The following is a 57,671-nucleotide window of genomic DNA, read 5'->3' as shown; positions in this document are numbered from 1 at the left end:
CTTTCAGCAACCCGCGCCCTGCTCAAGCCCGATGGCCTGGTAGGCGTGGTACAGCACCGCGCGCCCGAATCGGCCAGTGACGCCAGCACCAATGGCAGCCGCGGTTACCTCAAACAGTCGCAGGTGATTGCCGTTTTCGAGGCCGCTGGCTTCACGCTGGTGGACCAAAGCGAGATCAACGCCAACCCCAGGGATGAGATTGGCGAAACCGAGATCGTGTGGCGCCTGCCGCCCAGCTACAGCGGCACCAGGGATGATCCGGACAAGAAAGCGGCGGTAGACGCCATCGGCGAGTCGGACCGCATGACCCTGCTGTTCAGGAAAACGGGGGACCCCCAATAGGTTAATAAGCACTAAGAAATAACCCTTAGTTATCATTAGAAATAAGATAATTTCATGGGGTTATTTCTTGCCGTGGCCGGATCGCTTCCTATACTGAAATTGGGCGGCGGCAGATCGTATGCATGCATGGGGTGACTCACGATCGTTGTTACACCGCTGTCCCTTTGGGGAAGCATGGAGCGCGTAGTCAGAGACGCGCCAAGGCTGGGGGACGTACTCCGCTGAGGCAGGAGGCCCGGACGCAAAAGCAACATTGGTATTACCCCTCGTACGCCACCAGATTCTGGTGGCGTTTTTTTTATGTCCATGGAGAGCCCACCCCGCTTTATCGGGTGTGGACGGTACATCCCGGGAGGCATGGAGAGCCTGCCCCTCTTTTCGGGCATGCCGGCAGGGATGAGCCCAAATTCACTGCCCAACACCCACAATTTGACCCTACGCAGCCACTTTGCGTTATGCTCCATGAACAGGCCCCGATAACGACGCCAACACGGGCCCTGACAGAATTAGATCGGACAGGGAAACAATGGCAACACTCAAGCAACTGCTGCGGGACATTGAGTCCTCGCCGGAAGGCCCGCAGATTGCGGCAATTTTCGATTTCGATGGCACCATCATCGCCGGCTACTCCGCCACCGTTTTTCTCCGGGAACAGATTCGCCGGGGAGACCTGTCGCCGCGGCAGCTGGTAGAGCTCACCACGGCCATGACCAGCTTCGGTCTCGGCAACCTCGGGTTTTCCGCCATGATGGCGGTCACCGCCCAGTTCATGCGTGGTGTCGAGGAAAGTGCTTACGAAGAAATTGGTGAGCGTCTCTACCTCAGCCATATCGCCCGCAGCGTCTATCCCGAGTCACGGGCACTGATCGAGGCTCACCAGGCCAAGGGACATACGGTAGCGGTCATTTCTTCAGCCACCCCCTACCAGGTGGAGCCTGCGGCGCGGGACCTTGGCATCCCGAACGTACTGTGCACCCAGCTGGAGGTAAAAAAAGGACGGTTCACCGGCCAGGTCATCTCCCCCACCTGCTTTGGTCAGGGCAAGGTCGATGCCGCCGAGCAACTGGCCTCCCAGTACAAGGCCGACCTCGATGCCAGCTTCTTCTACAGCGACAGCACCGACGACCAGCTGCTGCTGGAGCGGGTCGGTTATCCCCGCGCCCTGAACCCGAGCGCCCGCCTTGCGGGTGTCGCCCGGGACCGGGAGTGGCCCGTGGCACGCTTTGGCAGCCGCGGTCGCCCCACCCTGTCGCAATGGGTGCGTTCGGTGGCAGCGACCGTCAGCCTGGTTCCAAGCTTCGCCGCGGGCCTGCCCATCTATGCCCTGACCGGCTCGCGCCGTGACTCCCTGAACTTTTCCTTCTCGCTGTTTGCCGACACCGCCAGCGCGCTGATCGGGCTACACCTGCATGTGAAAGGCGAGGAAAACCTCTGGAGCCATCGCCCGGCGGTGTTCATCTTCAATCACCAGAGCAAGGCGGATGTGGTCATCATGACCAGCCTGCTGCGGCGGGACATCGCCGGTGTCGGCAAGAAAGAAATCAAGAAGCTGCCCGTGATTGGCAAGGTACTGGAGATGGGCGGCGTGGTGATGATCGATCGCGCCAACGCCCGCAGTGCTATCGAGGCGATGGAGCCCCTGGTGCAGGCCATGCGCGAAGAGGGCAAGTCGGTGGTACTGGCGCCCGAAGGAACGCGCAGCATCAACCCCAAACTCCTGCCCTTCAAGAAGGGCGCTTTCCACCTGGCGATGCAGGCCGGTGTCCCCATCGTCCCGGTGGTCATTCGCAATGCCGGCGACGTGGCACCCAAGGGTGACTTCGTATTCCGCCCCGCCACCGTGGACGTGGAGGTTCTGGCCCCCGTCGACACCAGTGACTGGAGCACTGACAACCTCAACGAGCATGTCCGCGAGGTACGCAACCTGTTCCTGGCCGCGCTCGGTCAGCCGCTCGAGGCGGCGCCGAAGGGTCGGGGTAAAACCCCGACGCGCGCCAAGAGCAAAGCCACCGCCAAGACAGGCAAGCGCAAGTCTCCCGTTCGCAAGGCCAGCGCCGGAAAAAAGGCGGCCAGCAAGAGCCGCAAAGCGACCAGCAAGGCCACCAGCACAACCAAGGCAGCGACACCCACCCGTAAACGCCCCGCCAGCAAGGCGTCCAGACCCGTTAGACCCAAAGGCAGCGGTACCGCCACCAGCAACAAGAGGGGGTGAACATGCAACTGGCCCAGAAACTGCAGCAGGCCAGCGCCTGGCCGGAGAATGCCAGCGGCAACGTGGTGTTTGTGCTGGATGCCCGCAACCGGGTAGAACTGGACCTGCTCAGGCAGTGGATAAGCCACCAGGCCGGCAGCGCTGCCTGCAAGAGTGTCCAGGTTGCGGTCAAGCTGGCGGATGATCGCAAGGGTATCGACGCCAGTGCCCTGCAACCGGAACTGGAGGGCGACGACGAGACGATCATTGCGCCCCTGCGGGTCGCCTGGACCCTCGATACCGAGGTGATCGAGTCTGGCCCGCGCCTGCGCGACCTGTTACTGGGAGACCCGCGGCAACCGGGCAGCCGGCGCGCTCGCAAGATTCTCGCGGAGCAACCCGAGCGCATGCACCTGATTGCCGGCCAGCCAGACACCCTGGCCAACCTGCGTGCCCGTTACCAGCACAAGTACCACCGGGAAAGCCGGGACAACCGCGCGTCCTTCGCCATCTTTGTGGCACGGCAGGCGGCCATCGTCCTGGACATTGCCGAGCGCCGGCTGCAGGGAAGCCGCTACAAGGTGCCGCGCTATGTCGCTGAGAGCCTGCGCGCCAACCGCTCTTACAACGAAGCGGTAGAAGAACTGGCGCAGCAGAGCGGCAAGAGCAAGAGCGAGCTGATGAGAGAAGCAGCGAGCTACATGAAAGAGATGATCTCCACCCCGAGTACCTTCTGGCTGGATGTCTACGCCCGCTTCAACAGCTTCTGCCTCGGCCTCGGTTACGAGGACCGCATCGTCTACGACCAGCAGGCCGTGGAGGAGATGCGCAACATCGTGCGCGACCACCCCACCATGCTGCTGTGGACCCACAAGACCTACCTCGACGGCATGGTAGTACCCAAGGTGCTGTACGAGAACGACTTTCCCATGCCGCACATGTTCGGCGGCGCCAACATCAACTTCGCCGGCATCGGCTTCCTGGTACACCGTGCCGGCGGCATCTTCATCAAGCGCAGTTTTCAGGACAACCAGCTCTACAAGGTCACCCTGCGTCACTACATCGGCTACCTGATGGAGAAGCGCTTCCCGATGAACTGGTCCTTCGAGGGCACCCGCTCCCGCCTCGGCAAGCTGATGCCACCGCGTTACGGCCTGCTCAAGTACGTACTGGAGTCCTGCTACGCCAACGACCTGAACAACATCCACATTATCCCGGTGACCATCAGCTACGACCTGATTCGCGATGTGGAGGAGTACGCCACAGAGCAGACCGGGCGTGGCAAAGGCGCGGAGTCACTGCGCTGGTTCATCGGTTACGTGCGCAGCCTCGCCCGCCCCATGGGCAAGGTCTACATGGATATTGGCAAGCCGGTGGTACTGGATAAAGCACCGGATCCCGAGGACAGCCTGGCCCTGTCCAAGATCGCCTTCGAGGTGGCGGTGGAGGCCAACCGGGTGACGCCCATTACCTTCCCCTCACTGGTGGCCATGAGCCTGTTGGGAGCGGCACCCCGGGCGCTCACGGAAACCGAAGTGGCGGAGGATCTCGATCGCCTGCTGCACTGGGCGGAAGAGCGCAACCTGCGCATTTCCCGTGACTTCAATCGCTCCTACGCGGAGCAGATGGACGGTCTGCTGGGCATCATGATCGATGAAGGCATCGTCAGCCGCTACGACGAGGGCCCGGAGACGGTCTACGGCGTGGCGCCGGAACAGCAGCCTGTTGCCAGCTATTACCGCAACACGATCATCCACTTCTTTATTCACAAGGCCATTATCGAACTGGCCCTGGTCAAGGCCAGTGAAAACGCCCGCCACGCCCCGGTGGACAACTTCTGGGCGGAAGTCGATAACCTGCGGGACCTGTTCAAGTTCGAATTCTTTTATTCACCCACCAAAGAGTTCCACCAGCAGATTCGGCAGGAACTGGAGCGCTATGACGCAGACTGGGAGAATTCGATCAAACTCGGGCGCCGCGGCTTCACCCGCCTGCTGGTCAGCATGCGGCCGCTGGTAGCCCACATGTCCCTGCTCACCTACGCCGAGGCCTATTCCGTGGTGGCGGATCTCGCTGCACGGCTACCCTTCGGGGAGGCGCTGGAGGAACAGGACTGCGTCACCCAGGCGCTGAAGCTGGGCCGCCAGGCCTACATGCAACGCCGTATCAGCAGTGAATCCTCCATCGGCAAACTGCTGTTCAAGAACGGCCACAAATTGCTGAAGTCCCGCCAGCTGACCCTGGAGGGAGACGAGAAGGTCATGGAGCGGCGCAAGGCGCTGGCGCGCGAGCTGCGGGAAATCCTGCGCCGGCTGGAAGTGGTGCGCGCCATCAGCATGGCCAACCGGGCCACCATCGATTACGAGGCACCTGAGGGGCAGAACATTCTACTGGAAGAGTCACTTGCCCCTGCGGAGGCGGGAGGAAGAAGCGCATGATCAATCTTAAAGTCGGCTTGCTGGGCGGCGGTTCCTGGGGCACCACAGTGGCCAGCCTGGTCGCCCGCAATGCCCCGATCACCCTGTGGGCCCGCAATGCGGACACGGTCACGGAAATCAACCAGCAGCATCGCAACAGCAAATACCTGGGCGATGCCACCCTGCCCGAGCGGCTGCGGGCGAGCACTGACATACAGGAAACCGTGGCCGACGCCGACGTGGTGGTCATGGCCATCCCCTCGCAGAATTTTCGCCTGGTGCTGGAGGAGGTCAAACAGCACGTGCGCCCCTGGGTCCCCATCGTCAGCCTGACCAAGGGCCTGGAACTGGACACCCGGATGCGCATGACCGAGGTCATCAACGACGTGCTGCCCGGCCACCCGGTGGGTGTGCTGACCGGGCCCAACCTGGCCCGGGAAATCATGGCCGGACAGGCCGCGGCCAGCGTGATCGCCATGGCCGACAAGGTCATCCTGGCGGAACTGCAAAAGCTGTTCAAAAGCGGCCTGTTCCGGGTCTACACCAACGACGACGTGGTGGGCTGCGAACTGGGCGGGGTGCTGAAAAACATCATCGCCATCGCGGTGGGCATGGGTGACGGCCAGGGCGCCGGCGACAACACCCGGGCAGCGCTGATTACCCGGGGGCTGGCGGAAGTCACCCGCCTCGGGGTGGCCATGGGCGGACGCCCGGAGACCTTTGCCGGCCTCGCCGGGATGGGCGACATGATCGCCACCTGCACCAGCCCCCAGAGCCGCAACCGGCATGTCGGTATCGAACTGGCCCAGGGCCGCACCATGGAAGCCATCGCGGCGGATATGTTCATGGTGGCCGAAGGCGCCAAGAGCGCCCCCGCCGTGATGGCCCTGGCGGAGGAATTCGGGGTGGAAATGCCCATCGCCAGGGACGTCTATCGGGTCCTGAACGGCGAGTGCACCGCCCGCGGCATCTACAAGGGCCTGCTGCGCGTCGACCCCGGCGCCGAGCACGAGCCGGGCTGAGCCCGGGCCGCAAGGCCAAATTCCTCCTACCATCATGCCTCACCCTGGTGCAAAATGAGCCTATCGGGGTGATAGGGCACCCCTCACCAGTGACGACCGACCATAACGATGTCGCCTGACCGGAAGGGAGTGAAACTATGCGAATTGCTTGCGCGCTTGCGCTGGCCCTGCTGTGTTGTGCCACAGCCCAGGCCGGCGCCTCAAAATTTGTAGGCCTGGGTGGCAATCCCGGCCTGCGTTCCGCCTCGGCGCTGATCCTCGACGCCGAAGGTAACATCATCTACGGCAAGGACACCGAGACCGTCCGCTCTATCGCCTCCATCACCAAACTGATGACGGCGATGGTCGTGCTGGACGCCGGCCTGGATCTCGATGAATCCATCACGATTACCCGCGAAGACCGTGACACGGTGCGCCTCACCGGCTCGAGACTGGACTACGGCGCGACCCTGTCCCGGCGGGAAATGATCATGCTCGCGGTCATGTCCTCGGAAAACCGGGCCGCTGCGGCCCTGGGCCGGACCTTCCCCGGCGGCATGGATGCCTTCGTGGCAGCAATGAACGCCAAGGCGAAATCCCTGGGTATGGTACATAGCCGCTTTGCCGACCCGGCCGGATTGCGAACTGAAAACCTGTCCACCGCTTCCGACCTGGCACGCATGGTCGCCGCCGCCGACGACTACCCCCTGATCACTGAGGCGGGCACCACCCAGCGCCTGGAAGTGCGGCCCTATACGCGCCGCGGGCCACTCACCTATGGCAACACCAACCGCCTGCTGAAGAATGAGAAGTGGGATATCGCCCTGTCAAAAACCGGCTACATCAACGAAGCGGGACGCTGCCTGGTGATGAAAGCCAATATCGAGGGAGAGGAATTGTCCATCGTGCTGCTCAATTCCTTCGGCAAGTTGACCCCCTTCGGTGACTCCAACCGCCTGCGCAAGTGGCTGCTGGCCGGCACCTGAAGAGCATGCTTGACCGGGCCCCCGGGGCCTGAAACACTGGGCCCCGAACGCACTTCGAGGGTCCAGACCATGCTCAGCAGGCGTCAGCTTCTGCAACTCAGTGCCTCCGCGGCCGCCGCGGGCAGCCTCGGCTTCAGCACCCGCTTAGCGGCCAGCACCTCCGAACTCATTACCAAAGCCATACCCAGCTCGGGTGAAGACGTGCCGGTCATTGGCATGGGCACGTCCCGCACCTTCGACGTGGACGCCAGCGACGAGGCCATTGGCCCGCTGAAGGAAGTCCTCGATACCTTCTTCAAGGCCCGGGGCAGCGTCATCGACTCTTCACCCATGTACGGCAAGGCGGAGTCCCGCGTCGGTGACATCCTGCGGAAGCTGGAACCCAGGCCGCCGGTATTCGCCGCTACCAAAGTGTGGACCGAGGGACGCGAAGCGGGCATTGCGCAAATGGAGGAATCAGCCCGACGCATGGCAGTAGAGCGTTTTGACCTCATCGCCGTCCACAACCTGGTGGACTGGAAAACCCAGCTGGACACCCTCAAGCGCTGGAAAGAGGAAGGCAAGGTGCGCTACATCGGCATCACCACCTCCCATGGCCGGGATCACGAAGAGTTCCTCCACGTCATGCGCAACGAACCCCTCGACTTCGTCCAGTTCAGCTACAACATCGACGACCGGGTTGCCGAGAAGGCAATCCTGCCAACGGCGGCAGAGCGCGGCATCGCCACCATGATCAACCGCCCCTACCAGCGCGGCTCACTGTTCGGCATGACCCGGGGCAAAGACCTCCCCGACGTGGCCCGGGATATCGACTGCAGCAGCTGGGGGCAGTTTTTCCTCAAGTTCATCATCGGCCACCCCGCGGCCACCTGCGTCATCCCGGCCACCTCCAAGCTGCACCACATGGAAGACAACATGCAAGCCAACTTCGGCCGTTTGCCCGACGCCGCCCAGCGCGAGGAAATGCTCCGCGTATTCAGCTCACTGCAGGCCAGTGTGTGAGCGAGTCGAAGCCCAACGCCCTGCAACGCCTGCTGTCGCTGGCCTGTGACATTCACCCCCGGGAAGTCACCGCCACCCTGACCTCTTTCCTGCTGGTGCTGATCCTGATGGGGGCTTACTACCTCCTGCGTCCCCTGCGCGATGCCATGGCCAGTGACTGGAGCGACGCCGAGGTCAGCTGGCTGTGGACCTTCACCTTCTTTTTCAGCGCCGTGGCGGTCTCCCTCTACGGCACCGCCATCACCCGCATACGCTTTCACTACCTGGTGCCCGGGGTCTACGGTTTCTTTGCCGCCAGCTTTGTGCTGTTTTACCTCGGCGCGGCCAGCGACCAGCACCCGGTGGTAATCGACAAGGCGTTCTATGTCTGGATCAGCGTGTTCAGCCTGTTCCATATCTCGGTGTTCTGGAGCTTCATGGCCGACACCTTCTCCAAACCCCAGTCCAAGCGCCTGTTCGGCTTTATCGGCGCCGGCGCCAGCGTGGGGGCCATCGGCGGCCCCGCCGCCGTCACCCTGCTGGCCGGTGACACCGGCACCCAGCCCCTGCTGCTGGTAGCCGCCGTCCTGCTGGTACTTACCCTGCCCGTCATCGCCCTGCTCCAGCGCCAGAAAAATACTGTCCTGCACAACGAAGAGGTACACGTAGGCCAGGGCGACTTCGACTATGTCGGTGGCAACCCCCTGTCCGGGTTTGTCGATTTTGTCCGCAACCCCTACCTGCTCGGCATTGGCCTGTTCATTTTCTTCTATACCGCCATCAGCTCTTTCGTCTACTTCCAGCTCAAGAATCTGCTGGCGGACTACGACGAGGCCACCCGGGCCCAGATATGGGCTGCGATGGACCTGGTGGTGAACACCCTCACCATCCTTATCGCCGCCTTCGCCACCGGCCGCATGGCCAAGCACCTGGGCCTGCCCTTCACCCTGGCGTCGGTACCGGTGTTCATCGGCGCGGGCATGCTGATGCTGGCAGCAGCGCCGATGGTATCGGTGGTGGTCGCCATCCAGGTGGCGCGGCGCGCGGGCAATTACGCGATTTCCCGGCCAGCCCGGGAGATGCTGTTCACAGCCGTCGACCGGGAAACCCGCTTCAAGGCCAAGCCGGTGATCGACATTGTGGTGTACCGCGGCGGCGACATGATCAACGCCTGGGGCTTTACGGCACTGACCCAGGGGCTGGGGTTGGGGATGGCGGCGGTGGCTGGGGTCGGCGCGGTGATTGCGGCGGTCTGGGCTGCCTTGGGAATTTATCTGGGACGGCGGTTTAACGGGATGAAAGATGACGGCCCTGCGAAAGCTGTCACAGCTGTGCCCGCTGACTAGAAGATCAGGTGAAGTGGCGCCCCGCGCTGTGGGGAGGCCTTCCCCGGACACGCTGCAAGTACGTCCATGTACGCTCGTGTTCGGCGTCCATGCCTCACACGGTCCGGTACAGGCCTCCCCACATCACGGTGCTTCAGTCCTCCCCCAATGCTTCGCACCACTCCCGCAGGCCAACGAGTTATCCCCTGCCACCCTCAGTGTGGCTGGAACCGAGCAAGCCGGGGAGAAGGCGGCTGGCCGGGAGGGCCATGTAGCGACCGTCAGCGGCCTGGACGGCCCGGTCCGGCGTCCCGGCTGCCGAGCGAGCCATGGATGGCAGTCTTTATAGCGCGTCGCGGAATGGCCCTCCCGGTCGGGCGCCGCCGCCAACCTGGGACTGAAACTCCAGCCCCCAATTCCAGGTTTCATAGGAACAATTTGCCTCTCCGGAAATCCTTATCGTTCAAATACCAATCCGGTAAACCAACTATTTGTGCCGCTCGCCACTTCATCCCGCCAAGTGATTTTCTAGTAGAAAGTGTTGTCTATACTGCACGCTCACTGAATTGGAGGAATTTCACCATGGCAACAGCCGCCGATTACGGACTGGGCCCGAACGTCTTCCCGCGGGGCTGGTTCATCGTCGCCGAGAGCAAAGAACTGGACCAGGGGCCGCTGGCCGTGCGCTTCTTCGGACAGGACATGGCCCTTTATCGCGGAGAGAGCGGCCGCCCCGTGCTGCTGGACGCCTACTGCGCCCACATGGGGACCCACCTCACCGATAGCAACAGCGCCATGATCGTCAAGAACGGCGAGCAGATCGAAGGGGACTCCATTCGCTGCCCTTACCACGGCTGGCGTTACAACGCCGACGGCGACGTCGACGACATTCCCTACCACGATGGCCCCTGCCCCAAATCCGCCTCCATCCGCTCCTACCCGGTGGTCGACAACATGGGCTGCATCATGGCGTGGTACGACCCCGACGGTCGCGCTCCCGACTACGATCCGCCCCACCTGCCCCAGTGGGACGACCCACAGTGGGTCAAGTGGGAACTGGACCACCTGGGTGAACAGAACATCCACCCCCAGGAAATTCTCGACAACATGGCCGACGTTCGCCACCTCGGCCCCACCCACGGTGCACCTAGCGAGTACTTCGAGAACGAGTTCAGGGATCACGTCTACATCCAGCGCCAGGGTGGCCCGATGCAGTTGTACCAGACCTACCTGTACACCACGACGTGGTATACCGGTCCCGGGTTGCTGCTTTCGAAACAGGTATTCGGTGACACGGTCATTTTCGAGTTGATCGCCAATACGCCGGTTGATGACGGGGTTGTGAGGTGCTGGCACGCCTGCCTCTACCGCGGCAGCGCCAGCCCCGCCACCGCCGAGGACCGGGAGGCCGCCCGGCAGGCCCAGGCCGGTGCCCTGGAAGCGTTTTCCGCCGATTTCAATATCTGGCAGAACAAGCGCCCGGCGCTGAAGATCATGCAGTTGAAGACTGACGGCCCCTTCAAGGTGGGCCGCCAGTGGTATTCGCAATTCTTCAAGTCACCCGAGGATGCCGCCAACCTGCAGCAGGAGCTGAACGGGATCCTGCACACCCAGGGCATGGACAAACCCTCGGAACGCGGTCACAACATCGACGACGGGCTGCCTTTTTAAGGCAGCCCGGGCTCGCAGCAGCTCCGCTTCAGTAGCTCCAGTTCACTGAGGCGCTGAAGCTGCGCGGCGCACCGTAGAAGCCCTGGTCCCAGTACAGGCTGCCGATGTACTTCTCGTCAGTCAGGTTATTGCCGTTGACAGCGCGGTTATCGATATCAACCCTGGCGTAGCTGAAGTCCAGCTGCAGCCCTTCTGCCAGGCGCCCGCTAAGGGTGAGATCGAAGCCTTCACTTGCGTAGTTTCTTCCGTCGTAGAAATCGATGGGGATCTGGTTGTTGTTCGGGTCCGCCACCTGGCCGGCAAACTCGGCGACGTTGTCCTGCTCCGACTGGTAGTACGCCAGGGTAGCCAGAAGCCTGCCGTCAAAGAACTGCCCCTTCAGACCGATTTCATCGGTGCTGCCTTCGGTGTGGCTGGCACACACGGAGTAGTTCTCACCCAGGCGGTACACAAGGCCCGCATGGGGCAGTACCTTGCCGCTGACCTCGGTGAGCTTGCTGGTACCATAACCGACGCCTGCGGCCTCCCAGTCCACCACACGGGCACCGGCGATCAGGCTCAGGTCGTCCGTCACCTTGAAGCGGGTGGCCGACGGGTTACCGGCCCCACTCATCTGTTGTGAAAACAGGCGCCGGAAGTCATACCACTGATCCCCAAAAGTCGATTTGATTGTTGGAGGCAGTCCAGGAAAAGCCGAATTGTAATGCCAATCATTACCATTTAATAGTTCGGTAATGCGTCCCGGTTCGAAACTTCCCTTGCTCGGCCCGCTCTAAGCATTGACGGCAGATTGCTCTAAACTGGGCCGCCAAACCAAGGAGATACCATGAAACGACTTGCCACCCTGTGCCTTGCGGCCACGGTCATCGCCGGCTGCGCCACCAGCCCCACCGGCCGCAGCCAGTTCATGCTGGTTTCACCGCAATCCGCCATCGTGGAATCCAAAAAGGCCTACCTGAGCACCATGTCGGAGCTGGACAAGGAGAACAAGCTCATCGACGACCCGAAAATGGCCGACCGCGTCGCTACCATCACCGGGCGCCTGGTCACCGAGGCCGTGGCCCGCTACCCCCAGTCCGCCGACTGGGAATGGAGCGTTGCCATCATCGACGATCCGAAAACCGTCAACGCCTGGTGCATGGCGGGTGGGCGCATGGCGGTGTACACCGGCCTGTTCGAGCAATTGAAGCTCACCGATGACGAGTTCGCCCAGATCATGGGCCATGAGATATCCCACGCCCTCGCCAATCACACGGCAGAGCGGATGTCCCGAGCCATGGCAACCAACCTCGGTGTGGTCGCCGTGGCTGTGGCCTCGGACAATCACGCGGTCGCCCTGGGTGGCGCAGCGCTGGCCGCCAAGGTCGCCCTGGAACTCCCCAACAGCCGCACCGCTGAAGCCGAGGCGGATCAGATCGGTCTCGAACTGGCGACGCTCGCCGGCTACGACCCGGACGCAGCCGTGACCCTGTGGGAGAAAATGGCGAAAGTCGGCGGCGGTGAACGCCCGCCGGAGTTCCTCAGCACCCACCCGGCACCGCAAAACCGGCAGGCGGCGCTGGCCTCAATGGGCAGGGAGGTACGCCAACTGAACCCCACCGGCCAACTCGCCGCGGTACACCCGGTGGCTATTGTCCGCTGACCAGCATACCGACAGGGCGCGGCGAACGCAGGTAGCTCACCTCCGGTATCTCCCGCGCCAGTACATCCTTGAGGTAGGTGGCGGAGGCCTCGCGTTCCACCCCGGAACTGGAAAACGAACGCTCGAAGAAACTGGCGACCACCACCCGGGTAATCATCTGCTGGCGCAGTACGTTCATGGCCTCGGGCAAGGGGTCCAGCTTACAGAGTTCGTCCTCGAAGTCGGCCAGAATGCCCTGCTCCGGCGTTCCCAGCAGGTGATACCAGGGCTCTTCCATATCGTCGCCAAGATTCCGTGACACCACAAAACACGCCATCATGTCGGTATTGCGCAGCCAGCGCAGGTAGATCGCCGGCACGGCAAAGCCGGCATGCGACGCGCCGGCGACCGTCACCAGCTCTGCGCCCGGGCGCTTGTCCGGAATGGGTTTGGCGTTGCTTGACCAGGGCACAAGCGCGTCGATATCGCCCGCCAGCATCATGAAGGGAAGGTCCGGCGCGTTGTGGAAAAAGGTGGGACCCAACAGGTAGCTGGGGCCGGCAATGGACAGGGCCGCAGCCACGCGCTCATCCCGCCACTGGGGGTGAAAAGCGACCAGCTGGGTGGTCATGCCCCCCAGGGACAGGCCAAACACGCCGATGCGCTGTGGATCTACCGTGCCGCCCAGTGGATCACCGGCAGCGGCCGAGCGCGCCAGCATGCGATCGATCACGAAGCTCACGTCCCCCGGCTGGTTGACCACGTCTTTGATCTGGGGCCCACCGGGCGCGTACATATTGGTCAGGGGGAAATCCACCGCCACAACCACGTAACCGAGGCTGGCCAGGTGTTCGGCGAGGTAGCTACCCCCCTGGTGATTGGAGGAAAAACCGTGGCTGTAGACCAGCAGCGGATACGGCGCTCCCTGCTCCTCGGCCGGCAGCCACACCGTGCCGGCCAGCACCCGGTTCGACGCCCCGGCGAAGTCGCCGTTGGCATCGGTGCGCCGGCTGCTGTCTTCAAAGCGCACCTCGAAGCTATCCACGGCCAGGGGGCCGCTCTGCAGGCGGGCAGCACTGGCGCTACCCGCGGGAAAGGGGCTCGCCTGCCAACCAAACCTGAGCGCCGCCACTGCGGCGACGGCAAGCACAACCAGTAGCAACAACAGTTTTTTCAACACGTCCATTCCCCCCTCGACCAGTCCTCAGTGAATTATTCCTCCGTGCACGGGGTATGAACACCCCCGTTGAGGTCAAATGGACTGGCCTAGCCCTGGGATGGTAAGGAGCCGGTCTCGTCCAGCAGCTCCGCCGTGTGCTCACCGAGCCGCGGCGGGGCACGCCGATAACTCACCGGCGTGCGCGACAACTTGATGGGATTGCCCACCAGTTCGAGACTGGCGTTGTCCGGGTGGGGCACATTCACCCGCATTTCCCGGGCGAGAATCTGGGGCTCTGAAAAGACTTCCGCCACGGTATTGATGGGTCCCGCCGGTACGCCCGCGGCTTCCAGCCGATCCAGCCAGTCGCTTTTGCTGCGCTCCAGCAGGGCGCGCTGCAACTGCGGGACCAGCTGGTCGCGGTTGTGCACCCGTTCACGGTTACTCATGAAGCGGGGATCCTGTGCCAGTTCCGGCAAACCCAGCACCTCGACAAAGCGGGCAAACTGGGTGTCGTTGCCCACCGCCACAATCAGGTGGCCGTCGGCGGCAACGAAACTCTGGTAAGGCACGATATTCGGATGGGCATTGCCCAGGCGGGTTGGATTCAGCCCGCCCACCAGGTAGTTGGTCGCCTGATTGGCCAGGGTCGCCGCGGTCACGTCCAGCAGGGCGAGATCGACCTGCTGCCCCAGGCCTGAGCGATCCCGCTCCGCCAGCGCCGCGAGAATACCCACCGTGGCATACAGGCCGGTCATGATATCGGTGAGGGCCACTCCCACTTTCTGGGGCCCGGCACCGGGTTCGCCGTCCGGCACCCCCGTCACACTCATCAGGCCGCCCATGGCCTGCACCAGGAAGTCATAACCCGGGCGGCTGCGCAGTGGTCCGGTCTGGCCGAAACCGGTGATGGAACAGTACACCAGCCCCGGATTGGACGCCTTGAGGCTGTCATAGTCCAGGCCGTAGCGGGCCGCATCACCCACCTTGAAGTTCTCCAGCACCACATCGGAGTCCGCGGCCAGGCGGCGCAGGGTCGCCTGGCCCTCCGGGGTCTTCATATCCACACACACCGAACGCTTGTTGCGGTTGGCGCAAAGAAAATAGGCGGACTCCGTGGTATCGGCACCGGTTTCGTCCTGCAGGAAGGGCGGCCCCCAGCCGCGGGTATCGTCGCCGCCGCCAGGTCGCTCGATCTTGATCACTTCGGCGCCGAGATCCGCCAGCAACTGGCTGGCCCAGGGGCCCGCCAGGATGCGGGACAGGTCCAGCACCTTCAGGTGGGACAGTGCTCCCATCAGAACGCGGGGATATCGGTCTGGGTACGGCCCAGGATCAGGGCGTGCACGTCGTGGGTGCCCTCGTAGGTGTTGACCACCTCCAGGTTCACCATGTGGCGCATGATCGGGTATTCGTCGGAGATACCGTTACCGCCGAGCATGTCGCGGGCGACACGGGCGATCTGCAGCGACTTGCCGCAGGAGTTGCGCTTGATCAGGGAGATCAGTTCCGGCGCAATCTGCCCGGCGTCCATCAACTGGCCGGCGCGCAGGCAGCCCTGCAGACCCAGGCTGATCTCGGTCTGCATGTCGGCCAGCTTCAGTTGTACCAGCTGCTTGGAGGCCAGCGGCACGCCGAACTGTTTGCGGTCCATGGTGTAGTCACGCGCCGCGTGCCAGCAGGCCTCGGCGGCCCCCAGCGCACCCCAGGCGATACCGTAGCGGGCGTTGTTGAGGCAGCCAAAGGGGCCTTTCAGGCCGTGCACATTGGGCAGCAGGTTTTCCTCCGGTACAAAGACCTCATCCATCACGATCTCGCCGGTAATGGACGCGCGCAGGGCCAGTTTGCCCTCGATTTTCGGTGCGCTCAGGCCCTTCATGCCTTTCTCCAGCACGAAGCCCCGAATCTTGCCGTCGTCGGTCTTGGCCCAGACCACGAACACGTCGGCGAAGGGGCTATTGGTAATCCACATCTTGGCGCCGGACAGGCTGTAACCGCCGTCGACACTGCGCGCCCGGGTCACCATGGAGCCGGGGTCGGAACCGTGGTCGGGCTCGGTCAGGCCGAAGCAGCCGATCCACTCGCCGGTGGCGAGTTTCGGCAGGTACTTCTCGCGCTGCTCCTCAGTGCCGTAGGCATAGATCGGATACATCACCAGAGAGGACTGGACGCTCATCATGGAGCGGTAACCGGAGTCGACGCGCTCGACCTCGCGGGCGATCAGGCCGTAACTGATGTAGTCCACGCCAGGGCAGCCGTAACCGGAGATGGTGGAGCCCAGCAGGCCCATCTCGCCCATCTCCTTAAAGATACCCTTATCGGTGTGCTCGGCCCGGAAAGCCTCACGCACCCGCGGCGCCAGGCGCGACTGGGCGTACTGGGCGGCGCTGTCGCGCACCATGCGCTGCTCGTCGGTGAGTTGCTGCTCCAGCAGGAAGGGGTCCTGCCAGTCGAGTTTTTGCCAGGATTTTGCCTGTGCCATGGTGCGATTCCAGTGCTTGCGAATGATCCATGAAAGGTAGCAAATGACTGTAAATTTATAAAATATATGTTGTTTATTGAATCCATATATTTTTAATATTCACCAATATGGACCTCCGCAAACTGCACATCTTTACCACCGTGGCGCGCTGCGCCAGCTTCAGCCAGGCCGCAGAACAACTGCATATGGCCCAGCCCGCCGTCAGCATCGCCGTGCGTAAACTCGAGGAGGAACTGGGCCTGCACTTGCTGGATCGCAGTGGCCGCAGGGTCCAGACGACCTCCGAGGGGCTCGAACTACTGCAGCGGGCGGAGTTCATCCTGGCGGAAGTCGCCGAGCTCCAGCACAGCCTGGGTGAGCGCCGGGACCTGCTGCGGGGTGAACTCTCCGTCAGTTGCCCTTCCATGCTGGCCACCTACTTCCTGCCACAACTGCTCGGCGACTTCCTCGCCGAACATCCCGGCCTGAGCGCCAACGTCATCCAGCGCGGCACCACCGACATCCGCCAGCAGCTGCTCCGGGGGGAGATGGAGATCGGGGTCATCAGTGGTGATGCCGATATCAGCGATAACGCCCTACACTGCGTGCCCTTGCTGGAACAGCCCATCCTGCTATGCATGCACAGTGAGCACCCCTGGGCACAGCGACGGGAGATTCAGGTGGCGGAATTACAGGACAGCCCGATGGTGGTATACGAGAGCGGCTATTTTATCCGCGACCAGCTGGACCGCCTCTGCGACGCGGCGAGCGTGCAGCCGGAATACCGTATGCAGAGCAACTTTCTCCCCCTGCTGGTAAGCATGGTCCGCCAGGGCATCGGCACCACCATTGGCCTCGCCATCCTGGCCGAGCAGGAGCCCGGCATTGTCGGCGTACCCCTGGCGGGCGACGCGCACCTGCGTATGGCCCTGGCCAAGCGCCGGGGAGCCACCATCTCCCGGGTGAACCAGGCGTTCCTCGACTGGCTGGGCGGGCAATTAAGGTCCGGGCCCAATTGAGCTATCATGCCGTCTCACACCACAATCTCCGTCCGGCATGAACGACCTCTCCGATTACAGTCAACAGCTATCACTTCTCATCGATGCAGTGGGTGAGGATCCTTTTCCCGGGCAACTGGTCGGGACCTTGCGTTCGCTGGTGGACATCGACGACGCCACGGTCATTTTCTATCCCGAACGGGACTATCCGGTGGTAGAGCACTTCGAGGTGCCCGAGCCCAGCCAGAACAGTACCCTGTCCCAGTTTGTGCTTGGCCCCTTCCTGCTGGACCCCTTTTACGTTGCCGCTACCGAACTGCGCTTCGGCCTGTTTCGCCTGCGGGAATTGGCTCCCACCGGCTTCAAGGACAGCGAGTACTACAAGAACTGGTACCGCAACTGCGGCTATCAGGACGAATGCGGCTATGTCATCAGTCTCGGCGACAATGCTTTCCTGAATATCGCCCTGGGCAAAACCGGCACCCGCGCAAGTTTCAGCGCGAAGCAGGTGAAAACCCTCGCCGACGTCCTGCCGGTCATTGAGACCCTGTGCCAGAGCCACTGGGGCACCGCGAGTGTGGCCAACAAGGCCGGCAGCATCGATTTGCGCGCCCAGCTGCACAAGGCCCTGCAACATTTCGGCGAGACCCTGCTCACGGACCGGGAGGCCCAGGTCATCAACCTGGTACTGCACGGACACTCCACCAAAACCGTCGCAGAGAAACTCTCCATCTCCATCGAGACCGTCAAGCTCCACCGCAAGCACGCCTACGCCAAGCTCGAGGTCAGCTCCCAGGCCGAGTTGTTCTACCTGTTCCTCGACTCCCTGATGAGCGCCAAGGACTACGCTGGCGGAGACACCCTCGTCGCCTACATGCAGCCACCCCAGTAACCGGCTGAACATGAACACACCCCGTGAACAGAACCTGCAGGCGCTGCTGCAAAAGGGCTTTGCCGCCCTGGAACGCGGCGATTATGAAACCACCGGCGAGTGCTGCCAGCAGGCCCTGCAGCAACAGCAGGACCTGGTACCCGCCCATTTCCTGGTAGGGCTGCTGGGGCTGGAAACCCGGGACCGCCGCACCGCGTTCAACGCCTTTCAGTCGGTGGTGAAGCTGGAACCTGATCACGCCGCGGCCTGGGCCCAGCTGGCGCGCCTGTACATGAGCGAGGGCCAGGTCAATCGCGCTGATGCCGCCCTGCGGGAAACCCGGCGCATCAAGCCGACCGACCCCAATGTGCTGGACCTGATCGGCACCACCCTGTCACTGATGGGCGAGCACAGCGCCGCCCAGGCCTTCTACGCCCGGGCCAATACCGCACATCCCCGGCACCCGCCCTTCATGCTCAACCTGGCGAACAATCTCGTGTACCACGGCGACAGCGAACAGGCCAACGCCATTTTCGACGATATCGTCGCCTTGCAACCCGATAGCCCCCAGGCGCACTGGGCCCTGGCCACCGCGCGCAAGGCCACTGATGACAGCCATATCAGCACCATGCGTGAGCTGTTGAAGCGCCACGGCAACAACCCGCGCGCCCGCGCGTTTTACGCCTACGCCATCGGCAAGGAACTGGAAGACCAGCAGCGCTGGGAAGAGGCGTTCGAGGCCTTCAGCATGGGGGCAAGCGCCCGCCGCGAGACGGTGGAGTACGACGAGGCCGGGGAACAGGCCATGTTCGAGTACCTCGAACAGCACTACACCCCCGAGTGGCTGGAGAGCCGCAGCGAGGGTGAGGCGGACAGCTCACCGATCTTTGTGCTGGGACAGCCGCGCACCGGCACAACCCTTGTGGAACGTATCATTACCAGCCACTCGGCGGTCCACTCGGCCGGCGAGTTGCAGCAGTTCTCGCTGGGACTGCGGCGGCTGTCAGGCTACGCCCGTCCGCAGCGATTTTCCGCCGAGTTGTTTGCCGCAACCCAGGAACTGGATCCAGCCAGGGTCGGCAAACTCTACCTGCAAAGCAGTGCCCGCATGCGCGGCACTACCCCGCGCTTTGTCGACAAGCTGCCCCAAAACTACCTGATGATTCCCCTGATTCTGGCCGCCCTGCCCAACGCAAAAATCGTGCACCTGGTACGGGACCCGATGGACGCCTGCTTTGCCAGCTTCAAACAGCTGTTCGCCGACGCTTACCTGCACTCCTATGACCAGGAAGAGATGGCCCGCCACCACGCCCGCTACCGCCGGTTGATGGCCTGCTGGCGCGAACGCTTCCCCGGCCGCTTCTTCGACATCAGTTACGAGGACACCGCCCGCGACCTGGAACCCAATGCCAGGGCGCTGATCGACTACCTCGACCTGCCCTGGGAAGACGCCTGCCTCGATTTTCACCAGCAGGACAGCGCGGTCTCCACAGCCAGCGCCGTCCAGGTTCGCGAGCCGGCCCACACCCGCTCGATCGGCCGCTGGCGCCGCTACGAACAGCAGCTGGAACCCATGCGCCGGGAGTTGCTGGCGCAAGGTGTGGAGGTCTGACGCCGGCCGCTGCGACGAGACAGAAAAAGGCCACGAATCTGCGCTCCACGCCCCTGTAAATAAGTCACAACTCCCGACGCACCGAAATCCCCCCCCATAGGGGTATATTATTTCCCGGACGCTTTCACTAGGTTAAAGCGCTGCCATTTGCCGCCCCGAAAGCGCGCAAGAATGGTCCATAGCAACAACGCAAAATAACGCAGGCGGGGGAACTCAGCATGATCAAAACGCCAGGCCAACTCACAGCAAAAACCAAATTGGCGAGGGCGGTATCAGCGGCGGCCATGGCCACCGCACTGGGCACGCCGGCCTTTGCCCAAAGCCTCGAAGAAGTGGTGGTTACCGCCACCAAGCGCAGCGAGTCCATCCAGGATGTGCCGCTGGCCATCACCGCGCTGTCCGGCGACTTCGTCAACAAGGTCAACCTCAACGACGTCAAGGACCTCGTGTCCTACACTCCCGGCATCACTGGCAACAGCCAGGACAGCTTCATCGACGCCATTAGCGTCCGCGGTGTGCGCACCCAGGACTTCGGTGTGGGTGGCGACCCCTCCGCGGCCTTCTTCAAGAACGACCTCTATGAAGGTCGCAATGGCTCCGCGGTCACCAGCCTCTACGATGTGGAGCGGGCGGAAATCCTGCGCGGGCCCCAGGGCTTCCTGTTCGGCCGTAACTCCATCGGCGGTGCGGTCAGCGTACACACCCGCAAGGCCGAGATCGGCAGCAGCGACGGCTATATCGACCTGGACCTGGCCGAGCGCAACCACGGTGTACTCGAAGGCGCCATCAACCTGCCGGTAAGCGACAATTTCGCCATGCGCCTGGCAGGCTATTACTCCACCGAGGACGGCTTTGCGAAAAACGTGTTCACCGGCGACGACATGATCGAGCACGACAAGTGGGCCCTGCGCTGGTCCACCACCTTTGAGGCCGATCGCCTGTCCGTCAATACCCTGGTGGAATACGAGGACCGCGAGCAGAGCGGCTCCATGTACCGTGCCATCGACAAGGGCGATATCTGGGACGCCTTCGACACCGCCCTCGGCGGCGTCGAGCTGCGCGGCAGCGACGAGGACATCGACTCCGACATTTCCCATGGCGAGGACGACAGCGCCGAGATCCTCACCCTGGGCCTGGCCATCGATTACGACTTCGACTTCGCCACCCTGACCTCGAACACCGGTTACAAGGACCACGACTACTACTACAGCGAGGACTACGATGGTACCCCGGTAGACATCAATACCTACCAGCAGGACCAGACCGGCGACTACTTCCAGCAGGAACTGCGCCTGACCTCCAACACTGACGGCCCCCTGTCCTGGTACGCCGGTGTGAGCTACTACGAAGAGAGCATCGACACCGAGTTCGGCTTTATCGGCCAGGAGGATGTGTTCTGCCAGTACTACGGCTACTACTACAACTCCGGCATGACCTTCTCCGGCTGCCAGGAGCTGTACGCCTACTACGGCTCCAGCTTCAGCCCCTCGGCTGACGGCACCCTAACCGAGACCGGCCGCATCAAGGGCGAGTACAGCGGCTGGGCGACCTACGTCAACCTGGACTACTACATCACCGAGAACTTCGACGTGGAAGTGGGTGTTCGTTACACCGACGACGAGAAGGACTTCTCGATCCTGGTGCCCACCCCCGAGAGCGAACTCGGCCCCTACTGGGCCTATGGCTTCTCCACCGCCGAATACATCAGCGATACCCAGAGCTGGGATGACACCACCATGCGGATCATGGCCAAGTACCGGCCGACCGACGACATGCTGCTGTTTGCCAGCTTTACCGAGGGCTTCAAGTCCGGCGGCTTCGGTAGCTTCAACCTGGACAACAACCCCGCCGGCGACCCGGCCCTGGGTAACGTGGATATCGTCCAGGCGGACGGGTTCCGGCCCAACCAGTTCGACCCCGAAACCGTGGACTCCTGGGAGATCGGCTACAAGGACAGCTGGTTCGACGGCAACGCCAATGTCGACCTGACCGCCTTCTACTACGAATACCAGGACCTGCAGGTGGTCACCTTCGACGGCGGTGCCTCGCTGGTACAGAACGTGGGTGAAGTGGAGTCCTGGGGTGTGGAAGGCTCCCTCACCACGCGCCTGAACGAGTACTTCGAGTTCTACCTGGCACTGTCCTATCTCGACTCCGAAGCCACCCAGCTGCAGTCCATCTGCGGCCTGGAGGACCCGGACGGCTGTGAAGGCAGCCCCCTGTTCTGGGCCCCCGAGTGGTCAGGTGCGGCGGTACTGGATGGCCGTTACCCGGTATCCGGTGGCTATCTCACCGGCAGCCTGGAAATCTTCTGGGAAGACGAGCGCGGCGGCGGCTGGGAGAACCTCAGCGAGACCAAGATCGACGCCTATGCCGAATCCGCCCTGCGGGTGGGCTACCAGTCGGATGACAACTGGTACGTGGAAGGCTACGTGGAGAATCTCACCGACGAGTTCACCTGGGACGGTGAGAACAACAATGGCGGCCTGATTCCCTCCCACTTCTTCGGTCCCAAGCGCCCTCGCACCTTTGGTGTTCGCCTGGGGATGAACTGGGAGTAATAGAGCTCCTCCCGCACATGCAGCCGCCTTCGGGCGGCTGTTGTGTTTCTGGCTACCCCCCGGGCTGTGGGGACGACGTAGAGAGGCGCTGTCAGCCGCGCGAAGCGCGCATGTACAGGAACTGCAGCGCCAGGGTGGCACCCGCCAGACTGGTGATCTGGGCATGATCGTAGGCGGGGGAGATCTCCATCACATCGAAGGCCACGATGTTGAGGTCGGCGATACCTTCCAGGATACGCAGGGCCTGTGACGAGCTGAGACCGCCAATCACGGGGGTACCGGTACCCGGGGCAAAGGCCGGGTCGAGGCAATCGATATCGAAAGTCAGGTAGGCCGGCGTGTCACCCACCCGCTCACGAATGGCAGCGATGGTCGTTTCCACTGACTGGCCATTGACGGTGTGCGCATCCAGCACCAGGTACTCGTGGTCGTCACGCTCGTACTCGGTCCGAATGCCCACCTGCACTGACCGCGAGGGATCCAGCAGGCCCTCCTTCGGCGCGCGGTGGAACATACAGCCGTGGTTGTACTTCTCGTCTTCGTCGTAGGTGTCGGTGTGAGCGTCAAAGTGAATCAGCGCCAGCTTGCCGTGGTGCTCCACTGCCCCCCGCAGCAGCGGCAGCGTGGCGAAGTGATCGCCGCCAATGGCCACCGGGGTTTTACCCGCAGCGACAATTGCCGATGCCGTGGCCTGCACTTGCGCCAGCATGTCCTCACTGTCGCCGCCGGCAAAAATCACGTCACCGTAATCAATCGCCGAAAGCTTGTCGCCCAGGGCAAAATTCCACGGCCAGCGACACTCTTCCCAGCGCAGGTTGGCACTGGCCTGACGCACCCCCGCGGGGCCCGAGCGGGCACCCGGGCGGCCACTGGTGCCCAGGTCATAGGGCACGCCAAAGACCACCGCGTCCACGCTGTCGTCCGCCAGGTCGCGACTCAGGGGCAGCCCGGCAAAGGTGAAGATGTTGGCGTACATCGAGTGGTGGTCCAGCGGCACTGCGGTGCCGGTCGTGGCTGGATCGTCGTGGTGTGACATGTGCTTGCTCCTGGGCGACGCCTACAGGCAGGCGTCGTATTCCATGGGGGTTACCAGGCGATCGAACTCGTCCAGTTCCTGCTGCTTGAGCAGGGTGTAAACATGGTGGAACTCGTCGCCAAAGTACTCGCGAATGATGTCGGAGGCGGCAAAGCGCTCGAGGGCTTCCGGCCAGTGCCGGGGCAGGCTTGGCGGCAGCTGCTCATAGGCATTGCCCTCCAGTGGCTCCGGGGCCTCCAGGTGATTTTCAATCCCGTACAGAATGCCCGCCAGGATCGCCGCCAACACCAGGTGCGGGTGGGCGTCGGCTCCCGCCACCCGGTGTTCGATACGGGTGGCGGCCGGGGAATCCGCCGGCACCCGCAGGGAGACCGTGCGGTTCTCGTAGCCCCAGCAAGGCGCCATGGGCGCGTGGGACCCGCGCTGGAAGCGGCGGTAGGAATTGAGGTTGGGTGCCAGCAGCAACATGACGTCGGCCATGCTTGCCATGCAGCCGGCAATGGCCTCGCGCAGCAGTGGCGTGCCCGCGCCGGTGCCATCGTCGAACACGTTGTTGCCCTCGCGATCCACCAGCGAGCAGTGCACGTGCATGCCGTTGCCGGCCAGGTCACCGAAGGGTTTGGCCATGAAGGTGGCTCGCAGGTCGTGCTCGCGGGCCACGCCCTTGATCGCCCGTTGCAACATGATGGCCTGATCGGCGGCGATCAGGGCGTCGTTGCTGTGGTAGAGGTTGATCTCATACTGGGAAGGCGCGCTCTCCTTGATCAGGGTGTCCACCGGCAGACCCTGGGCATCGGCTGCGTCGCGCATGGCGTGCATGACCTCACCCATCTCCGCCATGGTATCCAGGCTGTAAGTCTGGCCAGCGGCGGTGAAGCCGCCAACGCGATCTGTCTGGGTGTGCAACGGACGGCCGAATTCGTCCAACTCGTCCTTCAGCAGGTAAAACTCCATCTCCGTGGCCATCACCGGGGTGTAGCCATGGGATTGCAGGCGGTCGATCAGACCCTGCAGCAGGAAGCGGGTGTCCAGCGGGCTGGGGGTGCCTTCAGGGTCGCGCATGGACATCAGGACCTGCCCGGTGGGCCGGCTGGCCCAGGGCACTGGAACGAGCGTCTCGATGTCCGCCTCGCAATAGCTGTCACCGTCGCCGGAGTCGAATACCCAGGCCTCCACGTCGCGGCCGAAGACATCAAAGGCCAGGGAACTGGCCGGCAACTTCAGCTCGCCCGCCAGGACACTGTGAATCTTGTCGCGCGTGACCCATTTGCCGCGCAGGCCGCCGGCAATATCGGGCAGGATAACCTCAAACACTTCTATGTCGGGGTAGGCGTCGAGAAAGGCCTGCAGGCGTTCGCCGCTGTCAGCCATGGTCTGGTTTTCCATCGTTATGTAGTTCCAGGAAATAGTTCCGGGGAATCGCACCGGGAGTTTGCCAATCCACCACCTTTGGGGAATGGCGAATCCGCCGTGCTGTGACAGACTAATATGGTAGGCATTAAACACCGAACTGCGAACCGCGACTATAACACTTCCGGGTAGAGTCCCGGCGACGCAGCAAGCCGCCCACCACGGGCAGAGGCACTGGAGGAACCGCAATGAACAAACCCGCAGATACCGCAGCGCTCAAGCAACTCGACCGCGCCCACCACCTGCATCCCTTTACCGACCTGCACGCCTATGCCGAGCAGGGTGGCCGTATCGTCAACCGCGCCGAGCACATCTATATCCACGACACCGACGGCAACACCATGCTCGACGGCATGTCCGGCCTGTGGTGCTGCAACCTGGGCTACAGCCAGAAGCAGATCGTGGAAGCGGTCTACCGCCAGCTACAGGAACTGCCCTACTACAACAACTTCTTCAAGTGCTCCAACCAGCCCGCCGTGGAGCTGGCGACCATGCTGTCGGAGGTCACTCCGGGCCAGTTCAAGCACGTGTTCTTCACCAACTCCGGCTCCGAAGCCAACGACACCAATATCCGCCTGGTGCACCGCTACTACGACCTGCTCGGTAAACCCGAGAAGAAACTGATCATCAGCCGCAAGAACGCCTATCACGGCTCCACCATCGCCGCGGGCTCCCTGGGCGGCATGGCCCCCATGCACAAGCAGGTGATCGGCCTCGACTACATCCACCACATCAACCAGCCCCACTGGTTCGAGAACGGCGGCGACATGAGCCCCGAGGACTACGGCGTCCAGGTCGCCCGTGAACTGGAAGCGAAAATCGACGAACTCGGCGAAGACAAGGTCGCGGCCTTTATCGCCGAGCCGGTACAGGGCGCCGGCGGCGTGATCATTCCGCCCTCCACCTACTGGCCGGAAGTGCAGCGCATCTGCGACGAGCGCGACATCCTGCTCATTGCCGACGAAGTCATCTGCGGCTTTGGCCGCACCGGCAAGTGGTGGGGCAGCGAGACCTACGGCATGAAACCCCACCTGATGACCTTCGCCAAGGCCGTCACCAACGGCTACATGCCCCTGGGCGGCGTAATGGTCGGCGACAAGGTAGCTGACGTACTGCTCGCCGGCGGCGGCGAATTCGCCCACGGCCTGACCTACTCCGGCCACCCGGCGGCCTGCGCGGCGGGTATCGCCACGCTGAATGTGCTGAAGGAAACCAACATCATCGAAACCTCCGCAACCGAGGTGGCGCCGCACTTCCAGCGCCGCCTGCGCGAGTTCGAGAGCCACCCGGTGGTCGGCCAGGTACGCGGCCAGGGTATGTTCGCCGCGGTGGAACTGGTCAAGGACAAGGGCAGCCGCGAGCGCCTGGCACCGGAAAGCGCCGGTGCGGTGTTCTGCCGCGACAGCGCCAACAAGAACGGCCTGATGGTGCGCCAGACTGGCGACGCGATGATCATGGCGCCGCCGCTGGTCTGCTCCACCGGCGAGATCGATATCCTGATCGAGAAGCTGGGCATTGCGCTGGATGAGACAGCGGCCCACTACGGCGTGAAATAACCTGTATTTGCCCGGCCTTTAGTGCCGGGCTTTTTTTGCTCAGTTAAAAATAGTCACAGCCCTCGAAGTTTTTGATTGAGCATTGAACTCGGGTGGTGGCGGGCCCCATCCGGCAGGGCTGTTCCGCGACGCGCTATAAAGCATGCCGTCCATGGCTCGCTCGACAGCGGCCGTCCAGGCCGCTGACGGTCGCTTCACAGCCCTCCCGGATGGAACCCTTCACTCGGAACTTTTGGCGTTCTAATAAGATTCGGAGCCTAGCAACCAATCGAAACACTCATAGTGGCGACTGAAGGCACGGTGCGTGGCGGCGCCATTGCGGACTCTCTGAGACATGGATGTCGAAGAGAAGCCTACATGGACGTACTTGCGGCGTGTCCGCAATGGCGCTGCCACGCGCCGGGCCGCCACCAAATGATAAAAAAGCACACGGATAAATACAGATGACAACCGGACAACCCCAGAAAACCCTGCGCCAGCGTGACATGGTCCTGTTCACCGTGTCCGCCATCCTGCTGCTGGACACCCTTACCGCTGCCGCCTCCGTCGGCGCCCCCAGCATCTTCTGGTGGCTGTTCCTCGGCGTCGTGTTCTTCCTGCCCTTCGCCCTCATCTGCGCCGAAATGGGCTGCGCCTACCCCGAGCAGGGGGGCATCTATGCCTGGATCCGGGATGCATTTGGAGGACGCTGGGCCTCCCGGGCCACCTGGTGCTACTGGGTGAACACCGCCGTGTGGATACCGGCCATTTTTATCCTGTTTGCCGGTGTCTTCAAACAGCTGTTCATGCCCGACCTCAGCTTGGGCGGGCAGCTGGCCATCGGCATCGGCCTCACCTGGCTGGGCGTGGCTGTGAACATTGTCACCCTCGAAGTGGGCAAGTGGATTCCCAACCTCGGGGCCATGCTCAAGGTAGTGATCTTCATCGCCATCGTCGCCGGTGCCGTCGCCCACATTGGCGAGCACGGCATGGCCAATCCCCTGACCCTGGAGACCATCAAGCCCGACTGGGGCAGCAGCCTGCAGTACATCCCGGCCATCATTTACGGCATGCTCGGCTTCGAACTGGTCAGCGCCGGCAGCCAGGAAATGCGTGACCCCGCCCGCGACGTACCGCGCGCCATCCTGATTTCCGGCTGCGTGATCCTGCTGCTCTATGTGCTGGGCACGGGCGCAGTGCTGGCGGCCCTCCCGGCGGGGGACATCAACCTGGTGGAGGGGCTGGTGGACACACTGCAGATGTTCTTCGGCAGCCTGCCGGGCGGGCAGTTCATCGTTCTCGCGCTCGGCATCGGCGCCCTGTTCACCTTCTTCTCCAACGGGGTCACCTGGGCGCTGGGCTGTAACCGGGCGGCGGCGGAGGCCGCGATCGAGGGTGAGTTACCGCGGATTTTCGCCCTGGAAAGTCGCAACGGCACACCGGTGGGCGCTGCACTGTTGATGGGCCTGGTCAGCACTGTGGCACTGCTGCTCTACGGCCTGCTATCGGGCAGCAACGAGGACCTGTTCTGGGCCCTGTTCGCCTTCAGCGCGGTGATTTTCCTGCTGCCCTACCTCGGCATGCTGGCCAGCTTCCTGCGCCTGCGACGGGACGACCCGGACCACCCCCGCCCCTACCGGGTACCCGGTGGCCCCGGGGTGGCACTGCTCTGTGCCAGCACCTGCATGCTGGTGCTGGGCCTGTCGATCGTGCTGTTTATGTACACCCCCGGGGAGGGCTTGCAGTGGCAGGTTGTGGCCGGCGTGCTGGTCACCCTGGTGCTGGGTGAAGGCGTGATACGCCAGGCCGAAAACCACCGTCGGGTGCTTCCCGGACAAGTTCCGGACAACGGCTCAACTATCTAGCCCCCTGCGCCACCCGCGGGACTTACCCCCGCGCGGGGCGCTCCGTACACTGGCCTTCGACGTTTCCGCAAGAACAGAAGAGGACAGTGACATGGGCGAGCAGCGCCAGGTACTCAACAAGAAAAACATGAACATGACCGGGGGCCTGCCCCTGGAAGCTGGCGACGGAGGGCTGGAGGATCTGCGCAGGAGCGTGCAGCAGTTGATGGACATCGAGGCCATAAAGCAACTCAAGCACGCCTACTTCCGCTGTATCGATACCGCCAACCTGGAGGAACTGGCCACCCTGTTCCACGACGATGTGCTGGTGCATTTCATTGGCGGGCACTACGAGTGGAAGGTCGAGGGCAAGCAAAATTACCTCGACAACATCCAGCATGCCTTTACCAATGTCTCTGTAGGCCACCACAACGGCCACCAGCCGGAAATCGAAATCCACAGCGCCACCGAGGCCCGCGGCATCTGGTACCTGGCGGATCACATGTGGATCCTGCCGCACAAGTCCCACACGACCGGAACAGCGCTCTACTGGGACAGCTACGAGAAGGTCGACGGCAAGTGGCTGATCCGCGAAACGCGCTACGAGCGCCTGTACGAAATCAACACCCAGCTGGCGGAAAACCCCAGGCTGAGTTCACACTACCTGGGTGTACACGGACCGGCACCCGCCGAAGGCTAGTCCGCGTCACACCGGGCACGCGGGTCAGGTACCTTCGCGGCGGGGCGCCACCCACGCAAGGCCGGTATCAGAGCAGCGAAGCCGCTGCCCCCCCCGGCGGGCCCGTGGCGAACGGGCCCGTCGAACGCCAGCTTCGACAAAATCAATTGGCCGCCGCCACAAATGAGACATATTCTCATTTAAAAGCAACCCCAACCGGTGGAGCGAGCCCATCATGACCAAGTCCATTACCTTTACCCTGATGCACTTCTGTATCGCTATGTCCGTGGCCTACGCACTGACCGGCAGCCTGGCCATCGGCGGCGCGATCGCCATTGTCGAACCACTGGTCAATAGCGTGGGCTATTACATTCACGAACGCCTGTGGGAGACCCGGCGCAACAACACCGCCCTGGTAGTGGCCTGAGGTCCCGCTAAACTGATCTGGCATCAGCTTCACCGCGTAGCTCCCCTATGAACCAGAGCGACAACAGTCCGACCACCACCGTAGAGCCAGTCGCCCCGCGCGCCCGCCTGGTGGAACGCTGGTGGTTTAACGCCCTGTGGTTTCAACTGTTCTGGCTGTGCGCGGTGCTCGGTCGCGACAGCCTGTTACCCGTCACCGCCCTGCTGCTGGTTCTGCACTTCGCGCTGGTCCGTTCCGCCGTAGCGGAACTCGCTGCGCTGGCGCCGGTCGCCCTGATCGGCGCGGCCGTCGACAGCACACTCAGCCTGACCGGTGTTTTTCAGTTTCCAGGTCCGGGTCCTATTCCCCTGTGGCTGCTGGCCCTGTGGTTCGCCTTTGCCACCACCCTGAGCCGCAGCCTGGACGCCCTGTGTCGACGCCCCCTGCTGGCCTGCCTGCTGGGCGCGCCAGCCGCGGGCAACTACCTCGTTGGGGCAAAACTCGGGGCAGTGGAATTTGGCTTCAGCACTACGCAGACGCTGTGGCTGCTGCTACCTTTATGGATGATATTACTGCCCTTACTCTGCGCGGTGAGTAACCGTCTCGGGGGAACGCGATGAACACCTCCAGGTCATTTTTTCTGCGCACCTGCCTGCTGGCCACGGCCCTTGGCGCGATGTGTGCGAACGGTGCAGCAGGTGCAACCGAGGACGACCTGCAACCTGTCGGCGAGGCACGGCTGCAGGTGTTGTTGTGGCCTGTCTACCAGTCGCGACTGTTCGCCCCGGGTGGCAGTTACAACCCGGACGCGCGTCCGCTACGCTTTGAAATCACCTATCTGCGCGATATCACGGCAGATGACCTGGTGGACAGAACCCGCACCGAGTGGGAGCACCTCTCCCTGAAGCACCCGCAGCAGGAACAGTGGCTGGCGCAGTTGCAGAACCTGTGGCCCGACGTGCAGGAAGGCGACACCCTGTCACTGGTGCTGGACGAGACCAGCAGCCGTTTCTACTTCAACAACGACCTGTTGGGGGAAATGCCGGATGCAGCCTTCGGGCCACAGTTCCTGGCCATCTGGCTGTCGCCCGCCACCAGCCGTCCCGAGTTGCGGGAAGCACTGCTGGGCATTGCCGGCGACTGACGCATCGGTTCTGTCCGGGAGCCGACAGTTCCTGCCCCCCGCCCCACCTATACTCCCTGTGAGCTCTCACACACCCAGGCAGGCGGGGAAACACCGATGGAAACTTGCAGCAAGGCCCTCATTACCGGTTGCGGACGCGGCATCGGCGCAGCTGTTGCCAAACAACTGGCCGCACAGGGCGTCGAACTGATCGCCATAAACCGCTCGCGGGAGCCAATGGAACAATTGATCGCCGAGCTCAACGGGCAGGTCAATGTTACCCCGTATTTTATCGACGTCACCGACTTCGAGAATCTGGACACGCTACTGCAGCAGGTAATGAAAGAGCATCCCGACATCGATCTCGTCATCCTCAATGCCGGCCTCGACACACCCCAGCGCATCGAATCCTTTGACTGGCGCATCGCCAGGACACAGATCGATACCAACCTGACCGCCAACTACGTATTCGCCGCGCGACTGCTTCCACAGATGATGGCGCGGGGCAACGGGCGATTTGCCGTGGTTTCCAGCCTGGGCGCCTTTGCCGGCTGTCCCTTCGAGCACGCCTACAACGCCAGCAAGGCCGGCGCCCGCATGATGGTGGATGGCTTGCGCGCCGAACTGCTGGAGAACCCGGTTGGTGTCACCGGTATTTACCCGGGCTTTGTCGCCACGGGCATGATCGAGGGCAACGCTTTCGACTCCTCGTCCGCCATTAGCGCAGAAGAGGCCGGCAAGCTCATCGTCGGGGGCCTGATGGAGGGCCGGGACGAGATCATCTTCCCGGAAGAAATGGGACAACTGGTCTCACAGGTCGTGACCCTGTCACCGGCGGAGCGCGCCGGAGTGGTAAGGCAGCTGATGAGCAGTGAATTCAGCGCGGGCTGAAACCCGCCAGGTATTCAGCGAGCTTTTCCTCACCCCGCTCGCCGAACAGAATATCGCAGGCTTCTACCAGGCCCGGAGCATCGACAATTTCCTCATGCCGCACCACCAGGTCGATCTTGGAACGGCGGCGCATGAAGTCTTCCAGTTTGACGATCATTTCCCGACGCGCCGCCAGTTCGATTTCGCAGCGGGTGTACTCGGCGCGGCGAATCAACAGCTTCGCCTGTCCGGCGTCTTCGCGAATGCGTTCCAGCAGCCCGAAAGCGGCTTCCCCGTAGCGCCGCCAAAAACGTTCGGACAGGGGCTCAGGGGAACTCGGATCGGTCATGGCGTCGAGGTTCATCAGTTCGGCCTGCATCAGGAATTCCGCGTGCAGGTCCGGCCCAGGCTCGCCGTACCAGCGCCGGCCCGGCTCGGGCACCTCGATACCCAGGTCACCCACCAACTCGGTGATTTCATTGCCGACATTGAGGCAGTCCGTCAGCTTGCCGCCAAAAATACTCAGGTGGCGCCGCGCCTCGTCCACCTCGATTTCATGCTTGCGCGAAAGCTGTACCCAGTCGGCCACACCCTCGGAACCGGCGATGGCCAGCGGGCGCACACCTACCCGTTCTGCAATCACATCGCCCCGCGTCAGGGGGCGCGGCAGGTCCAATAGCGCATTGGCATTCTCCAGGACGAAGTCCCGGTCTTCGTCGGTCACCGCGACCCGCGGACTGTCGACCTGGGTGTCGGTGGTACCAATGCAGGTCTTCGGGCCCATGGGAATCAGGAAGAACAGCCGGCCGTCACTGGCGAAAAAGGTCAGCACCCGGCGATTGTCGGTGATGCGATCAACGATCAGGTGAATACCCTTGGAAAACAGGTGATGGTGGCGGGTCGTAATGTTATTGCGCACGTTGAGTTCGTCGACATAGGGGCCGGCCGCGTTGATCATCACCCGCGAGCGAATCGTGAAGGTCTCGTCGCTTTCCAGGTCCCGCGCTTCGGTTCGCCATTCCCCGTTTTCGAACACCGAGCCCAGAGACTCGACGTAGTTAGCCGCCACACAGCCATAATTGAGGCTCTTGCGAATAAAGTTGAAAACAAAGCGCGCGTCGTTGTCATAGAGATAGCAATCACTGTACTCCAGCCCGCCAGCAGCCTTTTCAGTATTGATCTCCGGCTCCTGCTCCTCGATATAGCGCGCGGTCAGGTAACGCGGCGCCCGGGTCACGAAGCGCCCCATGATCCAGTACAGAACACTGCCGAGAAAGACGAAGAATGACCAGAAACGGAAACCCTTGTGAATAGTGGTGAAGAAGCGAATTTCCTTCACCGTGGAGGGGTAGGCGCGCATCAGTTCGTTGCGCGACTTACACAGCTTGTTGACCAGCAGGTACTCGTGGCTCTCCAGGTACTTGATACCGCCCCAGGCGAGGTTGGAAGAGTTGGAACTGACGCCACCGGCAAAGTCGCCGCGGTCGATGAGGGCAACTTTTACCCCGCGACCGGCGAGTGCCGCCGCTGAAACCGCACCATTGATCCCACCGCCGACAATCAGGACATCGAAGGCCTGCTCTTTCAGCCTGGCCACGTTGCTGTTGCGAAGACTGACTGTCACCCCGATACCTCCGATGTCGAACAACTACTCTACAGTTGCCAGTGCTGTTCACACAATGTGATGAATTCACGCGCACTGTCACTGAGAGTACGGTTGGCCCGGTAATACAGACCTACCCGCTTGTCGATGCGTCCGAAGGACAGGTCGTCCATGATGTGCAGCGCCCGGCAGCGGGGGTGCTCGTCCAGCAGCCGTCGGTCGAGAAAGGTCACCCCCATACCCTGCGCCACCATGTGGATGCGCAGTGTCAGGCTGCTGACCTCCCACACAGTACTGAACTGGTCCCTCAGGCGCTGGATGGAAGGCCGCATCTCGGGGTTGTCCAGGGCCGAGGCGATCAGTGGCGTGCGCCGCAGTGCGCCCGCATCCCCGGCCACCATCGCCTCGAATGCGGGGTGCTGGGGGCTAACCACCAGGTGCCGGGTGTCCTGGTACAGGGGAACGGTGTGAAAGGCCGACATCTGCTTCTGGAACGGCCCCAGGCCCAGTTCCACCTGACCACCCAGCACCGCATAGATCATGCTGCGGCTGGGTAGCTCCTGCACACGCATTGTCACAGAAGGATTCAGGGCGTAGTAAGCGCTTATTAACTCCTGGGCATGGAAGTAGTTGATCGAAGCACTGAAGGCCAGGCTCAGGCTCTCCCGCGAGCCGTCCCGCAGCCGCGCGAGCTCCTCCAGGGTCTGCTGCTCCCGGCCCAGCACCTCCACCGCGTGGTCGAACACCCGGCGCCCGGCATCGCTCAGGGTCAGCGATTTGCCCCGCTGTACCAGCGGCAGGCCCAGCTTGCTCTCCAGCCCTGCCACCGCCTGGCTGATCGCGGACTGACTGAGGTGGAGGGCCTCCGCTGCCCGGCGAAAGCCCCCCTCCTCGACCACCGCGCGAAAGGCGCGCAACTCGGCGTTCTCCAGCCTCATATTAGTTTCACTTATAGTTTAATCAGTTACTTTAACTCTACTGATTTCTCGCAGGTTCGTATACTGCTCGCCCGCACAGGGAGGAATCGACATGACTGATAACGAAAACCTGGAATCCTTTGATCTCGCCGGGGTCATCGTGGGGGAGACCGCCATCTCCGACGTGGACGGCGCGGCCGGCCGCCTGAGCTACCGCGGCGTGGATATCGTGGACCTGGCAGAGCGCCCCTTCGCCGAAGTGGTCTGGCTGGTGCTGTTCGGGGAGACCCCGGATGCGGCCCGCCAGGCCCAGCTCAACCGTTTTCTTTGCCAGCACGCCCGGCTGACCCTGGAGGAGCGGCAGGTGCTGAAGCTCCTGCCCCAACACCTCCACCCCATGCTCATGCTGCAGGGGATGGTACCGCTGATCGAGCTACCCGAAGCCGAGACCCTGGGGGTTGGCCTGGATGCGGAGCACGGCCTGGTCATTGCAGCCAAGATCTCCGCGCTGATCGCCGCCTGGTACCGCCGCGAGCAGGGCCTGTCGCCCCTGGGCGGCGGGCCGGACGACAACTTCCACCAGCACTTCCTGACCCTGCTCCACGGCCAGGTGCCCGACGCCGATGCGGTCCGCATACTCGACGCCACCCAGATCCTGCAGATGGAGCACAGCTTCAATGCGGGCACTTTCGCCGGTCGCGTCTGCGCCAGCACCCTGGCGCCCATTCAATCGGTGATTTCCGCGTCGATCGGCACCCTGTACGGCCGCCTGCACGGTGGCGCCGACCAGGCCGCGCTGGAAATGGCCCAGTCCATCGGCGCTCCGGAAAAGGCAGCTGCCTACGTAGCCCAGTGCCTGGCGGAGAAAACCAAGATCATGGGCATGGGGCACCGGGAGTATCGCACCGTCGACCCCCGTGCCAAACTGCTCAAACCCATGGCCATGAACCTGTGCAATGACCCCGACAGCCGCCGGCTGCTGGACACCCTGATCGCCGTGGAGCAGGCCTGCCAGCAGGAGTTCGCCACGCGCGGCAAGGAAATCTGGGCCAACGTGGAGTTCTACAAGGGCGCGGTGTTCCACAACCTCGGCCTGCCGACCCACTTCTTCACGGCAATGTTCGCCATGGCCAGGGTTTATGGGTATATCGCCCACTACCTCGAATTCAGCCGCGAATCGCGCCTGATCCGCCCACGGGCGCGCTACGTTCCGGCGCGCGAACCCGCCATGGCCTGAAGTCCGCAGGTGCAGGTGCCAGCCCTGGCACTTGCACCCCTTCACGACAGTGTTATAACTCCGGGTACCTGTCGCCCGGAGTCACCGCATGCCACGCCCAGTCCGACTGCTGCGCCCCTACCTGTGGGGACTGTGGATTCTGCTCCTCGCCGCCTGCGGCAATGAAGCGCCCGACCAGGCCCTGGGTACGCTCGAGCGCGACCGCATCATCCTGCGCGCTACCGCCAGTGAAATCATCACTGCACAACCCCTGCAGGAGGGCCAACCGGTAGCGGCTGGCCAACTCCTGGTGCAACTCGACGCCCGCAACCAGCAGGCCGTGGTGGCCCGGGCAAAAGCAGAGGCGGCACGCGCGGCAGCGCGTATGACCGAGTTGCGCAACGGCGCCCGCAAGGAAGATATCGCCGCAGCCACAGCCCAGGTATCCGGTGCCCGCGCCACCCTGGTTGATGCCGAAGCGAACTACCAGCGGGCCCGCAAACTGGTCGAGCAAAAGCTGGCAGCGCAGGCCAGCGTCGATACCGCCCGCGCCAATCGCGATGCCGCGGAAGCCGCCCTGGATTCGGCCCGGGAGCAGCTGCTGCGCCTGACCAATGGCACCCGCCCGGAGCAACTGGAGCAGGGCGCGGCGGAACTCGAAGCCGCCCAGGCAGAGCTGGCCCTGCAGGAACACTACCTGCAGGAACTGAGCGTCACCGCGACCCGCGACGCCTGGCTCGACAGCCTGCCGTGGAATGTCGGTGAGCGTGTTCCCCAGGGCGCGACCCTGGCGATCATGCTGGCCAACAATAAACCCTTCGCCCGGGTGTATGTGCCGGAAAAACACCGCGCACACCTGCAACCGGGGATGGAGTTCACAGTCCACGTGGATGGTATCGAAACCCCCTTCACGAGCCACCTGCGCTGGATCGCTACCGACCCGGCCTTTACGCCCTACTATGCACTGAACGCGAGCGACCGTTCCCGGCTGGTCTATATGGCGGAGTTCGACCTGGTAGACGGCGACGAACTGCCGACCGGCATACCGGTACAGGTCATGCTCAGCGGTGACTGAACTCGCGATAAAAGCGCAGGGCCTGACCCGCCTGTTCGGTGACCTCACCGCCGTCGACGCCATCGACCTGCAGATCGAGCGCGGACGCATTTTCGGGTTTCTGGGACCGAACGGCTCCGGCAAGACTACCGCCATCCGCATGCTGTGCGGCCTGCTCACACCCAGCGCCGGGGAAGTGACCGTGCTGGGCCACCCGATTCCCCGTCAGGCCGAGCTTTTACGCCGTGAGATCGGCTACATGACCCAGAAATTTTCCCTGTTCACCGACCTCAGCACACTGGAGAACCTGCGCTTCATGGCCAGCATCTACGGCCTGCCTCGCAGCCGCCGCAAGGGTCGTATCGAGGCAGTACTGGCACAGTTTTCCCTGCAGGAACTGCGCGACCGAAGGCTCGACGCCATGAGTGGCGGCCAGCGCCAGCGGGTGGCCCTGGCCGTGGCGACCCTGCACGAGCCGACCCTGCTATTCCTCGACGAACCGACCTCCGCCGTGGATCCGGAAAACCGCCGCGACTTCTGGGAAAAGCTGTTTGACCTGAGTGCGGCCGGCACGACCATACTGGTGTCCACCCACTACATGGATGAGGCCGAGCGCTGCCACCAGCTGGCCATTCTCGAGCGCGGCCGGATACGGCGCGACGATACCCCCCAGGCCCTGATGAGTGCGCTGGAAGGCCGGGTCGTTGAAGTCAGCGGCGAGTCCCTGCGCCCGCTGCGGGAAATTCTGGTTACCCAACCGGAGATTATCTCCGCCGCCCAGCAGGGCAACCGCCTGCGGGTACTGATGACACCTGAGGTGGAGGATCCGCTCCAGTGTCTCGACCGCCTCGCCGGTCCGGGCAGGGCTCTCGAGCGGACCCTGGCACGCCCCAACCTCGAAGACGTATTCATGGCAGCGACCGCAAAGGGAGGACCGGCATGAAAAGCCTGGTGCGTATCCTCGCCGTCACCCAGAAGGAATTCCTGCAGCTATCGCGCGACCGGATCAGCTTTGGCATGGTGGTCATGATTCCGCTGGTCCAGTTGCTGCTATTCGGCTACGCCATCAACACCGAGGTCCGTCACGTTCCCATTGGCATTGTCGATCTCAGTAACAGCGCCGCGGCGCGGGTGATCACCGAGCAGGTACGGGTAACCCAGGTGGTCGACATCATCGACCACTACGACACTCCGCAGGAGGCTGAGCAGGCAGTGATTGCCGGCGCCGTGCGGGCAGTACTGCTGTTTCCCCGGGACCTGCCACGGCGCATCGCCAGCGGTGACACCGTGGGCCAGTGGCTGGTGGATGGCTCGGACACCACCATCAGTCAGGCGCTGCTGTCCCTGCGCAGCATGCCGCTGCAACTCAGCGCCGGCGCCCCGGCGGGAGCCTACCAGAGGGGGAACCCGAGCTTCGAGGTGAGCCTGTTCTTCAACCCGGAGCGGCGCTCCGCAGTGAACATCGTGCCCGGCCTGACGGCCATCGTGTTGACCATGACCATGATCCTGTTCACCGCCCTGGCATTGGTGCGGGAGCGGGAACTGGGCAACATGGAATTGTTGATCACCACCCCCATCCATCCGCTGGAACTCATGGTGGGCAAGCTCGTGCCCTATATCCTGGTCGGGTTGGTACAGGTGGCCATCATCCTCGGGCTGGGGCACGTGATTTTCCGGGTGCCCTTTGCCGGCGGCCTGGCAGCGCTGGCGGTCTCCACCCTCGCCTTTATCGCCGCCAGCCTGACCCTCGGGCTGATCATCTCCACCGTGGCCCGCTCCCAGCTGCAGGCAATGCAGCTCACGATCTTCATCCTGCTGCCCTCGATCCTGCTCAGCGGTTTCATGTTTCCCTACGAGGCGATGCCCCTCGCAGCACAATGGATTGCCGAGGCCTTCCCCGCGACCCACTACATCCGCCTGGTGCGAGCTGTGGTATTGCGGGGGGCAGAAACTCACCTGCTCGGCGGAGAACTGCTGTGGCTGGGGGGCTTCACCGTGCTAGGCCTCGGCCTGGCCACCGCCCGCTTCCGCAAGACCCTCGACTGAGTTGCAATCGGGGGCCGCAGGTATCCATTGTTGTACCTGATGCGCTACACATCGCACCGGCAGTCGATATGCTTTGCTCCTCGCACTTAATAAAACCCAAAGGCTCGACACTTTTTACTTAATAAAACCAAAAGGCTCGACACTATGACCTACCGCTTCGACCCCGAAATCGCCCCCCTGCTGGAATTCATGCCGCCGGTGGACGTCGCCGACCCCGCTGCCGCCCGCGCCGCCTTCGCCGGCGCCACCGCGGCCATGATTGCCGAACTGGATACCAGCGGCGTTGAGTTCGCCGACCGCACTGTGCCCGGACTTGACGGCGCCCCCGAGGTGGCAGTGCGCGTTTATCACCCGGCGGGGGCCAGCGGCCCGTTGCCCGGCCTGGTCTATATCCATGGCGGCGGATTCGTCCTCGGTAGCACCGACAGCGAGCACGGCATCTGCGTCAACCTGTGTCGCGCCCTCGGCATTGTCATTGTATCGGTGGACTACCGCCTGGCACCGGAAACCGCCTTCCCCGGCCCCCTGGAAGACTGTTACGCCGCCCTGCTGTGGACCGCCGGGCAAGCCGCAGAACTCGGCCTGGACCCGGCGCGCCTGGGCATCGGCGGCCAGAGCGCCGGGGCTTGCCTGGCCGCGGCCTGCGCCCTGCGCGCCCGGGACGAGCAGGGCCCCGCCCTGTGTTTCCAGTTGCTGGGGATTCCGGTGCTGGACGACCGCCTGGACAGCCCCAGCATGCAGCAGTTCACCGATACCCCGGTGTGGGACCGCGGCAAGGCGGAAGCCAGCTGGAAGTACTACCTGGGTGACACCCTGAAGGCAGGTGCCGACAACGTACCGGCTTACGCGGCGCCTGCCCGCGCCGCTGACCTCGGCGGCCTGCCCCCCACCTATATCTCCACCATGGAATTCGACCCCCTGCGCGACGAGGGGCTCGACTACGGCATGCGTCTGCTGCGGGCGGGAGTACCCTGCGAGATCCACAACTACCCCGGAACCTTTCACGGCTCCAGCGTGTTTGCCCACACCCAGATCCACCAGCGGGAAATGGCGGATATGCTGGCGGTACTGCGCCGGGGGCTGGGTGTGGAAAAAACCGGCTGAAACACAGCCAGCCCGGGCCGGGTGTGCTGAATGGCCAGTGGATTCTGGCCTCTTTGTCCCTGTTGCCTGCCAGATTGCGTCCCTAGAATCGCAAGACAGCTGCGAGACACCCTTCGTCGCCGAGCCAGCGGCCGGGCCCCGATAAGAACAAAGGAGACACCATGAGCACCGACGCCCTGTACCACCCGCCTCTGATGCCCCACCTGCTGGTGGAAGGCCTCAACCGTTACAACGACGAGCCCTGCCTGTACCTGGGCGACAAGGTGGCGAGTTACCGCGAGGTGCGCGAGCAAACCAGCCAGCTGGTCCAGGCGCTGAAGGCCAGCGGCCTCGGCCAGGGCAGCCGGGTGGCGGTGATCTCCAGCAACCGGCCTGAGGTACTGTCGAACATCGCCGCCATGCAACTCACCGGCTGCATCGGCACGCCGCTGCACCCGCTGGGCTCGCTGGAGGACCACGCCTATGTGCTGCAGGCGGCGGAAATCGACGCCCTGGTGTTCGACCCGGGTGCCTTCGGCCCGGTTGCAGCGGCCCTCAAGGAACGGATTCCCGCACTGAAACTGCTCTCCTTTGGCCCCTCAGACATCGGTGATGACTATCTGGCCCTGGCGGAGACATTCGCGCCACAACCGCTGGTGGCGCCAGAGGTAGACCCGGAAGACACCGCGTCTATCAACTTCACCGGCGGCACCACGGGCAAACCCAAGGGGGTCACCAGCGCCTACCGCACCACCGCCTACATGACCCAGATCCAGCTGGCGGAGTGGGAGTTCCCGCAGGAACTGCGCATGCTGATCGCCACCCCCCTGTCCCACGCGGCGGCCGCCTTTTTCATTCCGGTGCTGCAAAAGGGCGGCGCCTTCTACGTGATGCAGGGATTCAGCCCCGACGGATTCTTCGACATGGTGGAGCAGCACCGCATTACCGCGACCATGCTGGTGCCGGTCATGCTCTATTTCCTGCTCGATTCGCCGCGCTCCGCGACGGCAGATATGTCCAGCATGGAGACCATCTTCTACGGTGCGTCGCCGATGAGTCCGGCGCGGCTGCAGGAAGGCCTGGAGAAGTGGGGACAGGTTTTCTACCAGTTCTTCGGCCAGTCCGAGGCGCCCATGGTCATCGCCAACATGCGCAAGGGTGACCACGACCTGGCCCGGCCCGAACGCCTGGCGTCCTGCGGGCGGCCCTCACCGTGGATTCACTTCGCCCTGCTCGACAGCGATGGGCAACCCGTGGCCCCCGGAGAGCCGGGGGAAATCTGTGTCCGCGGCCCACTGCTGATGAAGGGCTACAAGGACATGCCGGAGCAGACCGCCGAAGCCTTCGCCGGCGGCTGGCTGCATACCGGTGACGTCGGCCGGCTCGACGAGGACGGCTTTCTCTACATCGTCGATCGCACCAAGGACATGATTGTCACCGGCGGTTTCAACGTGTACCCGCGGGAGGTGGAGGATTCGCTTTCCAACCACCCTGCCGTTGCCCAGGTGGTCGTGATCGGCGTGCCCGACGAACGCTGGGGAGAGGCGGTCAAGGCGGTGGTGGTGCTCAAGCCCGACTCGGCAGCCAGCGACAGCCTGGCCGAGGAACTGATCCAGCACGTCAAGGCCGCCAAGGGTTCGGTACAGGCGCCCAAAAGCGTGAATTTTGTCGCCGGCATTCCCCTCACACCGGTGGGCAAACCCGACAAGAAAGCAGTGCGCGCCAGCTACTGGCAGGACAGTGAGCGCAGCATCGGTTAATTGAACCGGGGGCGGATGCGCTCCGGCGACCGCCGGCGCCGGGGTAGACAGATGGCGCGCCAGCCCCCAACATTACCGCCCCCAGACAACGCGGACTCCACGGCATGCCCAGCGACCAGCCAGAAACCTTCCGCGGCCTCACCTACCCCTACGGCCGCCATGCAAACCCGACTCCCGGCCAGCCGGAGGAAATCGCCCCCGGGGTCTACTGGACCCGCTTTGCCATGCCGATGTCGCTGGACCACATCAACATCTGGCTGCTGGAAGACGGCGACGGCTGGACCGTAGTCGACACCTGCCTGAACCTGCCGGACGCCCGCGCCACCTGGGAACAGCTATTCAGTGGTTTCATGGGTGGCAAGCCCGTCACCCGTGTAATCTGCACCCACATGCACCCCGACCACGTCGGCCTGGCGGGCTGGCTGGTGGAACAGTTCGGTTGCGAGCTGTGGATGACCCGGGAAGAGTTCCTGATGTGCCGCGCCATGGTGGGCGACACCGGCCGCAAGGCGCCGGAAGTGGCCATCCGCTTCTATCACCAGGCCGGCTACAACGAAGAGCAACTGCAGGAGTACCGGGATCGTTTCGGCGGATTCGGTTCGGCGGTTTACACCTTGCCCGACAGCTATCGCCGGCTGGTAGACCGTGAAACCCTGACCATTGGTGACCGCTACTGGCAGGTCATCGTCGGCAGCGGCCACTCGCCCGAGCACGCCTGCCTCTACTGCCCGGCGCTCAAGTTGCTGATATCCGGGGACCAGGTGCTGCCCAAGATCACCCCAAACGTCAGCGTGTTCCCCAATGAACCCCATGGAGACCCGCTATCGGAGTGGCTCGCCTCCAGCAACCGGATCCGCTCCATCCTGCCCGACGACCTGCTGGTGCTACCGGCCCACGAGGCTCCCTTCTATGGCCTGCACACCCGCCTGACCCAGATCATCGAGTCGCACAAGCGCGACCTGTCAGCACTTTACGACCACCTCAGCGAACCGCGCCGGGCGGTGGACTGTTTCCCCGCCCTGTTCAACCGTACCCTGGACGGTCATAACTTCGGTCTCGCCACGGGCGAGACCATGGCCCACCTCAATTGCCTGCTGCGCCGGCGCCAGGCCAGTTGCGAGCTGGATGACAACGGGGTGAAGTGGTACCGCCAACTGCCCGAGGGGGCGGCGTTCGATTGAGGGTCCCGGGCCTCGAACGGCACGCGACAGCCGCGCTCAGGTGATAGGGGGACACTCGACGTGCTGCAACGCCTGAAGGCCCTGATCCTGCGCCAGTATTACCGTTTCAGCAGCGTGCACGCCTGGCGCGGCGCCCTGCCCACCCCGCGCTACAGCGAGCGCCAACTGCCGCTCTCGCCACCGGTCAATATCCGCATCTACCCGGGCGAGCGGGGTGCAGAGCACCCCTTGCTGGTGTACTTCCACGGCGGCGGCTGGGTCATCGGCGACCTCGCCAGCCACCAGCCCTTCTGCCAGCGCCTGTGTGAGCTTTCCGGGTGCAGCGTGGTGTCGGTGGACTACCGCCTGGCACCGGAGCACCCCTTTCCGGCGGCACCCGCGGATTGCCTGGCCGCCACCCGCTGGATCGCCGGCCACCCCGACGAATGCGGCCCCAGTAACGGCCAGTTGGTGTTGGGCGGCGACAGCGCGGGGGGCAATCTCGCCCTCTGCACCGCCCTGGCCCTGTCCGATGCGCAGCGCGAGATCCTGGCGGGCCTGTTATTGATCTACCCGGTGACCGACCACTACAGCGCCGGTTACGACTCCTATCGCACCCGTGCCACCGGGCAGGTCCTCACCGCCAACCTGATGCGCTGGTTCTGGGATACCTATCTCGGGCCCGCCGACCCGGCCGGCGAGGCTGTCAGCACTCGCCCCCTGCTCAGCCCCGCGCTGGAAAGCCTGCCACCATCGATCCTGGTCACCGCCGGTAAAGACCCCCTGCTAGACGAGGGGCGGGCACTGAAAGACCGGCTGGAGCAGGCCGGTGTGGCGCTGAACTACCGCCACTACGACGCCGAGGAACACGGATTTGCCTGTTCCCATGCTCCGCGAGACGCCGCCAAAGACTGTCACACACGGCTGGCAGACTGGCTCAGTAGCCTGGCCGGGCGCGCCTGAGCGGCCGCCCCGGGAGCGGTAAAGCGGTAATTTGCCACGCAGCGGGACAAGGCGCTCCCGGGTTTGCTATCATTTCCCACCCCAGCGGCCCGTCAGAGGCCGCGGACTGAATCACCGCCAAATGCTCCCGCAAAGCCGGGTTCGACACACCCCATAACTCACCCCTGTTGAGGCATGACGTGTATGAGTCAGTTGGTTGATTTAGTTATTTTTGGCGGTACCGGGGATCTATCTACCCGCAAGCTGCTACCCGCCCTTTACCAGTTACACCGCCACGGCCTGGCCGAACGCCTCGGCCGCATCATCGCCACCGGGCGCGGCGAGATCGATTCCGCCGCCTTTCGCGAGGAAGCCCACGGCAACCTGCGCCACTACCTGGCGGACCACCACTGGGACGAAGCCATCTGGACCCGCTTCCGCGATTCCCTGCATTACGTGAAGGTCGACGCCGACCACGACGAGGACTACACCAGCCTGGCGGCCTGCCTGGATGAGGATAGCGCCCCGATCCGCCTGTACTATCTCGCGACGTTGCCCTCCCTGTACGGCACCATCTGCCAGCACCTCGAGCGGGCCGGCGCCGTCAACGACAAAAGCCGCGTGGTGATGGAAAAGCCCATCGGGCATGATCTCAAGTCCTGCCAGGCCATCAACGAGGAAGTGGCCACGGTGTTCGCGGAGGAGTCCACCTTCCGTATCGACCACTACCTGGGCAAGGAAACCGTGCAGAACCTGCTGGCGGTGCGCTTCGGCAACCCGCTGCTGCACCCGGTGTGGAAGAATACCTTCGTCGACAATGTCCAGATCACCGTGGCGGAGGAGATCGGTGTCGAAGGCCGAGGCAGTTACTACGCCAAGACCGGCGCCCTGCGCGACATGGTACAAAACCACCTGCTGCAGGTGCTGTCCATTGTGGCGATGGAACCGCCGGCCAGCCTCGATGCCAGCGACATCCGCGATGAAAAAGTCAAAGTACTGCGCTGCCTGCAGCCCATTACCGCCTCCAATGTCAAAGACTGCACAGTGCGCGGCATCTACGCCGCCGGTGCGGTGGGCGGTGAAGCCGTCAAGGGCTTCCTGGAAGAGGCGGAGTACAAGGACGCCGAGGGCACAGAGACCTTCGTTGCCATCAAGGCCACCATCAACAACTGGCGCTGGGCCGGCGTGCCCTTCTACCTACGCACCGGCAAACGTCTCAGCCGGCGCTATTCCGAGATCGTCATCGAGTTCAAGAAACAGCCCTTTTCGCTGTTCGCCAATGACCCCAATGAACTGACCAACAAGCTGGTGATCCGCCTGCAGCCGGACGAGACCATCACCATGCACACTCTCAACAAGAAGCCGGGGCTCACCCGCAACCTGCGCCTGCAACCGGTGGAGCTCCACCTTACCGACGACCGCAGCGACAAGGACGACAGCTACGACGCCTATGAGCGGTTATTGCTGGACGCCATCAACGGTGACCAGACCCTGTTCATGCGCCGGGACGAAGTGGAGACCGCCTGGCGCTGGATCGACACCATCATCGAGGCCTGGGAAGAAACCGGCATGGCGGTGAAGTCCTACAACTCCGGCACCATGGGCCCCAATGCCTCCACCGCGCTGACCGCGCGCGACGACCGGAGCTGGTATGAGTAAGCCCTGGCGCCTGTTCGAGGATCGCGAGGCACTGGCGCAGGCACTGGCCGAACACCTCGCACAGCGGCTGCGCGACGACATTGCCGGGCGCGGCGAAGCCAGTCTGGCGCTGTCCGGCGGCAGCACGCCCAAACCCATGTTCCAGGCACTTGCGCAACAGTCACTGAATTGGGAGCAGGTGAGCCTGACCCTGGTGGACGAGCGCTGGGTTGACCGCGATCACCCCGACTCCAACGAGTGCCTGCTGCGGGAGAACCTGCACCGGGGACCGGCCGCCGCCGCCAGACTGGTGGGACTGAAAACTCCCCACGCACGCGCCAGTGAGGGCGAAGGCGAGGCCGAAGCCCGTATCGCCAACCTCCCGCGCCCCTTCAGTGCCGTGGTGCTGGGCATGGGAGGTGACGGTCATACTGCTTCCTGGTTCCCCCAGGCCGCCAACCTGCCCCGCCTGCTGGATCAGAATGGCAGCGCCCTGGTCGCCGCCACCGAGCCGGTCACGGCACCTCACGCGCGCATGACCCTGACTCTGCCGGCAGTACTGAACAGCAGTGAAATCATTCTGCATATTACCGGCGACGACAAGAAAGCCGTCCTTGGCGAAGCCATCGCCCGCGGCTTCCCCGTTGCCGCCGTACTCAGGCAATCCTCAACACCTCTTTCCATCTGGTGGGCACCATGACCGATTCCCGACTCGCGGACATCACCGCACGCATCAGCGAGCGCTCCGCCAATTCACGCCGCGCCTACCTCGACCGCATGGGCGAGATGCGCGGCAACGGCCCCGTCCGGGGCAGCCTGTCCTGCAGTAACCTGGCCCACGGTTTCGCGGCCTGCGGTGAAGGCGACAAGCAAAGCCTCAAGTTGACCGAAGCCGCCAACATCGGCATCGTCAATGCCTACAACGACATGCTGTCAGCCCACCAGCCGCTGGCCGACTACCCCGACCTGATCAAGCGCACCGCCCATACCATGGGTTGTACGGCCCAGGTCGCTGGCGGCGTTCCCGCCATGTGCGACGGAGTCACCCAGGGCACGGCGGGGATGGAACTGAGCCTGTTCAGCCGCGATATCATCGCCGGCGCCACCGCCATCTCCCTGTCCCACAACATGTTCGACGGCGCGCTGTGTCTCGGCGTATGCGACAAGATCGTCCCGGGGCTGCTGATCGGCGCCCTCAGTTTTGGCCACCTGCCAGTTATCTTCGCCCCCGCGGGCCCCATGACAACGGGGCTGTCCAACAAGGACAAGGCCCACGTCCGCCAGCAGTTCGCCGAGGGCAAGGTGGGCCGCGACAAATTGCTGGAAGCCGAGAGCCAGGCCTATCACGGCCAGGGCACCTGCACTTTCTACGGCACCGCCAACAGCAACCAGATGCTGCTGGAAGCCATGGGCCTGCACGTACCCGGCGCCGCCTTCGAAAACCCGGGCACCGCATTGCGCGACCAGCTGACAGTAGCCGCCGCCGAGCGCCTGTGCCGGATCACCGCCCTGGGCAACGAGTACACGCCGATGGCCGAGGTGGTCGACGAGAAATGTATCGTCAATGCCATTGTGGCCCTGCTGGCCACCGGCGGCTCCACCAACCACGCCATCCACTGGATCGCCGTGGCCAGGACCGCCGGCATCATCCTCGACTGGCAGGACTTCAGCGATCTCTCTTCCATCACGCCGCTGGTCGCCCGTGTCTATCCCAATGGCAGCGCCGATGTGAACCATTTCCACGCCGCCGGTGGCAGCGCCTACGCCATCCGCACCCTGCTGGACAACGGCCTGATGCACGAGGACGTGAAAACCGTCTGGGGTGAGGGCCTGCGCCACTACACCCGGGAACCACGTCTGCAGGACGGGCGACTGGTACACGTGGAGGGCATCAGGGAGAGCGCCGACACTGCCGTGCTCCGCCCTGCCGATGCTCCCTTCGACGCCGAGGGCGGCCTGCGCCTGCTGCAGGGGAACCTGGGGCGCTCGGTGATCAAGGTATCGGCGGTGGCCGAAGAACACCGGGTGGTGGAAGCGCCGGCGCGTATCTTTACCGAGCAGGACGACCTGCGCATTGCCTTCGAGGCCGGTGAACTGGACCGGGACGTGGTCGCAGTCGTGCGCTTCCAGGGGCCGAGCGCCAATGGCATGCCCGAATTGCACAAGCTGACCCCCTTCCTCGGGGTGCTGCAGGACCGGGGGTTCAAGGTTGCACTGGTGACGGACGGCAGAATGTCGGGGGCCTCAGGCAAGGTGCCCGCAGCCATCCACGTCTGTCCCGAGGCCCTGGCCGAGGGCCCTATCGCCCGCCTGCGGGATGGCGACGTGGTTCGCCTGGACGCCTCTGCTGGCACCCTGGAGGCACTGGTCCCCACCGACGAGTGGGCCCAGCGTGAGGCGGTAGCGCGCCCCCCCCACCACAGCGATTACGGCACCGGGCGGGAGCTGTTCGGCTTTATGCGCCGCGCCGTGAATGACGCCGAGTCCGGCGCAACCGTGTTCCAGTGAGTGTTTTCCGCCCGGCACCCATCGCCGGGCGGAACGCACGGCGTTACAGGAAGCTGAAGGTCACGGTCACCCCGTAGGTTCGCGGGTCAATGATTCCCGCGTAACCCAGGGCTGCGGAGCGACCCGGGGGTTCGCGCACAGTGATAGCCTCTTCATCGAACACATTGTTGACGTAGGCGGACACGCTCCAGGCATCAGAACGGTAGTTGGCTGTCAGCCGGGCCAGGGTGTAATCCCCGGCGATGCGCTCGTCGGTGTTTTCCAGATCGCCGAAGTACTCATCCACATACTGGGCAAAAATTCCCGCGCCAAAATGGTCGGTGAAGTGGTAGTACAGGCCGAGGTTACCGGTCACATTCGGCGCCGTGCTCAGTTGGTTGCCGGCTACGTTTGCGTAGCTGTCCCCGGGCTCAGTGATCTCGGTTTCCAGTAGCCCCAGGCCCGCGCTCAGCTCCAGGTTCTCCCATACTGTTGCCTGCGCCTGCAGTTCCAGGCCATAGGTCTCGACCTCGTCCATGTTGGTGATGGCACGGCTGGAGTTAAGAGCCTGGTAGCCCTCGTAGTCGTTGTAGAAGAGATTTGCACTCAGGCTCAGCGCACCTTTGAGAAAAGCGCTGCGCAGGGTCGCTTCGTAGGTATTCACCTCTTCCTCATCGAACAGGTAGTACTCCCCCGTCGCAAAGGCAAAAGCGCCGCCCGGGGCGTTGTAACCCTTGCGTGCACTCACTCCGACCGTAGTGTCGTCGCTCAAATCGTACTGCAGTACCAGTTTCGGCAGAGTGATGGTCTTGTCATTCTGCAGCTTGTTGGCAAGCGCAAACGTTATATAGTCAAAATTCCGGTTCTGCTGTTCCTGCTCTACACGCAGCCCCCCGGTAAGGCGTAAACGATCACTGAGGGCGTAGGTGAGTTCGCCGTAGACACCGGTAGATTCACTTTCGTCGTCTCCCACATAGAGATAGGCGCCGGTGCTTTCAAAGTCCTGTTCCCGCTCAAAGTAAAACAGGCCCGCAAAACCGGTGAGGGTGTCGCCCTCGCGACCCAGGTTCATCCTGGCATCCAGGGTGACATTGGATTCATCGAACAGGACGTCCTGTTCCAGCGCCGGGTCCGCCTCGTAGCCTTCAAAGCCCCACTGGTAATCCATGGCCGCCGCCAGGATATCAAATGAGAGGTAATCACTGAGTCGGTAGTCGAGACGCAGGCTCACCGTGTCGGAATCTGTCTCGATGTTGCGAAAAAAACTCCGCTTGTACTCAAAGGGGTCATCTGCCGTGTAGAACACACGTCCGGTATCACCCTGTTCGTTGTTCCCGGAGTAGGCCAGCAGCGCGCTGAAATCGGCGTTGGGGGCCCACAGCAACTTGGTCTTCAGACGCCAGGTATCAATGGCATTGGGGTCGTAATCCGGCGGATTGCCGGCAAAGCCCGCCGTATCGGTAAGCGTCTGCGCGTCGAGTTTCTCAGCCGTCACACGCACGGCCAGGGTGTCCTCGAGCAAAGGCGCGTTCAGCATGACCGCGCTGTCGACATAGCGCTCCTGGTCCCGGTAGCCCATGCGCGCCGCACCGTCCCACTCACCCAGGCTCGGGTCGTTGGTCTTGATGTATATCATGCCGCCAATACTGTTGCGGCCATTGCTGGTGGACTGGGGGCCGCGGTAGACCTCGATCTGCTGGATGTCCCAGATTCCGGAATCACCGGTGAGATCTGCGACAAACGGCTCCGCCACGCCATCAATCAGGGTGGATACCCGGGCCTTGGCGCCGCCGGTAATGGAGTTGAAGCCGCCGGCGGAGCCGTTGCCGGCCACCCCACGGATATTGGGCACGGTTCCCGTGGTGACCACCACGTTAGGTACTTCAGCCACCACGTCAGAGACGCTGTAATGGTGCAGGCTGTTCAGGGCTTCCTCGCCGATCACGGATACCGAAGACGTGGTGTCCCGAAGAGATCGCTCGACCTTTTCCCCGGTGACAACAATGTGTTCCAGCACCAGCCGCTGGGGCTCTTCGACAACTCCCTCCTGCGCCACAGCCGCTGCACTGGCGAGTGCGGACGACAGGGAGAACGTCAGGGCGGAGAGGGGTAAATGGGCGGCGCGGTCGCGGCGGTGGTAGTTCACGGGATGATCCTCGATATTGGCGAAGGGTTTGAGTGGGCTGAGTGGGCTGACTCCCCGAAACGGATGGCAGTCCACGCGGCTCGATCAAATGCAAATATAAATGAGAATCATACTTATTTGCAATAACGCCAATTTCGCTGCACTATATGTCCATCGTTTGACAGGCCGGCCGGCTTCCGCCTGACGGCCATCAGTTCTGCACGCTTACCGGAGAACTCACCGTGAATACCCCTGTGGGCTCACTTTCATTGCTGTGCCTCACCCTGGCGGCGCTCTGTCTCTACCTGGCCAGTCCGCACCAGAAACTGGTTCAACGCCCGCTACCCGGGCGCGCCCTCGCGTTGACGGGCATTGCGCTGGGAGTATCTACCCTGGCACTTCTCAACAGCTACTTTGGTCCCGCCATCGCTGTCTTCATCCTCGTCACCGGGCTGATGCTGCTGTGGTCCCTACCGCCACTGGCCATCGCCTGGCTCCACCATAAGCGTCAGAGCGATAACGGGAGGGCCAGCCGATGAAGCCGTTCCGCTACTCGAGCCGGGGCTGGCTGGGCAAGGCGAGCGCCGGGCTGATTGCAGGGTTCCTGCTGGCCTTATCCTGCGGCGGACTGCTGGCCCGTTTCGGCCTGGGTGGTGTGGCGCCCTTCGGGGTGGAGCACCAGTTCACCATGTGGCTGGTCGCTCCGCTGCTGGTCACAGTACTCAGCACCTGCTTTCTGTTTCGCTCCGTACGTCAGGCCTGGTTGTGGCTGGGCACGGCAAACCTTTTGACCTGGGGCCTGTTGCTGGCGATTTGATGCCGCCACCCCATCCACTTTTCCAGGGTGCACGCCCCATGCAGTGCCCACGCCAAGGACACAGGTAACCACCATGCGTAGCGATATCGTCAAGATGTACAAGGACGTCCACACCTGGACGGGTATTGTCAGCGGGCTTTTCCTGTTCATCGCCTTTTACGCCGGCGCCATCACCATGTTCAAGGAACCCCTGCAGCACTGGGCCTCAGCGCCTTCCGGCTTCGGCGAACTCACCCCCCTCGAGGACACGCCGGAACTGATTTCCCGGGTGCTCGCCGAATACCCCGATGCTCGAAAGGGCTACCAGATCATCTTGGAGCCCTCGGCCAAATACCCGGCGCGCATGAACTGGGAGCTCTCCAATCCGGACGCCGACGACCACGACACACCAGAGTTGATGCACGCCAACCTCACAGCGGAGGGCCATCTTTTCGTGGCCAGGAGTGGCGCTTCGCCGGTCGCGCAACTGGTGGACGACCTGCACCGCCAGGTCGGGCTGATGCTGCCGCACGAGATAGCCATGCCCATCATGGGCACTGTAGCCCTGCTATACGGCGTGGCCCTGGTATCCGGGGTGATCGTGCTGTTGCCAACCCTGGTCAAGGATCTCTTCGCCTTCCGCCTGGGTAAAAACCTCAAACGCCTGTGGCTGGATTTCCACAACCTGCTCGGTATCTTCAGCCTGCCCTTTCACCTGGTCATGGCACTGACATCCGCGATCTTTGCCTTCCATGACCCGATATACGCCGCCCAGGAGCAGTGGGTGTTCCAGGGTCCCAACAGCTTTATCCAGCGCGAAAGACGGCAGCCCGCAGCGGGCGCCCCGACCGGCGAACAGCTGGCACCCGGCCAGCTCGTGGCTCGACTGCATGAACAACAACCCGGGTTTGAGCCCCGGCGCATGATCTATCGCGACACTCCACGGCAAGGTCCGTCGCTGGCCATCTTTGGCGACAACCCACGCTTCGGCATGCGCTCACCGGAAGGCGGGGTGGTTGGCCTGGATCCGGTAACGGGCGACATCCTGATGACCGACTACATGCCGGGACTGCAGAACGGCATGGGAGCCACCATCACCAGCTTCTTCTCCCTGCACTTCGGCTCTTATGGTGGCAACACTGTGCGCTGGAGCTATTTCCTGCTGGGTCTGGGAGGTGCTGCGCTGTTCTACAGCGGCAACCTTCTGTGGCTGGAAACTCGCAGGAAGAAGCTGAAACAATCCGCACCCCTGCAACAGATCGAGCAACGCCGGTCAGCGCGCTTTCTCGGCCCTTTGACCGTCGGGGTAACACTGGGCTGCATTTCCGGCATTTCGGTCACCATTGCCGCTGCCAAGGCCCTTCCGGTACTGGTGTCGCAGCCCGGTCACTGGCACACCGCAATCTACTATGCGGTATTTCTTGCGGCGCTCGGCTGGGCTTTCCTCCGTGGCACCGCGCGGGGCGCTGTCGGCCTGCTGCGGGCCTCCGCCCTTGCCACCGCACTGATACCTGCGGCGAGTCTCACGGTAGCGCTGCTGCCTGGATCGGGCTGGAATCACTCCGACAGTGCGCTGGTGGTGGACCTGGTGGCCGCCATCGGGGCGCTCGGGCTCGCCCTGCTGGCAGGACGCACGGCGCGGCGCATCAGCAGCGCACCGCAGGACAGCATCTGGTACGTGGGTGCTGTGCCGGTGGCGGCACCCAGCGGGCCCACTTCCCTGCGCCAGGCCTGAGAGGACTGCCCGTCAGGCAGTAATGTTGGCGAGGATGATCATGGTGTTTTCCCGGTCCAGCAGGCGCGGCACCGGGTAGCTCTCGCACTCGGCCATGGCGAGATCGCATAGATAGTCGTAGTCGCTCTCCCGCAGCTTGTCGGAACGCTCGGGGATACCCACCTTGCTGCGCAGTTCACGCACCGCCTGGATGAAGGCCTCGGCGAGCCGGGACGGGGCATCGCCGGGGCTGCCCGCGCCTACCAGCAAGGCCAGCTCAGCCAGCTGCCCTTCCACTTCCTCGCGACAGAATTCGAGCACGTGCGGCAGCACCAGGGCGTTGGCCATGCCATGTGGAATGCCGTACTTGCCACCCAGCTGGTGGGCTATGGCGTGCACGTTGCCTACATTGACCTGGTTGATGGCGATGCCTGCGTAGTAGGCGGCGGTCGCCATCGCCTCCCGCGCCTCCACATTGCTGCCGTCGCTGACTGCCGCTTCCAGGTGTTCGAAGATCAGCTTCACCGCAGCCCTTGAGTGCTGCAGACGTGTGCCCCGGTCCCAGGTACAGATGTAGGCCTCGACCGCGTGGGTCAGGGCATCCATGCCTGTGGCTGCCGTGATGTGGGGCGGCAAACCCAGCGTCAGGTCGCTGTCGAGTGCCGCGGCGCCGGGCAACAGTGACGCCCCGGAGATAATGCCTTTCTCGTGGCTGACCGGGTCGGAGATGACCGCACCCATAGTGGCCTCGGACCCAGTGCCGGAAGTCGTCGGTACCGCGTAGAGGGGCATGACTTCGTGGCGCACCTTGCCGAAGCCCACCCAGCTACGGGGGTCCTCGTCACTGCCGGCGGCGGCGGCAATGATCTTGGCGCAATCGATGGAAGACCCCCCACCGATGGCCAGCACCGCCTCACTGCCGTGGGCTCGCAACACCTTCACGCCCTCTGCCACCTGGTCGTAGGTCGGGTCGGGTTTCACGCCGTCGTACCAGGCGAGGTCGACCTCCGCGGCCACCAGTTGCGCCACCGCCCTGTCGGCCAGCCCCATGTCCCGCAGTGGTTTGTCGGTGACCACCAACACCCGTCGGGCACCGCTGCGCACAATGTGACGACACAACTGGGCGGCACTGCCGCTGCCAACGAACACCATGTAACTGGCGGCAGGACTCAGGCCCGCGAGGACTTTCATCAGGGAAATCAGCAAGCGGTGTTTTAACCGGCGCAACACAGGCGACATGAAGGCACTCCATTGAATTATTAGTATTTACTGCACCGGCTATGGGAGGTGCCGGGCAGCGCACGCCAACGTTAGCCGGTTCAGCCGTTGGATGCCATACCTACAAGGCTCCGTTCACCGGCGACGATGACAGCATCGCGACCGGAGGCCTTGGCGTCGTAGAGCGCGATGTCCGCACGCTTGAGCAGTGAGGCGATATCATCCTTTTCCTGCCATTCGGCTATACCGAAGCTGGCTCGCAGGTCGAGCTCCAGGCTGCCGTACCGCATGGGTTGCCGCCGCAGTGCAGCGCGGAAGCGCGCCGCGATGGACTCCGCCTCTGCACTGGTCATTTCGCCGAGGGTTACCGCGAATTCTTCACCGCCAATGCGGCCAAGGGCATCCTCCAGCCGCACCGATTCACGCAGAATCCTGGCAAAGTGCTGCAGCGCCCGGTCCCCCATGGCGTGTCCGTAGCGATCATTGATGCGCTTGAAGTAATCGATATCGGCCAGCAACAGCGTCAGCGGCTTGTTCGACCGGCGGCAGCGCGCCCACAAACCTTCCGTTGCCACCATAAATCCACGGCGGTTATTGAGGCCGGTCAGGGAATCGGTCAGGGACATGGTGTTGAGCCGGCCGGCGAGATCAGTGGCCAGCAGGAAAATCACCGAAATCCCCAGGGCGATGAACAGCGTCGGCATCAGGCCGAAGTTGACCATGCTGTACAGCTGGTACATGAAGTCCCGCGACCCGCTGTCCAGGTTGAGCGCGATGGCTGCCGCCAGCCCTTGGGTCAGCCCGAACAGCTGGTGTATCACCGCCGCCACCAACTGGGCCAGGCGTGGCTCCCGGGAACTGCGCACCAGCGCGAGCGCAATATGGGTCATGGCCAGGAAGGTGAACCCCGGGGCGAGTGCCGTGCGGATGCTGATCACCGGATCCCACAGCGTTACGGCGGCGGAGGTCACCGAGAGCAGCGTGTACGCGGCCAGGAGGAGACGCCAGTCGGTGTGTAATTGCAGCCGCTCCCTGTGCCCCCATACCGCAAACAGCACCAGGGCAAAGGACACCATATTGGCGCTCTGCCAGTAGAACGCCGGCGCGGGCAGCAGGTCGCGCGCCAGATTCAACAGGTACTGGAGCGCCACCAGGCCAAAGCTGACCGACCACATGAGGGCATGCCGCGGCCTCTCGAACAACCGGTACGCGAGATAATTGGCTCCCGCCAGGATAAGGCTGATTACCACCAGAGAGGTAAGCAGGTAATCAATCACCCCACCCATCTGCAGGACTCAGGTATGAACGCTAGTAGTCATTAACCCCATGATTACCCAGCAAAGGAAGCCGATCAATAGCCATTTGTAAATGAAATCTACCAAATACCGGGGCGCTCCCCAGCACCCCGAAATCGGTATAGGTCGTTGGCAATTGACCGGCGGCAGGTCTCCCGGCGCTGGTTAGCCCCGGCGCGGCCCGCCATTGCTGCCGGGCCAGCGGGACCCGGAGATCGTATCGGCGAAAGGCATGAAACCCTCCGGATCGAGCTTGCCCGCCAGCGTGATCTCCCGGTCCAGGAAAATCGGCCACCACAGGTGGGCCGACACCTGCTCCCGCATCGGCAACCGGCTGGCCAGCGGATCCCAGGGGCTGTCGCGCAGGACCAGTTCGCCCTGCACCTCCTCCTTCCACGCCGTGCCGTACTTACTGCGCACATGCACCACGTGGGGCGGGAAATCGTAGCCGCGAGCCGGGTCCGGCATCACCCCCACCGCCCGCGACACCTTGATCCACCACTCATTCTGCTCCCACTCACCCTGGGACACATTCTCTCCCTTCGACACCCCCTTGAACTCCACAAAGGTATAACCCTGGTGGGTACAGCGCGCCGACACCTGCGGCCCGAGGCGATAGTACTCCGTGGTGCAGGGATACTTCGGCTGGCCGTTAGTCTCCTGACTGATGAAAATCGCCGACTCCTGGTCGATGCCGTACCCCAGCGTGTACTCACCCTCAATACCGTTGTAGTCCGCATTCACCGTGGTCACGATGCCAAACTCCGGCTCGTCCGGTACCGGAAAATTGTAGATCGTCAGGTTCACGTGGGGATCCTTGCCCGGCTCAATGCCCGGCGGCAACAGCGCCGCAATCTTGTCCGGGTCCGTCCGGTACACAATCTTCAGCATCGGCCAGTTGACGATATCGCCGGGGTTGCCCTGGGGCGCACTGCTCTGGTCGGTCATGGTGTTTGCCTCTTGGTTATTTTCTTAAGGTTTACTGCGCTTCGATCTGAATTATTCCAGCCGTTCGTTGGCACGGAGGCACCGCTGCGGGCGGGCCGCGCAGCGACCCTCGGCAACATGGAGAGCCTGCCCCTCTTTTTCGGGCATGTTGCCGAGGAGCCTCCATGGATGGATTCACGGCGAGTCGCGGAGCGGTCCGGCCGCAGCGGTGCCGTAACTGGAGCGGAGCCCCTCGAAACAATCACTCACCCGCCCACCTGATCCGGCACCGGCGTCTTCCGCTCCATAATCATGTCGCAGCGCGCCCGAATCTTCGCATCCGTCTCCGGCGTCGTTTTCAACAACCAGAACGCATCCCGCTCCAGTCCCTCGATCGCCATCTCCGCCACCTCATCCGGATGCGTCGTCTGCAGCTCAATGCCAAACTCAGCCGCCATCTTCTTCATGTCGTCCACCGAGTTGATGCCCGATTCATTCCCGCCGGACTCCTTCTGCAGGGCTTCCGGCCGCACCCGCCCGGAGTTGAACAGCCCCGTGTCCACAATATGCGGCCCCGGGAACAAGGCGCTCACCTTCACCGGCAGATTGCCCGCCTGGACCTGGTAATGCAGATTTTCAGTAATGGTGTGCACAGCCGCCTTGGTGGCGGTATAGATGGGCTGGTCCGGATACACCAGCAGGGCGCCGTTGCCGGAACCCGTCACCACAAAGTGGGTGGTTTCCGTCTGGCTCACCAGTCGCGGCATAAACGCGCGAATGGCGTTGATCACCCCCCAGAGATTCACATTCAGGCACCACTGCCAGTCCTTCTCCGAGTAGTCCCACATGGCGCCCGATTCCCCTGCGCCGATGCCGGCATTGGCAAACACCAGCTGGATACCGCTGAAGCGCTCCTCGGCCAGGTCGGCCAGGGCCTGGTTGCTGTCCAGCTGGGTCACGTCACAGTGGGACACCACCGCATCGATCCCGGCCGCTTCCAGATCTGTGGCAACCTGCTCCATTGCAGCGGCATCCACATCGCCCACCACAATCTTCGCTCCGCGCCGCCCAAGGGCAAACGCCAGGGAGCGCCCCACGCCGCTGGCTCCACCGGTAATAACCGCCACCTTGCCGGTGAAATCCTGCATCAGGCAATCTCCCTCACATCCACGTAAAACTGGCGCACCCACTTGCGGAACATCACCAGGGTCTTGTCCTCACGACAGAACACCGGCTTCTGTTTATGGACCTTGTTGGCCCAGATCGGGTAATCCTGGCTGAGCCCCTCGATAATGCCGTTCATCACATCGTCACCCGCGAGGTCCTCGATTTCCCGGCGCACGGTCAGGGTCCAGCGCAGCAAGGTCCTGTTCAGGTCAATGGGCTGGGCGCTGTTGTAGACCACCATCTGGGCCTCCGGGGAGTAGGTGGTGCGGACCACCGCCAACCCGGGCTGATACACAGTGGCGTGCAACTGGTTGGGGAAATCCGTGTCCTTCATGTCCGAGCGCAGGTGCAGGATGCGACCGTCATCGTCGATGGTCACCGAGGATTCCGGGGTGTGCATCTGCTTGTGCACGTACTGGAAGTGGACCGGGTCACAGGAGTTCTCAGCGATGTCCTGGATGTGTACCGGCACCTCGAACTCCGCGTAACGGGGAGACGTCCATTGCTCGTCGCGCAACTCGACGAGATCGGGCAATTCGTATTTCGGCGCGGTGTTCTCCGGGTGAAACCACACATAGATTTCCCCGTTGCGCTCTTCCACCGGCCACATGCGAATCCGGGCGCGATCCGGGATTTCGTCGCAATAGGGAATCTCCACGCATTGGCCGCTGCTATCGAAGCGCCAGCCGTGGAAGGGGCAGCGCAGGGACTCGCCCACCACCCGACCTTCAACGCCCAGATGGGCCCCCAGGTGAGGACAGAAGGCGTCCTGTAACACCGGCACTCCGCTGCGGGAGCGGTACAGGGCGAGTTCGCGGTCGAAGGCCTGTACCCGTTTGACCTCACCCACCAGGAGTTCATGGCTGCGGGCGACCGAATACCAGCCCATGGGAAAGTCCGGTGTGGTGTTGGTCCTGGATTCACAGGCTGCAATGATCTGGGTCATGGTTGTTCTCCCGTGGCGCTGGGGCCAGAGCGTTGGTTAATGAGTCAAATCAGTGAAAGATGGAAGCGTCCGGGCCGATGTCATCGGCCACTGCCTGCAGGGCGACGCGGTCGAGGCCGTACCAGTCCACCGCGTTGTCGCCGAGAATCTTGCGCCCGTCCGCCTCCGGCAGGCCGGAGAAGGTTTCACGGAAGTAGTCGGCGGTGTGGGGCCAGGTCCCTTCCGGATGGGGGAAGTCACTGCCCCACATCAGCTTGTCGACACCCAGCTGGTTGCGCAGGTCAAGGTCGCGCCGCGGTACACAGGACGCCCCGACAGCGACATTACGGGCAAAGTATTCGCTGGGCGAGAGAGACAGGTGGGAACGGAAATCCCCGAGCTTGGCGGAGAAGTGCACGTCGGTATAGTTGTGGTCCATCAACCGCAGCCAGGGAGGCAGCATAAATACGGTGCCGCCCTCTGTCATGACAGCTTTCA

49 protein-coding genes (2 of these 49 only partly in view) are annotated in these 57,671 nt (G+C 63.2%); 34 read left to right on the top strand and 15 right to left on the bottom strand.

The window, feature by feature from the left end:
* The 8 genes from FV139_RS10690 to FV139_RS10655 all read left to right on the top strand — a co-directional run.
* Positions 1-342, top strand: the end of a protein-coding gene (locus tag FV139_RS10690; RefSeq protein WP_148068411.1) for a class I SAM-dependent methyltransferase. It extends 543 nt beyond the left edge of the window; 342 of the gene's 885 nt are visible here — the last part of the coding sequence; the start codon falls outside the window, past its left edge; its stop codon occupies positions 340-342.
* A 526-nt stretch (positions 343-868) separates the two neighbouring features.
* Positions 869-2,554: an HAD-IB family hydrolase gene (locus tag FV139_RS10685; protein ID WP_148068410.1), complete on the top strand. Its 1,686-nt coding sequence runs from the start codon at positions 869-871 to the stop codon at positions 2,552-2,554.
* 2 nt (positions 2,555-2,556) lie between these two features.
* The gene (locus FV139_RS10680) at positions 2,557-4,971 is read left to right on the top strand and encodes a glycerol-3-phosphate 1-O-acyltransferase (RefSeq protein WP_148068409.1); all 2,415 of its coding nucleotides are present in this window, start codon (positions 2,557-2,559) and stop codon (positions 4,969-4,971) included.
* Complete coding sequence (locus FV139_RS10675; protein ID WP_187276482.1) at positions 4,968-5,972, top strand: NAD(P)H-dependent glycerol-3-phosphate dehydrogenase; 1,005 nt, start codon at positions 4,968-4,970, stop codon at positions 5,970-5,972. Before FV139_RS10680 ends, FV139_RS10675 begins: the two co-directional genes overlap by 4 nt.
* Positions 5,973-6,109: 137 nt before the next feature.
* Entirely contained in the window at positions 6,110-6,937 is an 828-nt protein-coding gene (gene pbpG, locus FV139_RS10670) for a D-alanyl-D-alanine endopeptidase (protein WP_148068408.1), read from the top strand.
* Positions 6,938-7,006: 69 nt separating this feature from the next.
* A complete protein-coding gene (locus tag FV139_RS10665; RefSeq protein ID WP_148068407.1) occupies positions 7,007-7,939 on the top strand; it encodes an aldo/keto reductase in 933 nt (310 codons plus the stop codon).
* Complete coding sequence (locus FV139_RS10660) at positions 7,936-9,264, top strand: NTP/NDP exchange transporter (protein WP_235898620.1); 1,329 nt, start codon at positions 7,936-7,938, stop codon at positions 9,262-9,264. The genes FV139_RS10665 and FV139_RS10660 overlap by 4 nt, the downstream gene beginning before the upstream one ends.
* A 561-nt stretch (positions 9,265-9,825) precedes the next feature.
* Positions 9,826-10,914, top strand: coding sequence for a Rieske 2Fe-2S domain-containing protein (locus FV139_RS10655; protein ID WP_148068406.1), 1,089 nt, complete (start codon positions 9,826-9,828; stop codon positions 10,912-10,914).
* 28 nt (positions 10,915-10,942) lie between these two features.
* Here FV139_RS10655 and FV139_RS10650 read toward each other — a convergent pair whose 3' ends face one another.
* Positions 10,943-11,650: a TonB-dependent receptor domain-containing protein gene (locus FV139_RS10650; RefSeq protein ID WP_268939940.1), complete on the bottom strand. Its 708-nt coding sequence runs from the start codon at positions 11,648-11,650 to the stop codon at positions 10,943-10,945.
* 90 nt (positions 11,651-11,740) lie between these two features.
* Here FV139_RS10650 and FV139_RS10645 point away from each other — a divergent pair, with 90 nt between their 5' ends.
* Positions 11,741-12,556, top strand: a complete 816-nt coding sequence (locus tag FV139_RS10645) for a M48 family metallopeptidase (protein ID WP_148068404.1) — start codon at positions 11,741-11,743, stop codon at positions 12,554-12,556.
* Here FV139_RS10645 and FV139_RS10640 read toward each other — a convergent pair.
* The 3 genes from FV139_RS10640 to FV139_RS10630 all read right to left on the bottom strand — a co-directional run bounded on the left by FV139_RS10640 (position 12,543) and on the right by FV139_RS10630 (position 16,176).
* Entirely contained in the window at positions 12,543-13,721 is a 1,179-nt protein-coding gene (locus FV139_RS10640; protein WP_148068403.1) for an alpha/beta hydrolase family protein, read from the bottom strand. The genes FV139_RS10645 and FV139_RS10640 overlap by 14 nt on opposite strands.
* An 80-nt stretch (positions 13,722-13,801) precedes the next feature.
* Positions 13,802-14,992: a CaiB/BaiF CoA transferase family protein gene (locus tag FV139_RS10635; protein WP_148068402.1), complete on the bottom strand. Its 1,191-nt coding sequence runs from the start codon at positions 14,990-14,992 to the stop codon at positions 13,802-13,804.
* Complete coding sequence (locus FV139_RS10630) at positions 14,992-16,176, bottom strand: acyl-CoA dehydrogenase (protein ID WP_148068401.1); 1,185 nt, start codon at positions 16,174-16,176, stop codon at positions 14,992-14,994. Before FV139_RS10630 ends, FV139_RS10635 begins: the two co-directional genes overlap by 1 nt.
* A 107-nt stretch (positions 16,177-16,283) precedes the next feature.
* Here FV139_RS10630 and FV139_RS10625 point away from each other — a divergent pair, with 107 nt between their 5' ends.
* The 4 genes from FV139_RS10625 to FV139_RS10610 all read left to right on the top strand — a co-directional run bounded on the left by FV139_RS10625 (position 16,284) and on the right by FV139_RS10610 (position 22,197).
* Positions 16,284-17,174 carry a LysR family transcriptional regulator gene (locus FV139_RS10625; protein ID WP_148068400.1) on the top strand — a complete coding sequence of 297 codons (891 nt, stop codon included), beginning with the start codon at positions 16,284-16,286 and terminating at the stop codon, positions 17,172-17,174.
* Positions 17,175-17,211: 37 nt separating this feature from the next.
* Positions 17,212-18,045, top strand: a complete 834-nt coding sequence (locus tag FV139_RS10620) for a response regulator transcription factor (RefSeq protein ID WP_148068399.1) — start codon at positions 17,212-17,214, stop codon at positions 18,043-18,045.
* Positions 18,046-18,055: 10 nt separating this feature from the next.
* The gene (locus FV139_RS10615) at positions 18,056-19,636 is read left to right on the top strand and encodes a tetratricopeptide repeat-containing sulfotransferase family protein (protein WP_148068398.1); all 1,581 of its coding nucleotides are present in this window, start codon (positions 18,056-18,058) and stop codon (positions 19,634-19,636) included.
* Between the two features lie 218 nt (positions 19,637-19,854).
* On the top strand, positions 19,855-22,197 hold the full coding sequence (locus FV139_RS10610) for a TonB-dependent receptor (RefSeq protein ID WP_235898619.1): 2,343 nt from the start codon (positions 19,855-19,857) through the stop codon (positions 22,195-22,197).
* A 91-nt stretch (positions 22,198-22,288) separates the two neighbouring features.
* On the opposite strand, the gene speB is transcribed toward FV139_RS10610, so the two are convergent.
* Together speB and FV139_RS10600 are read right to left on the bottom strand one after the other, a co-directional pair.
* Positions 22,289-23,233 carry an agmatinase gene (speB, locus tag FV139_RS10605; protein WP_148068397.1) on the bottom strand — a complete coding sequence of 315 codons (945 nt, stop codon included), beginning with the start codon at positions 23,231-23,233 and terminating at the stop codon, positions 22,289-22,291.
* A gap of 21 nt (positions 23,234-23,254) precedes the next feature.
* The gene (locus FV139_RS10600; protein ID WP_235898618.1) at positions 23,255-24,619 is read right to left on the bottom strand and encodes a glutamine synthetase family protein; all 1,365 of its coding nucleotides are present in this window, start codon (positions 24,617-24,619) and stop codon (positions 23,255-23,257) included.
* A gap of 212 nt (positions 24,620-24,831) precedes the next feature.
* Here FV139_RS10600 and FV139_RS10595 point away from each other — a divergent pair, with 212 nt between their 5' ends.
* The 7 genes from FV139_RS10595 to FV139_RS10565 all read left to right on the top strand — a co-directional run bounded on the left by FV139_RS10595 (position 24,832) and on the right by FV139_RS10565 (position 31,121).
* Complete coding sequence (locus FV139_RS10595; RefSeq protein ID WP_148068396.1) at positions 24,832-26,199, top strand: aminotransferase; 1,368 nt, start codon at positions 24,832-24,834, stop codon at positions 26,197-26,199.
* A 443-nt stretch (positions 26,200-26,642) separates the two neighbouring features.
* Positions 26,643-28,043, top strand: a complete 1,401-nt coding sequence (locus FV139_RS10590; protein ID WP_148068395.1) for an APC family permease — start codon at positions 26,643-26,645, stop codon at positions 28,041-28,043.
* Between the two features lie 91 nt (positions 28,044-28,134).
* Positions 28,135-28,722, top strand: coding sequence for a nuclear transport factor 2 family protein (locus tag FV139_RS10585; RefSeq protein ID WP_148068394.1), 588 nt, complete (start codon positions 28,135-28,137; stop codon positions 28,720-28,722).
* Between the two features lie 214 nt (positions 28,723-28,936).
* Positions 28,937-29,128, top strand: coding sequence for a DUF2061 domain-containing protein (locus tag FV139_RS10580; protein WP_148068393.1), 192 nt, complete (start codon positions 28,937-28,939; stop codon positions 29,126-29,128).
* Positions 29,129-29,175: 47 nt separating this feature from the next.
* Complete coding sequence (locus FV139_RS10575; protein WP_148068392.1) at positions 29,176-29,727, top strand: DUF2878 domain-containing protein; 552 nt, start codon at positions 29,176-29,178, stop codon at positions 29,725-29,727.
* Positions 29,724-30,251, top strand: a complete 528-nt coding sequence (locus FV139_RS10570) for a chalcone isomerase family protein (protein ID WP_148068391.1) — start codon at positions 29,724-29,726, stop codon at positions 30,249-30,251. The genes FV139_RS10575 and FV139_RS10570 overlap by 4 nt, the downstream gene beginning before the upstream one ends.
* Positions 30,252-30,347: 96 nt before the next feature.
* The gene (locus FV139_RS10565; protein WP_148068390.1) at positions 30,348-31,121 is read left to right on the top strand and encodes an SDR family NAD(P)-dependent oxidoreductase; all 774 of its coding nucleotides are present in this window, start codon (positions 30,348-30,350) and stop codon (positions 31,119-31,121) included.
* Here FV139_RS10565 and FV139_RS10560 read toward each other — a convergent pair.
* Complete coding sequence (locus tag FV139_RS10560; protein WP_148068389.1) at positions 31,108-32,724, bottom strand: glycerol-3-phosphate dehydrogenase/oxidase; 1,617 nt, start codon at positions 32,722-32,724, stop codon at positions 31,108-31,110. The two genes, FV139_RS10565 and FV139_RS10560, sit on opposite strands and share 14 nt — an antisense overlap.
* 29 nt (positions 32,725-32,753) lie before the next feature.
* Entirely contained in the window at positions 32,754-33,641 is an 888-nt protein-coding gene (locus FV139_RS10555; protein ID WP_148068388.1) for a LysR family transcriptional regulator, read from the bottom strand.
* A 91-nt stretch (positions 33,642-33,732) separates the two neighbouring features.
* On the opposite strand from FV139_RS10555, the gene FV139_RS10550 reads away from it, so the two are divergent.
* The 11 genes from FV139_RS10550 (at position 33,733) to edd (ending at position 47,027) form a co-directional block, all read left to right on the top strand.
* On the top strand, positions 33,733-34,857 hold the full coding sequence (locus FV139_RS10550; RefSeq protein ID WP_148068387.1) for a citrate/2-methylcitrate synthase: 1,125 nt from the start codon (positions 33,733-33,735) through the stop codon (positions 34,855-34,857).
* Between the two features lie 88 nt (positions 34,858-34,945).
* Positions 34,946-35,911 carry an HlyD family secretion protein gene (locus FV139_RS10545; protein ID WP_148068386.1) on the top strand — a complete coding sequence of 322 codons (966 nt, stop codon included), beginning with the start codon at positions 34,946-34,948 and terminating at the stop codon, positions 35,909-35,911.
* A complete protein-coding gene (locus tag FV139_RS10540; protein WP_148068385.1) occupies positions 35,904-36,833 on the top strand; it encodes an ABC transporter ATP-binding protein in 930 nt (309 codons plus the stop codon). The genes FV139_RS10545 and FV139_RS10540 overlap by 8 nt, the downstream gene beginning before the upstream one ends.
* The gene (locus FV139_RS10535; protein ID WP_148068384.1) at positions 36,830-37,936 is read left to right on the top strand and encodes an ABC transporter permease; all 1,107 of its coding nucleotides are present in this window, start codon (positions 36,830-36,832) and stop codon (positions 37,934-37,936) included. The genes FV139_RS10540 and FV139_RS10535 overlap by 4 nt, the downstream gene beginning before the upstream one ends.
* A 144-nt stretch (positions 37,937-38,080) precedes the next feature.
* Positions 38,081-39,040 carry an alpha/beta hydrolase gene (locus FV139_RS10530; RefSeq protein WP_148068383.1) on the top strand — a complete coding sequence of 320 codons (960 nt, stop codon included), beginning with the start codon at positions 38,081-38,083 and terminating at the stop codon, positions 39,038-39,040.
* Positions 39,041-39,201: 161 nt separating this feature from the next.
* On the top strand, positions 39,202-40,779 hold the full coding sequence (locus FV139_RS10525; RefSeq protein ID WP_148068382.1) for an AMP-binding protein: 1,578 nt from the start codon (positions 39,202-39,204) through the stop codon (positions 40,777-40,779).
* A 104-nt stretch (positions 40,780-40,883) separates the two neighbouring features.
* Positions 40,884-41,960, top strand: coding sequence for an MBL fold metallo-hydrolase (locus FV139_RS10520; RefSeq protein WP_148068381.1), 1,077 nt, complete (start codon positions 40,884-40,886; stop codon positions 41,958-41,960).
* Positions 41,961-42,020: 60 nt separating this feature from the next.
* Positions 42,021-42,902, top strand: coding sequence for an alpha/beta hydrolase (locus tag FV139_RS10515; protein ID WP_148068380.1), 882 nt, complete (start codon positions 42,021-42,023; stop codon positions 42,900-42,902).
* 183 nt (positions 42,903-43,085) lie between these two features.
* Positions 43,086-44,540 (top strand): glucose-6-phosphate dehydrogenase, encoded by a 1,455-nt coding sequence (gene zwf, locus FV139_RS10510; RefSeq protein WP_148068379.1) that lies wholly within the window; start codon positions 43,086-43,088, stop codon positions 44,538-44,540.
* On the top strand, positions 44,533-45,219 hold the full coding sequence (pgl, locus tag FV139_RS10505; RefSeq protein WP_148068378.1) for a 6-phosphogluconolactonase: 687 nt from the start codon (positions 44,533-44,535) through the stop codon (positions 45,217-45,219). The genes zwf and pgl overlap by 8 nt, the downstream gene beginning before the upstream one ends.
* On the top strand, positions 45,216-47,027 hold the full coding sequence (gene edd, locus FV139_RS10500) for a phosphogluconate dehydratase (protein WP_148068377.1): 1,812 nt from the start codon (positions 45,216-45,218) through the stop codon (positions 47,025-47,027). The genes pgl and edd overlap by 4 nt, the downstream gene beginning before the upstream one ends.
* 43 nt (positions 47,028-47,070) lie before the next feature.
* Here edd and FV139_RS10495 read toward each other — a convergent pair whose 3' ends face one another.
* Positions 47,071-49,152 carry a TonB-dependent receptor gene (locus tag FV139_RS10495; protein ID WP_148068376.1) on the bottom strand — a complete coding sequence of 694 codons (2,082 nt, stop codon included), beginning with the start codon at positions 49,150-49,152 and terminating at the stop codon, positions 47,071-47,073.
* A gap of 221 nt (positions 49,153-49,373) precedes the next feature.
* Here FV139_RS10495 and FV139_RS10490 point away from each other — a divergent pair, with 221 nt between their 5' ends.
* The 3 genes from FV139_RS10490 to FV139_RS10480 all read left to right on the top strand — a co-directional run bounded on the left by FV139_RS10490 (position 49,374) and on the right by FV139_RS10480 (position 51,662).
* On the top strand, positions 49,374-49,670 hold the full coding sequence (locus FV139_RS10490) for a hypothetical protein (RefSeq protein WP_148068375.1): 297 nt from the start codon (positions 49,374-49,376) through the stop codon (positions 49,668-49,670).
* Positions 49,667-49,948, top strand: a complete 282-nt coding sequence (locus tag FV139_RS10485; RefSeq protein WP_148068374.1) for a hypothetical protein — start codon at positions 49,667-49,669, stop codon at positions 49,946-49,948. Before FV139_RS10490 ends, FV139_RS10485 begins: the two co-directional genes overlap by 4 nt.
* Before the next feature lie 73 nt (positions 49,949-50,021).
* Positions 50,022-51,662, top strand: coding sequence for a PepSY-associated TM helix domain-containing protein (locus FV139_RS10480; protein ID WP_148068373.1), 1,641 nt, complete (start codon positions 50,022-50,024; stop codon positions 51,660-51,662).
* A gap of 12 nt (positions 51,663-51,674) precedes the next feature.
* Here the strand turns inward: FV139_RS10480 and FV139_RS10475 are convergent, their stop codons facing one another.
* The 6 genes from FV139_RS10475 to FV139_RS10450 form a co-directional block, all read right to left on the bottom strand.
* Positions 51,675-52,880, bottom strand: coding sequence for an iron-containing alcohol dehydrogenase (locus tag FV139_RS10475; protein WP_187276481.1), 1,206 nt, complete (start codon positions 52,878-52,880; stop codon positions 51,675-51,677).
* A gap of 80 nt (positions 52,881-52,960) precedes the next feature.
* Positions 52,961-54,145 (bottom strand): GGDEF domain-containing protein, encoded by a 1,185-nt coding sequence (locus FV139_RS10470; protein ID WP_148068372.1) that lies wholly within the window; start codon positions 54,143-54,145, stop codon positions 52,961-52,963.
* Between the two features lie 174 nt (positions 54,146-54,319).
* A complete protein-coding gene (locus FV139_RS10465; protein WP_148068371.1) occupies positions 54,320-55,102 on the bottom strand; it encodes an acetoacetate decarboxylase family protein in 783 nt (260 codons plus the stop codon).
* A 245-nt stretch (positions 55,103-55,347) separates the two neighbouring features.
* Positions 55,348-56,229 carry an SDR family NAD(P)-dependent oxidoreductase gene (locus FV139_RS10460; RefSeq protein WP_148068370.1) on the bottom strand — a complete coding sequence of 294 codons (882 nt, stop codon included), beginning with the start codon at positions 56,227-56,229 and terminating at the stop codon, positions 55,348-55,350.
* On the bottom strand, positions 56,229-57,194 hold the full coding sequence (locus tag FV139_RS10455; RefSeq protein WP_148068369.1) for a Rieske 2Fe-2S domain-containing protein: 966 nt from the start codon (positions 57,192-57,194) through the stop codon (positions 56,229-56,231). The genes FV139_RS10460 and FV139_RS10455 overlap by 1 nt, the downstream gene beginning before the upstream one ends.
* 49 nt (positions 57,195-57,243) lie before the next feature.
* Positions 57,244-57,671, bottom strand: partial view of an amidohydrolase family protein gene (locus tag FV139_RS10450; protein WP_148068368.1) — the 3' end only. It continues 787 nt past the right edge of the window; only the last 428 of its 1,215 coding nucleotides appear in the window; the start codon falls outside the window, past its right edge; its stop codon occupies positions 57,244-57,246.

Origin of the sequence: Parahaliea maris (assembly GCF_008064665.1) — a bacterium.
GTDB lineage: Bacteria > Pseudomonadota > Gammaproteobacteria > Pseudomonadales > Halieaceae > Parahaliea > Parahaliea maris.
This window is presented reverse-complemented; position numbering and strand designations above follow the sequence as displayed.

What these genes read in the sequence shown, in the direction of transcription:
- FV139_RS10575 (WP_148068392.1), top strand. Translation starts at nt 29,176, where the DNA reads ATGAACCAGAGCGACAACAGTCCGACCACCACCGTAGAGCCAGTCGCC.
- FV139_RS10550 (WP_148068387.1), top strand. Translation starts at nt 33,733, where the DNA reads ATGACTGATAACGAAAACCTGGAATCCTTTGATCTCGCCGGGGTCATC.
- zwf (WP_148068379.1), top strand. Translation starts at nt 43,086, where the DNA reads ATGAGTCAGTTGGTTGATTTAGTTATTTTTGGCGGTACCGGGGATCTA.
- FV139_RS10535 (WP_148068384.1), top strand. Translation starts at nt 36,830, where the DNA reads ATGAAAAGCCTGGTGCGTATCCTCGCCGTCACCCAGAAGGAATTCCTG.
- FV139_RS10610 (WP_235898619.1), top strand. Translation starts at nt 19,855, where the DNA reads ATGATCAAAACGCCAGGCCAACTCACAGCAAAAACCAAATTGGCGAGG.
- pgl (WP_148068378.1), top strand. Translation starts at nt 44,533, where the DNA reads ATGAGTAAGCCCTGGCGCCTGTTCGAGGATCGCGAGGCACTGGCGCAG.
- FV139_RS10480 (WP_148068373.1), top strand. Translation starts at nt 50,022, where the DNA reads ATGCGTAGCGATATCGTCAAGATGTACAAGGACGTCCACACCTGGACG.
- FV139_RS10520 (WP_148068381.1), top strand. Translation starts at nt 40,884, where the DNA reads ATGCCCAGCGACCAGCCAGAAACCTTCCGCGGCCTCACCTACCCCTAC.
- FV139_RS10570 (WP_148068391.1), top strand. Translation starts at nt 29,724, where the DNA reads ATGAACACCTCCAGGTCATTTTTTCTGCGCACCTGCCTGCTGGCCACG.
- FV139_RS10555 (WP_148068388.1), bottom strand. Translation starts at nt 33,641, where the DNA reads ATGAGGCTGGAGAACGCCGAGTTGCGCGCCTTTCGCGCGGTGGTCGAG.
- FV139_RS10630 (WP_148068401.1), bottom strand. Translation starts at nt 16,176, where the DNA reads ATGGCACAGGCAAAATCCTGGCAAAAACTCGACTGGCAGGACCCCTTC.
- FV139_RS10545 (WP_148068386.1), top strand. Translation starts at nt 34,946, where the DNA reads ATGCCACGCCCAGTCCGACTGCTGCGCCCCTACCTGTGGGGACTGTGG.
- FV139_RS10465 (WP_148068371.1), bottom strand. Translation starts at nt 55,102, where the DNA reads ATGACCGACCAGAGCAGTGCGCCCCAGGGCAACCCCGGCGATATCGTC.
- FV139_RS10620 (WP_148068399.1), top strand. Translation starts at nt 17,212, where the DNA reads ATGAACGACCTCTCCGATTACAGTCAACAGCTATCACTTCTCATCGAT.
- pbpG (WP_148068408.1), top strand. Translation starts at nt 6,110, where the DNA reads ATGCGAATTGCTTGCGCGCTTGCGCTGGCCCTGCTGTGTTGTGCCACA.
- FV139_RS10530 (WP_148068383.1), top strand. Translation starts at nt 38,081, where the DNA reads ATGACCTACCGCTTCGACCCCGAAATCGCCCCCCTGCTGGAATTCATG.
- FV139_RS10595 (WP_148068396.1), top strand. Translation starts at nt 24,832, where the DNA reads ATGAACAAACCCGCAGATACCGCAGCGCTCAAGCAACTCGACCGCGCC.
- FV139_RS10475 (WP_187276481.1), bottom strand. Translation starts at nt 52,880, where the DNA reads ATGTCGCCTGTGTTGCGCCGGTTAAAACACCGCTTGCTGATTTCCCTG.
- FV139_RS10600 (WP_235898618.1), bottom strand. Translation starts at nt 24,619, where the DNA reads ATGGAAAACCAGACCATGGCTGACAGCGGCGAACGCCTGCAGGCCTTT.
- FV139_RS10525 (WP_148068382.1), top strand. Translation starts at nt 39,202, where the DNA reads ATGAGCACCGACGCCCTGTACCACCCGCCTCTGATGCCCCACCTGCTG.
- FV139_RS10685 (WP_148068410.1), top strand. Translation starts at nt 869, where the DNA reads ATGGCAACACTCAAGCAACTGCTGCGGGACATTGAGTCCTCGCCGGAA.
- FV139_RS10675 (WP_187276482.1), top strand. Translation starts at nt 4,968, where the DNA reads ATGATCAATCTTAAAGTCGGCTTGCTGGGCGGCGGTTCCTGGGGCACC.
- FV139_RS10655 (WP_148068406.1), top strand. Translation starts at nt 9,826, where the DNA reads ATGGCAACAGCCGCCGATTACGGACTGGGCCCGAACGTCTTCCCGCGG.
- speB (WP_148068397.1), bottom strand. Translation starts at nt 23,233, where the DNA reads ATGTCACACCACGACGATCCAGCCACGACCGGCACCGCAGTGCCGCTG.
- FV139_RS10645 (WP_148068404.1), top strand. Translation starts at nt 11,741, where the DNA reads ATGAAACGACTTGCCACCCTGTGCCTTGCGGCCACGGTCATCGCCGGC.
- edd (WP_148068377.1), top strand. Translation starts at nt 45,216, where the DNA reads ATGACCGATTCCCGACTCGCGGACATCACCGCACGCATCAGCGAGCGC.
- FV139_RS10625 (WP_148068400.1), top strand. Translation starts at nt 16,284, where the DNA reads ATGGACCTCCGCAAACTGCACATCTTTACCACCGTGGCGCGCTGCGCC.
- FV139_RS10580 (WP_148068393.1), top strand. Translation starts at nt 28,937, where the DNA reads ATGACCAAGTCCATTACCTTTACCCTGATGCACTTCTGTATCGCTATG.
- FV139_RS10680 (WP_148068409.1), top strand. Translation starts at nt 2,557, where the DNA reads ATGCAACTGGCCCAGAAACTGCAGCAGGCCAGCGCCTGGCCGGAGAAT.
- FV139_RS10470 (WP_148068372.1), bottom strand. Translation starts at nt 54,145, where the DNA reads ATGGGTGGGGTGATTGATTACCTGCTTACCTCTCTGGTGGTAATCAGC.
- FV139_RS10460 (WP_148068370.1), bottom strand. Translation starts at nt 56,229, where the DNA reads ATGCAGGATTTCACCGGCAAGGTGGCGGTTATTACCGGTGGAGCCAGC.
- FV139_RS10565 (WP_148068390.1), top strand. Translation starts at nt 30,348, where the DNA reads ATGGAAACTTGCAGCAAGGCCCTCATTACCGGTTGCGGACGCGGCATC.
- FV139_RS10590 (WP_148068395.1), top strand. Translation starts at nt 26,643, where the DNA reads ATGACAACCGGACAACCCCAGAAAACCCTGCGCCAGCGTGACATGGTC.
- FV139_RS10485 (WP_148068374.1), top strand. Translation starts at nt 49,667, where the DNA reads ATGAAGCCGTTCCGCTACTCGAGCCGGGGCTGGCTGGGCAAGGCGAGC.
- FV139_RS10640 (WP_148068403.1), bottom strand. Translation starts at nt 13,721, where the DNA reads ATGGACGTGTTGAAAAAACTGTTGTTGCTACTGGTTGTGCTTGCCGTC.
- FV139_RS10585 (WP_148068394.1), top strand. Translation starts at nt 28,135, where the DNA reads ATGGGCGAGCAGCGCCAGGTACTCAACAAGAAAAACATGAACATGACC.
- FV139_RS10635 (WP_148068402.1), bottom strand. Translation starts at nt 14,992, where the DNA reads ATGGGAGCACTGTCCCACCTGAAGGTGCTGGACCTGTCCCGCATCCTG.
- FV139_RS10665 (WP_148068407.1), top strand. Translation starts at nt 7,007, where the DNA reads ATGCTCAGCAGGCGTCAGCTTCTGCAACTCAGTGCCTCCGCGGCCGCC.
- FV139_RS10455 (WP_148068369.1), bottom strand. Translation starts at nt 57,194, where the DNA reads ATGACCCAGATCATTGCAGCCTGTGAATCCAGGACCAACACCACACCG.
- FV139_RS10615 (WP_148068398.1), top strand. Translation starts at nt 18,056, where the DNA reads ATGAACACACCCCGTGAACAGAACCTGCAGGCGCTGCTGCAAAAGGGC.